Origin of the sequence: Antarcticimicrobium luteum (assembly GCF_004358185.1) — a bacterium.
GTDB lineage: Bacteria > Pseudomonadota > Alphaproteobacteria > Rhodobacterales > Rhodobacteraceae > Antarcticimicrobium > Antarcticimicrobium luteum.
Genome location: NZ_SMUV01000060.1, coordinates 1 through 55533 on the forward strand (window position 1 = coordinate 1; position 55533 = coordinate 55533).

57 protein-coding genes, 1 tRNA gene and 2 pseudogenes (1 of these 60 only partly in view) are annotated in these 55533 nt (G+C 66.6%); 42 read left to right on the forward strand and 18 right to left on the reverse strand.

Features of this window, described 5'->3' with window-relative positions:
- Positions 1-597 precede the first annotated feature (597 nt).
- On the reverse strand, positions 598-1743 hold the full coding sequence (locus E1832_RS07905; protein WP_133359203.1) for a helix-turn-helix transcriptional regulator: 1146 nt from the start codon (positions 1741-1743) through the stop codon (positions 598-600).
- Positions 1744-2045: 302 nt separating this feature from the next.
- Between E1832_RS07905 and E1832_RS07910 the strand changes: the two genes are divergently transcribed.
- The 6 genes and pseudogenes from E1832_RS07910 (at position 2046) to E1832_RS22475 (ending at position 5038) form a co-directional block, all read left to right on the forward strand.
- The gene (locus E1832_RS07910; RefSeq protein WP_133359204.1) at positions 2046-3512 is read left to right on the forward strand and encodes a calcium-binding protein; all 1467 of its coding nucleotides are present in this window, start codon (positions 2046-2048) and stop codon (positions 3510-3512) included.
- Positions 3513-3673: 161 nt separating this feature from the next.
- A pseudogene (locus tag E1832_RS07915) lies at positions 3674-4209 on the forward strand (IS5 family transposase); the annotation flags it as partial.
- Positions 4207-4305: pseudogene (locus tag E1832_RS22705) on the forward strand (IS5/IS1182 family transposase); the annotation flags it as partial. The pseudogenes E1832_RS07915 and E1832_RS22705, both read left to right, overlap by 3 nt.
- Positions 4306-4311: 6 nt before the next feature.
- A complete protein-coding gene (locus tag E1832_RS07920) occupies positions 4312-4653 on the forward strand; it encodes a hypothetical protein (RefSeq protein ID WP_133359205.1) in 342 nt (113 codons plus the stop codon).
- Between the two features lie 108 nt (positions 4654-4761).
- A tRNA-Leu gene (locus E1832_RS07925) sits at positions 4762-4846 on the forward strand.
- A gap of 33 nt (positions 4847-4879) precedes the next feature.
- Complete coding sequence (locus E1832_RS22475) at positions 4880-5038, forward strand: hypothetical protein (RefSeq protein ID WP_165978830.1); 159 nt, start codon at positions 4880-4882, stop codon at positions 5036-5038.
- 20 nt (positions 5039-5058) lie between these two features.
- On the opposite strand, the gene E1832_RS22710 is transcribed toward E1832_RS22475, so the two are convergent.
- The 5 genes from E1832_RS22710 to E1832_RS07950 all read right to left on the reverse strand — a co-directional run bounded on the left by E1832_RS22710 (position 5059) and on the right by E1832_RS07950 (position 8371).
- The gene (locus E1832_RS22710; RefSeq protein WP_206021021.1) at positions 5059-5589 is read right to left on the reverse strand and encodes a hypothetical protein; all 531 of its coding nucleotides are present in this window, start codon (positions 5587-5589) and stop codon (positions 5059-5061) included.
- 21 nt (positions 5590-5610) lie between these two features.
- Positions 5611-6597: an isopenicillin N synthase family dioxygenase gene (locus tag E1832_RS07935; RefSeq protein ID WP_133359207.1), complete on the reverse strand. Its 987-nt coding sequence runs from the start codon at positions 6595-6597 to the stop codon at positions 5611-5613.
- 44 nt (positions 6598-6641) lie between these two features.
- On the reverse strand, positions 6642-7532 hold the full coding sequence (locus tag E1832_RS07940; protein WP_133359208.1) for an ABC transporter permease: 891 nt from the start codon (positions 7530-7532) through the stop codon (positions 6642-6644).
- Entirely contained in the window at positions 7529-7927 is a 399-nt protein-coding gene (locus E1832_RS07945) for an ATP-binding cassette domain-containing protein (RefSeq protein WP_133359209.1), read from the reverse strand. The genes E1832_RS07940 and E1832_RS07945 overlap by 4 nt, the downstream gene beginning before the upstream one ends.
- Positions 7928-8011: 84 nt before the next feature.
- Positions 8012-8371, reverse strand: a complete 360-nt coding sequence (locus tag E1832_RS07950; RefSeq protein WP_133359210.1) for a BMP family ABC transporter substrate-binding protein — start codon at positions 8369-8371, stop codon at positions 8012-8014.
- 161 nt (positions 8372-8532) lie between these two features.
- Between E1832_RS07950 and E1832_RS07955 the strand changes: the two genes are divergently transcribed.
- Positions 8533-10785 carry a molybdopterin-dependent oxidoreductase gene (locus E1832_RS07955; RefSeq protein ID WP_133359211.1) on the forward strand — a complete coding sequence of 751 codons (2253 nt, stop codon included), beginning with the start codon at positions 8533-8535 and terminating at the stop codon, positions 10783-10785.
- Positions 10786-10854: 69 nt separating this feature from the next.
- On the opposite strand, the gene E1832_RS07960 is transcribed toward E1832_RS07955, so the two are convergent.
- A complete protein-coding gene (locus tag E1832_RS07960) occupies positions 10855-14481 on the reverse strand; it encodes a hydantoinase B/oxoprolinase family protein (RefSeq protein WP_245513899.1) in 3627 nt (1208 codons plus the stop codon).
- A 140-nt stretch (positions 14482-14621) separates the two neighbouring features.
- Between E1832_RS07960 and E1832_RS07965 the strand changes: the two genes are divergently transcribed.
- The 5 genes from E1832_RS07965 (at position 14622) to E1832_RS07985 (ending at position 18977) form a co-directional block, all read left to right on the forward strand.
- Positions 14622-15602: a TRAP transporter substrate-binding protein gene (locus E1832_RS07965; RefSeq protein ID WP_245513900.1), complete on the forward strand. Its 981-nt coding sequence runs from the start codon at positions 14622-14624 to the stop codon at positions 15600-15602.
- A gap of 64 nt (positions 15603-15666) precedes the next feature.
- A complete protein-coding gene (locus tag E1832_RS07970) occupies positions 15667-16218 on the forward strand; it encodes a TRAP transporter small permease (protein ID WP_133359212.1) in 552 nt (183 codons plus the stop codon).
- 1 nt (position 16219) lies between these two features.
- Positions 16220-17524, forward strand: coding sequence for a TRAP transporter large permease (locus E1832_RS07975; RefSeq protein ID WP_133359213.1), 1305 nt, complete (start codon positions 16220-16222; stop codon positions 17522-17524).
- Positions 17521-18048: a winged helix DNA-binding protein gene (locus E1832_RS07980; protein ID WP_133359214.1), complete on the forward strand. Its 528-nt coding sequence runs from the start codon at positions 17521-17523 to the stop codon at positions 18046-18048. The genes E1832_RS07975 and E1832_RS07980 overlap by 4 nt, the downstream gene beginning before the upstream one ends.
- Positions 18045-18977: a hypothetical protein gene (locus E1832_RS07985; RefSeq protein ID WP_133359215.1), complete on the forward strand. Its 933-nt coding sequence runs from the start codon at positions 18045-18047 to the stop codon at positions 18975-18977. The genes E1832_RS07980 and E1832_RS07985 overlap by 4 nt, the downstream gene beginning before the upstream one ends.
- Positions 18978-19107: 130 nt before the next feature.
- Here the strand turns inward: E1832_RS07985 and ilvD are convergent, their stop codons facing one another.
- Positions 19108-20967 carry a dihydroxy-acid dehydratase gene (ilvD, locus tag E1832_RS07990; RefSeq protein ID WP_133359216.1) on the reverse strand — a complete coding sequence of 620 codons (1860 nt, stop codon included), beginning with the start codon at positions 20965-20967 and terminating at the stop codon, positions 19108-19110.
- Between the two features lie 101 nt (positions 20968-21068).
- Here ilvD and E1832_RS07995 point away from each other — a divergent pair, with 101 nt between their 5' ends.
- The 3 genes from E1832_RS07995 to tig all read left to right on the forward strand — a co-directional run bounded on the left by E1832_RS07995 (position 21069) and on the right by tig (position 24838).
- Entirely contained in the window at positions 21069-22007 is a 939-nt protein-coding gene (locus E1832_RS07995) for a LysR family transcriptional regulator (RefSeq protein WP_133359217.1), read from the forward strand.
- A 184-nt stretch (positions 22008-22191) separates the two neighbouring features.
- Positions 22192-23301 carry a porin gene (locus tag E1832_RS08000; RefSeq protein ID WP_133359218.1) on the forward strand — a complete coding sequence of 370 codons (1110 nt, stop codon included), beginning with the start codon at positions 22192-22194 and terminating at the stop codon, positions 23299-23301.
- Positions 23302-23503: 202 nt separating this feature from the next.
- Entirely contained in the window at positions 23504-24838 is a 1335-nt protein-coding gene (tig, locus tag E1832_RS08005) for a trigger factor (protein ID WP_133359219.1), read from the forward strand.
- 154 nt (positions 24839-24992) lie between these two features.
- Here tig and E1832_RS08010 read toward each other — a convergent pair whose 3' ends face one another.
- The 7 genes from E1832_RS08010 to rpsF form a co-directional block, all read right to left on the reverse strand.
- Positions 24993-25919 carry an acyl-homoserine-lactone synthase gene (locus E1832_RS08010; RefSeq protein WP_133359220.1) on the reverse strand — a complete coding sequence of 309 codons (927 nt, stop codon included), beginning with the start codon at positions 25917-25919 and terminating at the stop codon, positions 24993-24995.
- A 144-nt stretch (positions 25920-26063) separates the two neighbouring features.
- The gene (locus E1832_RS08015; RefSeq protein ID WP_133359221.1) at positions 26064-26765 is read right to left on the reverse strand and encodes an autoinducer binding domain-containing protein; all 702 of its coding nucleotides are present in this window, start codon (positions 26763-26765) and stop codon (positions 26064-26066) included.
- A gap of 35 nt (positions 26766-26800) precedes the next feature.
- The gene (locus tag E1832_RS08020) at positions 26801-27199 is read right to left on the reverse strand and encodes a helix-turn-helix domain-containing protein (RefSeq protein WP_133359222.1); all 399 of its coding nucleotides are present in this window, start codon (positions 27197-27199) and stop codon (positions 26801-26803) included.
- 193 nt (positions 27200-27392) lie between these two features.
- A complete protein-coding gene (locus tag E1832_RS08025; protein WP_133359223.1) occupies positions 27393-27899 on the reverse strand; it encodes a lytic transglycosylase domain-containing protein in 507 nt (168 codons plus the stop codon).
- 164 nt (positions 27900-28063) lie between these two features.
- Positions 28064-28678, reverse strand: a complete 615-nt coding sequence (gene rplI / locus E1832_RS08030) for a 50S ribosomal protein L9 (protein WP_133359224.1) — start codon at positions 28676-28678, stop codon at positions 28064-28066.
- Between the two features lie 12 nt (positions 28679-28690).
- The gene (gene rpsR, locus E1832_RS08035) at positions 28691-28918 is read right to left on the reverse strand and encodes a 30S ribosomal protein S18 (protein ID WP_008328567.1); all 228 of its coding nucleotides are present in this window, start codon (positions 28916-28918) and stop codon (positions 28691-28693) included.
- A gap of 26 nt (positions 28919-28944) precedes the next feature.
- Positions 28945-29313 (reverse strand): 30S ribosomal protein S6, encoded by a 369-nt coding sequence (rpsF, locus tag E1832_RS08040; protein ID WP_133359225.1) that lies wholly within the window; start codon positions 29311-29313, stop codon positions 28945-28947.
- A gap of 275 nt (positions 29314-29588) precedes the next feature.
- Here rpsF and E1832_RS08045 point away from each other — a divergent pair, with 275 nt between their 5' ends.
- Positions 29589-30098, forward strand: a complete 510-nt coding sequence (locus E1832_RS08045) for a hypothetical protein (protein WP_133359226.1) — start codon at positions 29589-29591, stop codon at positions 30096-30098.
- A 121-nt stretch (positions 30099-30219) separates the two neighbouring features.
- Positions 30220-30795: a YceI family protein gene (locus E1832_RS08050; RefSeq protein ID WP_133359227.1), complete on the forward strand. Its 576-nt coding sequence runs from the start codon at positions 30220-30222 to the stop codon at positions 30793-30795.
- A 109-nt stretch (positions 30796-30904) separates the two neighbouring features.
- On the opposite strand, the gene E1832_RS08055 is transcribed toward E1832_RS08050, so the two are convergent.
- Positions 30905-32140 carry a cytochrome b/b6 domain-containing protein gene (locus E1832_RS08055; RefSeq protein ID WP_133359228.1) on the reverse strand — a complete coding sequence of 412 codons (1236 nt, stop codon included), beginning with the start codon at positions 32138-32140 and terminating at the stop codon, positions 30905-30907.
- 141 nt (positions 32141-32281) lie between these two features.
- Between E1832_RS08055 and fabD the strand changes: the two genes are divergently transcribed.
- The 23 genes from fabD to E1832_RS08170 all read left to right on the forward strand — a co-directional run bounded on the left by fabD (position 32282) and on the right by E1832_RS08170 (position 51986).
- Positions 32282-33223, forward strand: a complete 942-nt coding sequence (gene fabD / locus E1832_RS08060; RefSeq protein ID WP_133359229.1) for an ACP S-malonyltransferase — start codon at positions 32282-32284, stop codon at positions 33221-33223.
- Between the two features lie 72 nt (positions 33224-33295).
- Entirely contained in the window at positions 33296-34033 is a 738-nt protein-coding gene (fabG, locus tag E1832_RS08065) for a 3-oxoacyl-ACP reductase FabG (RefSeq protein WP_133359230.1), read from the forward strand.
- Positions 34034-34246: 213 nt separating this feature from the next.
- Positions 34247-34480: an acyl carrier protein gene (locus E1832_RS08070; protein ID WP_108788894.1), complete on the forward strand. Its 234-nt coding sequence runs from the start codon at positions 34247-34249 to the stop codon at positions 34478-34480.
- 189 nt (positions 34481-34669) lie between these two features.
- Positions 34670-35935 (forward strand): beta-ketoacyl-ACP synthase II, encoded by a 1266-nt coding sequence (fabF, locus tag E1832_RS08075; protein WP_133359231.1) that lies wholly within the window; start codon positions 34670-34672, stop codon positions 35933-35935.
- Positions 35935-37095, forward strand: a complete 1161-nt coding sequence (mltG, locus tag E1832_RS08080; protein ID WP_133359232.1) for an endolytic transglycosylase MltG — start codon at positions 35935-35937, stop codon at positions 37093-37095. Before fabF ends, mltG begins: the two co-directional genes overlap by 1 nt.
- A 217-nt stretch (positions 37096-37312) precedes the next feature.
- On the forward strand, positions 37313-37657 hold the full coding sequence (locus tag E1832_RS08085) for a hypothetical protein (protein WP_133359233.1): 345 nt from the start codon (positions 37313-37315) through the stop codon (positions 37655-37657).
- A complete protein-coding gene (locus E1832_RS08090; protein ID WP_133359234.1) occupies positions 37566-38936 on the forward strand; it encodes a DNA-packaging protein in 1371 nt (456 codons plus the stop codon). Before E1832_RS08085 ends, E1832_RS08090 begins: the two co-directional genes overlap by 92 nt.
- A 418-nt stretch (positions 38937-39354) precedes the next feature.
- Positions 39355-40548, forward strand: a complete 1194-nt coding sequence (locus E1832_RS08095; protein WP_133359235.1) for a phage portal protein — start codon at positions 39355-39357, stop codon at positions 40546-40548.
- Entirely contained in the window at positions 40541-40771 is a 231-nt protein-coding gene (locus E1832_RS08100) for a GTA head formation protein, RCAP_rcc01685 family (RefSeq protein WP_133359236.1), read from the forward strand. Before E1832_RS08095 ends, E1832_RS08100 begins: the two co-directional genes overlap by 8 nt.
- Positions 40772-40821: 50 nt before the next feature.
- Positions 40822-41424, forward strand: a complete 603-nt coding sequence (locus E1832_RS08105; protein WP_133359237.1) for an HK97 family phage prohead protease — start codon at positions 40822-40824, stop codon at positions 41422-41424.
- Entirely contained in the window at positions 41421-42602 is a 1182-nt protein-coding gene (locus tag E1832_RS08110; protein WP_133359238.1) for a phage major capsid protein, read from the forward strand. The genes E1832_RS08105 and E1832_RS08110 overlap by 4 nt, the downstream gene beginning before the upstream one ends.
- A gap of 175 nt (positions 42603-42777) precedes the next feature.
- Positions 42778-43389, forward strand: coding sequence for a head-tail connector protein (locus E1832_RS08115; protein WP_133359239.1), 612 nt, complete (start codon positions 42778-42780; stop codon positions 43387-43389).
- Positions 43386-43724 (forward strand): phage head closure protein, encoded by a 339-nt coding sequence (locus E1832_RS08120; RefSeq protein ID WP_133359240.1) that lies wholly within the window; start codon positions 43386-43388, stop codon positions 43722-43724. Before E1832_RS08115 ends, E1832_RS08120 begins: the two co-directional genes overlap by 4 nt.
- Positions 43721-44134, forward strand: coding sequence for a DUF3168 domain-containing protein (locus tag E1832_RS08125; RefSeq protein ID WP_133359241.1), 414 nt, complete (start codon positions 43721-43723; stop codon positions 44132-44134). The genes E1832_RS08120 and E1832_RS08125 overlap by 4 nt, the downstream gene beginning before the upstream one ends.
- A gap of 24 nt (positions 44135-44158) precedes the next feature.
- On the forward strand, positions 44159-44572 hold the full coding sequence (locus tag E1832_RS08130) for a phage major tail protein, TP901-1 family (protein WP_133359242.1): 414 nt from the start codon (positions 44159-44161) through the stop codon (positions 44570-44572).
- A 3-nt stretch (positions 44573-44575) separates the two neighbouring features.
- Positions 44576-44914, forward strand: coding sequence for a gene transfer agent family protein (locus tag E1832_RS08135; RefSeq protein ID WP_133359243.1), 339 nt, complete (start codon positions 44576-44578; stop codon positions 44912-44914).
- Positions 44911-45117, forward strand: a complete 207-nt coding sequence (locus E1832_RS08140; protein WP_133359244.1) for a rcc01693 family protein — start codon at positions 44911-44913, stop codon at positions 45115-45117. Before E1832_RS08135 ends, E1832_RS08140 begins: the two co-directional genes overlap by 4 nt.
- On the forward strand, positions 45107-45766 hold the full coding sequence (locus E1832_RS08145; protein WP_133359245.1) for a phage tail tape measure protein: 660 nt from the start codon (positions 45107-45109) through the stop codon (positions 45764-45766). The genes E1832_RS08140 and E1832_RS08145 overlap by 11 nt, the downstream gene beginning before the upstream one ends.
- 15 nt (positions 45767-45781) lie before the next feature.
- Positions 45782-46414 (forward strand): DUF2460 domain-containing protein, encoded by a 633-nt coding sequence (locus E1832_RS08150; RefSeq protein ID WP_133359246.1) that lies wholly within the window; start codon positions 45782-45784, stop codon positions 46412-46414.
- Complete coding sequence (locus E1832_RS08155; RefSeq protein ID WP_245513902.1) at positions 46411-47304, forward strand: DUF2163 domain-containing protein; 894 nt, start codon at positions 46411-46413, stop codon at positions 47302-47304. Before E1832_RS08150 ends, E1832_RS08155 begins: the two co-directional genes overlap by 4 nt.
- Positions 47305-47324: 20 nt before the next feature.
- Entirely contained in the window at positions 47325-47759 is a 435-nt protein-coding gene (locus E1832_RS08160; protein WP_245513904.1) for an NlpC/P60 family protein, read from the forward strand.
- Positions 47759-51688 carry a baseplate multidomain protein megatron gene (locus E1832_RS08165; RefSeq protein ID WP_133359248.1) on the forward strand — a complete coding sequence of 1310 codons (3930 nt, stop codon included), beginning with the start codon at positions 47759-47761 and terminating at the stop codon, positions 51686-51688. Before E1832_RS08160 ends, E1832_RS08165 begins: the two co-directional genes overlap by 1 nt.
- A gap of 4 nt (positions 51689-51692) precedes the next feature.
- A complete protein-coding gene (locus E1832_RS08170; protein WP_133359249.1) occupies positions 51693-51986 on the forward strand; it encodes a DUF7742 family protein in 294 nt (97 codons plus the stop codon).
- Here E1832_RS08170 and E1832_RS08175 read toward each other — a convergent pair.
- Positions 51967-52305, reverse strand: a complete 339-nt coding sequence (locus E1832_RS08175; protein ID WP_133359250.1) for a TraR/DksA family transcriptional regulator — start codon at positions 52303-52305, stop codon at positions 51967-51969. The two genes, E1832_RS08170 and E1832_RS08175, sit on opposite strands and share 20 nt — an antisense overlap.
- Before the next feature lie 84 nt (positions 52306-52389).
- Here E1832_RS08175 and cysE point away from each other — a divergent pair, with 84 nt between their 5' ends.
- Positions 52390-53199 carry a serine O-acetyltransferase gene (gene cysE, locus E1832_RS08180; protein ID WP_133359251.1) on the forward strand — a complete coding sequence of 270 codons (810 nt, stop codon included), beginning with the start codon at positions 52390-52392 and terminating at the stop codon, positions 53197-53199.
- A 373-nt stretch (positions 53200-53572) separates the two neighbouring features.
- Positions 53573-54148 carry an anthrone oxygenase family protein gene (locus E1832_RS08185; RefSeq protein ID WP_133359252.1) on the forward strand — a complete coding sequence of 192 codons (576 nt, stop codon included), beginning with the start codon at positions 53573-53575 and terminating at the stop codon, positions 54146-54148.
- Positions 54149-54247: 99 nt separating this feature from the next.
- Here the strand turns inward: E1832_RS08185 and E1832_RS08190 are convergent, their stop codons facing one another.
- On the reverse strand, positions 54248-55533 hold the 3' portion of the coding sequence (locus tag E1832_RS08190; protein ID WP_133359253.1) for a pyruvate dehydrogenase complex dihydrolipoamide acetyltransferase. It continues 22 nt past the right edge of the window; 1286 of the gene's 1308 nt are visible here — the last part of the coding sequence; its start codon lies off the right edge, out of view; it ends in the stop codon at positions 54248-54250.

Sequence of the window (55533 nt, forward strand, 5' to 3'; positions counted from 1 at the left end):
GTCGTGGCGCTCCCGTGACGAACTTGTCCCATAATGCTTCCTTCCATTCCGACGAAAGGATCACACCATCAAACCGTGGGATCAAACACTTAGTGCCAATCGCCCAACTCACGACAAGGCCTTCAAAGCAGTCGATTATTGACAGCAGGTCGAACTTTCCGCCCTAGATCCGGTAATCGGTGATTTCGAACAGCCATGTCTCGTTCGGTGGATACAGCGCGACGCTAATATCAGCTTACGCCGTTTTCAACTCGGTAGACTGCGGGTCCAACGAAGGTCCGGAATCCGCCCATTCGTCACTATCTCTGGGCGTATATGGGGCCGTTTCCTATGCCCCTGTCGTGTTTGGCGCCCGTCTCAGATGATCCGTTCATCAGCCTGCCCGCAGTTCAGACAGACTGAACAGCTCGGCCGGCCGACAGCACATGGCCAGCCATGAGCTACATCACGGTATAGGGCATGATCGCAAAGGTTTTAGATCATTAGCGTGGCTTCAGGCAGGAGTCACACGTTGACGCCGTTTCACAAGCGTCTGGCCTGAGACTTTAGGCCGTCAAGCTGACGATCCGGGCTGCGGAGCCGCCGCTCGCCCTGATCCTAAATCGTGAGGATCCGGGTGTGTTCAACGATCCGGGTCAGATCGAGCTGCTTGTTGACACCCAGCTTTACCATGGCCGACCGCAGTTGGTTGCGCACCGTGTTCACGCTGGTGCGGTTCTCATCTGCGATCGCGCGTACCGATGCGCCCGAGGCGATGTTCAGTGCGATCTTGCATTCTTTCGGCGACAGCCGGTACTGCGCCGACAGTCTTTGCGCGACGACGGCATCGCTGCTCACCAGGGCGAGTGTGATCAGCAGGGCCGACTCGCCTGTGCTTTGCAATAAGCCCAACGGAGAAAAATCCAGTTCGTCGGGCTCGATTGCGCAGATGCGACAATGAAAGCGGGGGATCAAGCCGGAGCCGAGGATTTCGAACGTCTGCGGCGGGAACACGCGGCTTTGGCCGAACGCCGACAACGCCTTCTGGAACGGTCTGCCTGATGAGCCGCAGAACGACAGGCGCCCGTGGAAGTCTTGTCGAACCGTTTCACCGCGTTCCAGCAGGGCCTCGGACGGCCCGTTTGCGAACAGGATCTGGCGGTCGGCGTTGATTGCCAGCACGGCGGTCGGCCGGTCGCCGCCGTTTGCGCCCAGTGCATAGGTTTCGAGCGACTTTCCGGCCAGCAGCCGGTTTACCTCGAGTGCGTTCATCAGATGCGGTGTCAGAATCCGCGCCAGCCGCAGCCAGTTGTCCTCGAGCCGGTCGATGTCACGGCGGCGAAGGTTGCCGCCCAGAACGAACATCCGGGACTGTTCTTGGAACAGCATCGACGCCCCACCGCCCAAAATATCCTCCTGCGGCCTGATCCAGTCGCTGTAGAACTCGGTCCGTTCGAGGTCTTCGCGTGGGCAAAGGTCGATGACATTGTAGACAGAGCCGACCGTTTTCTGGGTGATACCGTCCATCCAGGAGTTCAGAGCGCCATAATGGTCCTCATAGGATTTCAGCCAGTCGGGATCATAGCCGGCACAGGTAATTCCCAGATCAAGGCCGGTGCGGACATCCAGACCGGCAATGTGAACCCGGGCTCCGGTCATATGGTGAAGCAGATCGACAAAGTCCTGCCATCTGCTCCGGTCCAAACCGGCGGCAGATATGATGGCGGTCAGGTGCGCGATGTCTTTGGCGTCAAACCTGGTCATGTGGCCCCTTTGCGCTGATTACGAGCAGCAAAGCGATGCGCGCGAAGCAATCGGCATGTGTGAATGTCGCAACCCTGACGTGATCTGTCAACTTTGGAAGAAAAAGGGCCGGCGGGGCGATTGCGCCGATGCGACCGCATTTTGGGGCGGTTTTGCGGTTTGAATAGTGCAAATGCGTCATGCGGGCGACTGGAGTCGTCGTCTAAGCTGGTCCGGAACGGCTGCTGAGACCCAACGACACTGATTTCCAGTGTCGCGGGCTTTGTTGCAACAAAGCCCCTCAAAAATGCAAAGGACCAGTAATGCCAACGACAGTAATCACTCATTTCCGGAAAATTCCTGACCTGTCTTGGGCAACCTTTGTCGATTTTGGCGGTTGGTCCGCTCTGGATCTATTGGCGGACAGCACATTCACCGCAGTAAGCGCTGACTCGGCCACGATCGGCTGGAATGCTGACGAGGCTTACACAGTTGAACTGACGGGGAGCTTCATCGCCGATGGGGTTGGCGGCGCGTCGGATTATTCCGTGAACCGTGCGACGGTATTTCATGACGGCCTCAAAATTCAGGAATGGAGCAGCCTGGATTGGACAAAAAGCCGAATCGACGACCTCAGGTCAGCGGTTGAGTCCGGGGACTTCAATGCGTTCGACGTATTTCTTGCCGCGACGCAATTCACCCACATTATCAAAATGACCGGGTACGGTCTCGTGATGACCACCTTTGGGGACGATGTCGTGAAGGCTGTCAAAGTCACGCGCGAGGGGGGCCTTGAGCTTTTCACCTACGATGGTGATGATCGTATCGATCTAAGCGCCGCGGGCGTGAACGGTGGGAGTTATATCGGGGCCGGACCTGGTGACGATATCGTAATCGGCGGACCCAGAGTGGATTTTATATCTGGCGAAGATGGCGATGACATTCTGCGGGGCGGCGGAGGAAATGATTCCCTATCAGGTGGAGGCAATTCCTCAAAGGGCCACGATGGAAACGACACACTGTTTGGGCAGGATGGAAATGACCGGCTAGACGGCGGCACAGGCGATGACAGGCTTTTCGGTGGAAAGGGAAATGACCGGATTAACGATGTCTTGGGCGAGAACGTTTTGTCTGGCGGCGCGGGAAACGACCACATGGATGGCATCGGAATATTGTCCGGTGGCGCGGGAAACGACTACATAGAAGGCATCGGGACATTGTCCGGTGGCGCGGGAAACGACAAGTTTTGGGGCGCCGGTGAGATCAACGGTGGTCGCGGAGATGATGTAGTCGTTGGGTTGGGGCGTCTCATGGGTGGCCCTGGGAATGATGTAGTCAGCTTTCACAAGAGATTTAAGATCCCGGACAAGAAAGAGATCGAAAACGTCATCGATGGCGGCGCCGGAAATGACGTTCTGTCCGGATCTAGCTACCGTGGATACACTGCCACACTTCGCGGCGGCAAAGGTGATGATACTTTCGTCGCAGGAAATTTCAACGGTGTCGATACGTTTGATTTCAAATTGAACGGTGATCGGTCGTTCGGGAATGATCGCTTCAAAGGCGCCAATAGTTCGTTTGATTCTTTCGAAGACGTTCTGGTTTTTGACGCCGGCGTTGAAATCGAATTGGATCACCTGCGAAAGAGGGACGCGATTCTGATCACGGCCACCCTGGACGGCCGGGAAATCGGAACGATCACGATGGGTTGGGAAAAAGACAGGCATTTCTATCGGTATGATTTCAAGGAGTGGGTTGAGGGTATAGACGACATTCTGGTGTTCGCCTGACACCCCGAGTGTCAGGTGCGGGTTGAGAGAGCCTATTGCCCCGGCGCAAGCATCATGACTTTGCAAAGCGCACGACCAACGCGTCTTTGATTGCCATGGGCGTTGTTGCACAAATGTCCTGAAGGATTCACTGTGTGAATCCAGTATGATAGCTGGAAGGCATGAGCAGTTGGGCCCCTACGAAGTACAAGACCACGAATTGGTCGAGTTACAACGCCGCGCTGAAGCAACGCGGCTCGTTAGCAATCTGGTTTGATCCCGAGATGACGTGGACGCCCCCGCCGAGCGGGAAGCGCGGTCGGCAGCAGCATTTCAGCGATGCCGCAATCCAGACCTGCCTGACCTTGAAGGTGTTGTTCGGCCTGCCGCTACGGCAGACGACAGGGGTCGTCGAGAGCTTGCTGAAGCTGGTCGGGCTGGACTGGGCGGTGCCGGACTTCAGCACGCTGTGCCGTCGTCAGAAGACGCTGAACGTGAACCTGCCGTACCGTGGTTCCCAGGGGCCGCTGAACCTGCTGATCCCCTCTCGGGACATCACTGCGTGATGCCCTGCCGGGCAGTGGACAGCACCGGTATCAAGGCCGAAGGCGAAGGCGAGTGGAATGCCCGCAAGCATGGCGGCCCAAAACGCCGTATCTGGCGCAAGATCCACCTCGGGATTGACGAGGAAACATTGGAGGTCCGCGCGGTGGAGATCAAGGACTGGCGCCGCGTGGCGACCCGCTACGACAGGTGCCCTAAGGTCTTCCTCTCGGCCGTCGCCCTCGCCGCAACCGTCATCTTCTGGCTCTGAAAATCAATGAGTCTGGAACCTAATAACTTCATCATCGGCGATGAGGATGGTTCCCTCGCCAGGCAACTGGTGGAATCCGCACAGGCTAGTCAAAATTCGGCGGGCCATTCTTCGTTTGCTGTCCAGAACCCCGAAGGCGATGACCGAGAGGAAATCAAACGTATTCTGGAGTACCGGGAAATTGCCACCGATGGTGATAGCTCGACGGCGCTTGGCCTACTTCAAAAGCTCACTGAGGACGTCAGATACAAGTCGGGCTACTTCGGGTTCAGGCTCCATTTCATCCAGAATGCACTTGTCGATGACGTGACTGCTGCAATCTCTGGGCCTGAGTGGATTCTCGAATAGCCGAAAAAGCCAAAAGATATAGGAGTCGCCGGAACCCGGCGGCTTTAATTCAGGCTGTATCGGCAGCCTTGACGCTCACCCCCACCCCATCTACACAGCCACTCCAGTGCGGGCGTGGCGAAATTGGTAGACGCACTTGGTTTAGGTCCAAGCGCCGCAAGGCGTGGGGGTTCAAGTCCCTCCGCCCGCACCAGCGGCCCAGCCGCACAATCCCCTAAGGAACATCATGAAAGACAAACTTATCGCCACCGCTGCGGCGGTCCTGTTCGCATGCCTGATCGTCGGGGTGATCTACCTCGGCGTGTCTGTCGCCAAGCTCCGCTATGACGTCTGTCGCGCTGACGGCTGGAACGTCGCCGTCTGTATCGCAGCCATGGGAAGGTAAGGAGACCCACATGACACACCTCACACGCCTGCCCATGGCCGACGCCTTCGAGTCCCGCAAGGTTGGACGCCGGGTTCCGGCCCATCGCCCCGCTGGCCGTGGCCTCTACGCTTCCACGGAATCCGATAGGGCCTGCCAACTTCGATGAGGTCTATCGGGTGGAGGCGCGCATCGGTGCGCAGATCACACTGACCCCTGACTTGCCCCCGGAGGTTCGGGACAACCTGGTAGCGGAGACCCGAGGGCGCATCCTCCGGCACGTCTACGGTCCCGTCGAGGCCGAGGTCCGCGCTGCCCTCTACTCGCTCTATGACGCTGGCATCCACGGCGGTGACCCTGCGGTGGACCGGCTGGCTGCCCTGCTGGACACCTTCGGGCGGGCCTTCCGGGGCGAGGTGGCGGCATGAAGCACGTCCAATCGCCTCCACGGGTGGAGACAATTCGGTCGCGCACCAACACACCTTGTCCGGCGGCAGCATCCAGTCGCGGTAGAACTCCGACAGTTCGATGAAGTTCTCGGAAAACAGGCTTTCCTGCATCAGAAGGTTCATTTGGTCTTTCCTTGCTCAGGCTTATTTGGCGGCGATGCCGAAGGTCTTTTCGAACTGGGCGCGCAGATGCTCGCCCGTGGTCATCGCCGGGTATTTGGCGTAGCCGTCGTGTTCCAGGATCGTCGGCGCGCATTCCACTTTGTAGAAATACTCCGGATCGCAGAAGGTCGGGCAGGAATAGCGGGTCTTGTTCGTCTGGTTGTTCAGCACCCGGTGGAAGTTGGCCTTGTAGCGGTCGTTGGTGATCACCGGCAGCATTTCACCGAGGTTGATGATATAGGTGCCCGGGATCGGCGGCGCCGAAATCCACTGGCCATCGGCGTTGCGCACCTCAAGCCCGCCGATGTCGTCCTGCAACAGCAGCGTCAGCAACCCCCAGTCGGTATGCGCGCCCGCGCCCAGCTGGTTGGCGGCAGCGTCCTTGGGCATCGGCGGATACTTGAGGATGCGGCAATAGTGCAGCGGTTCCTCCAGCGCCTTGTCGAAGTAATCCTCGGGCAGCTCCAGCGACAGCGCTACCAGCCGCGCCAGATGACGGCCGAGCGCCAGCACCTTTTCGACATAGGCCTCGTACTTCGGGCGGAAGTCGGGAAAACTCTCGGACCATTGGTTCGGTCCGGTGCCGGGCACCTCGAGCTTGGTATAGCGGTGCTCCGGGTCCGCCTCGACCGAGGACATGAAGCCCTCTGTCAGATCAGGCGGGGAGCCTTCGTCCAGCGTCTGCGCCGCCATCGGCTCATAGCCGCGGGTCGAATGCTGATGGACCGAGTCGAGCTTTTTCTTTTCTTCCAGGGGAAGATCAAAGAACACCTGCGCCAGCTTCAGCTGGGCATCCATCACCTCCTGCGGGATGCCGTGGTTCTTGATGTAGAAAAACCCGGTATCGACGCAGGCCTTGTGGATTTCCCAGGCGACCGCTTTGCGTTTTTCCAGATCGTCCGAAAAGCTGTCGGTCAGGTCGATCAGCGGGATTTCCGTCGCGGCGTGCGGAGGGCCGTAGATGATCATTGGCTTTGTCCTTTTCTATGAGGGTTGGAACGAGCGGCGGGGGATCAGCCCCGCTCTTCGCGGATGTGGTGGTGTCCGAGGGCTGCGGGCTGCGACCAGCGGTCATTGCCCCGGGCCGCGGCCCAGACCATGACGGCCAGCGTCGCCAGATAGGGCGTCATTTGCAGGAAGTAGCGGGGCACATCGATGCCGGCGGCCGCGATGCGCGGGGTCAGCGCCTCGATACAGCCGAACAGAACCGCGCCGAACAGGGCGCGCCACGGATGCCATCGGGCGAAGATCACCAGGGCGATGGCGATCCAGCCGCGCCCGCCGATCACGCTGTCGACCCAGATGCGGGACACCGCGACCGTCAGGTAACCGCCCGCCAGCCCGATCAGCGCGGCCCCGATCAGGATCGCGGCAAAGCGGGTGGCGGTCACATCGATCCCCGCCGCGTCGGCGGCGCCCGGATTTTCGCCCACCGCGCGCAGGGTCAGGCCGAACCGGGTCCGGTTCAGGCTCCAGACCGTCAGGGCGCAGAGGGCAGGGGTGGCAAAGACGACGATGTCCTGGCCCAGGAACAGCGGCTCGAGCCCGCTGATTGCCTTGTTGGTCCAGCGCTGGGCCGACGCGATATAGCTGGTCAGCGCCTGGGCGAAGAACACCAGCGCAAGTCCGGAAATCACATGGTTGATCCGGAAACTCGCGACCATGACCGCAAAGACCAGACCCATGCCCATGGCGGCGATCATCGAGCCGCCGAGCGCCACCAGCGGCGCGGCGCCGCTGATCATCAGGCCAACGCCGGCCAGCGCGCCGGCCAGCATGAAGCCTTCGGCGGCCAGATTGAGAACGCCCGCGCGTTCGGTGATGATCAGTCCCAGCGCCGCGATCGCGAAAGGCGCGGCAAAGGCGGGGATGTTGATCACCCAGTTGAGCAGAAAATCACTCATGCCGCGCTCCGCCAGTTCAGGCGATAGGTGAGAAAGAATTCAGAGGCGGCCACGCAGATGATGAAGATGGCCTGGATCATCTGCACCAGGTGCATCAGGGCGCGTCCGTCGTCCTCGCCCAGCACGGCGGTCGGCTCGTCCAGGATGACGATGCGCGCGCCCGCGACCAGAACCTTCAGGATCTCGAGCCGCTGTTGTTCCGACACCCCCAGCGTGCCGACAGGCGCGGCGAGATCCAGGTCGAACCCCATCCGGTCCGCCAGTTCAACCGCCTGCCGCGCGATCCGGGCGAAGGGACCGGGGTTGAAAAGAAGAATGTTCTCAAGAACCGTAAAGGCGGGGACCAGTTTGAAATGCCGGGCACCATGCCGATGCCCCTGGCGGCGGCGTCGCATTCTCTCCGCTGTGGGTCTGACCCGCGCCGGATGCGCGGGCCATGTCCGTGTTTTGGCTGAAATTCGGCTGCATACGGCTGGCGGTTAGGCGTTGACGGGCCAGTTCACCAGACCAAAGGGGTTGGCCGCGACAAAGCCGATCTTGTTCGACTTGGTCAGGCCGCCGGCGACCATGCCGCACAGATACTGGGTCTCGTAGGTGCGGCCATAAACGCTTTTCAGGTTCGCGCCGTTGGTGGCGCCGGCGGGGGTGATGAACACGATGGCGGGATATTGCTCGGCCAGTTCCGTGAAGGTGTCGGAATACCCGAAGGCCGACCCAAGGATAATGTTGGCACCGCGCTCGATAAACAATTCGGCCGCGGGGCGGATGGCGGTTGCGGATTCGGGGTTTTCCGCGGCTTGGGGAATCCGCGTGTCCAGATCGGTTTCAAGCCGTTTCAAGCCGTTTTCGGGATTCGGCGATCGGAGGTTTTCCCGAACCGCTGACGGAAAATCCGGCGCCCCCGCCCGGACGCGCGGCGGCTGTTTATCCGCGGCCTATTTACGGGGCGGCGGGCTTGGGCTTCTATGCGGGGGAACTCAGGCACAGGGCGGGGACGCAGATGACGGCGGAGGCAGGCAGACAGACGAAGGTGACGTCGAGCCATTGGGGAGCATTCGAGGTCGATGTGGAGGGCGACCGGATCGTTGCCACCCGGCCATTTGCGCCGGATCCGCATCCCTCGGCGATCCCGGCCATCCTGCCCGCGGCGGTCCATCATTCCAGCCGTGTCCGGCGCCCGGCCATTCGCCGCGGCTGGCTGGAGCGGCGCGCGCGCGACGGGCGGGGCAGCGACGATTTCGTCGAGCTGCCCTGGGACGAGGCGCTGGACATCGCCGCGCGGGAACTGGACCGGGTGCGCCGGACCCATGGCAACGGGGCGATCTTCGGCGGCTCCTACGGCTGGGGCTCGGCCGGGCGGTTCCATCACGCGCAAAGCCAGGTGCACCGGTTCCTGAACGCCAGCGGTGGGTATGTCGCCTCATTCGGCAGCTATTCGACCGGCTGCGCCCAGGCGATCATGCCGCATGTGTTCGGCGGCGATTTCCTCAAGCTGCTGTATGAGCATCAGGACGGCTGGCCGGTGATCTGCGCCCATACCGAAACGCTGGTCATGTTCGGCGGCGTCAACGCCAAGAACGCCCAGGTCAGCATGGGCGGGGTCAGCGAACATGACACCCTCGATTGGTTCGGGAAATTCGCCGACAAGGGCATGTACCGTGTCAATATCGGCCCGCAGAGGTCGGATGCGCCCGAGGGCTGCGACTGGCTGCCGCTGCGCCCGGCCTCCGATAGCGCGCTGATGCTGGCGCTGGCCCATGTGCTGGAGCACGAGGGGCTGAGCGACCGCGATTTTCTTGCCCGCTGCACCACCGGATTCGACCGGTTCCGCGCCTATCTGATGGGAGAGAGCGACGGTCAGCCGAAATCCCCCGACTGGGCGGCGCCGCTATGCGGTGTCGAGCCCGGGGCGATACGGGCTCTGGCGCGGCGGATGGCCACAACGCGGACCTTCATCACCGTGGCCTGGTCGCTGCAGCGGGGCGAGCATGGCGAACAGCCCTATTGGATGTCGGCGGTGCTGGCCGGGATGCTGGGGCAGATCGGTCTGCCCGGCGGCGGGGTCGGCTACGGATACGGCGCCATCGGTGGGGTGGGCAAATCGCTGAAGGGGTTGCGCGGCGTGACCCTGTCGCAGGGCGAAAACCCGGTAAAGGCGATGATCCCGGTGGCGCGGATTGGCGATATGCTGCGCAATCCCGGCCAGCTTTACGATTTCAACGGGCGGCGCGGGCCCTATCCGGATATCCGCCTGATTTACTGGGCCGGCGGCAACCCGTTCCACCATCATCAGGATCTCAACGCGCTGCATGAGGCCTGGGCAAAGCCCGAGACCATCATCGTCAACGAGCCGTGGTGGACCGCCACCGCCAAGCGCGCCGATATCGTGTTTCCGGCCACCACCCCCTATGAGCGCGAGGACATCGGGCGGACGAACCTGGACGATTACCTGTTTCACATGCCGCAACTGATTCCGCCGGTGGGCGAGGCGCGCGACGATTACGCGATCTTTGCCGGGCTGGCCGAACGGATGGGGCTGGGCGAGGTCTTTACCGGGGGGCGAAGCGCGGCGGAGTGGATCGCGCAGCTTTACCAGGAGTATCGGGAGATGGCCGCCGCCGAGGGTGTCGAGGTGCCCGATCTCGAGGCGCTGAAGGCGTGCAACTGGGTCAGGCTTCCGATCCGGACAGAGGGGCCGAACCAGACGCTGTTTGCCCCGTTCCGCGAAGACCCGGAGGCGCATCCGCTCCAGACCCCTTCGGGCCGGATCGAGATCTTTTCCGAGGTGATCGCCGGGTTCGGCTATGACGATTGCCCCGGCCATCCGGTCTGGCTGCCGCCGCGCGAATGGCTGGGGGCCGCGACCGGGGCGGCGCCGCTGCATCTGGTCTCGCCGCAGCCGGGCGACAAGCTGCACAGCCAGCTTGAAAGCGCGCTGGCCGATGTGCCCGGCGCCCGGCCGGTGATATTGGTGATCCAGTCCGACGATGCCGCGGCGCGGGGGATCGAAACGGGCGATCTGCTGCGCGTATTCAATGCCCGCGGCGCCTGCCGGGCGCGGGCGCGGGTCACCGGCGCGATCCGTCAGGGGGTCGTGGCGCTGCCAACCGGGGCCTGGTTCGGCGATCCGGGCGGCAATCTCGATCCGCATGGCAATCCGAACGTGCTGACGCCGGATGTCGGCACCTCGCGGCTGGGGCAGGGGTGCAGCGCCCATACCGCGCTGGTCGAGGTGGCGCGGCTGGAGGAGTGAGGCCCCCCGGCCAGGGCCTGCCGGCGCACCGAAACCGGCCGCCGGCAGCAGACCTGTCGCCCGGCGGCGTCAGTCCGTGCCGTAGCCGCCCGCCGTCGGCGTGACCACCACCACCGCGTCGCCCCCGGCCAGCCGGTTCTGGTCGGCGGCGCGCAGCACCTCCACGGTGCCATCGGCGCGGTGGATCTCGGTGCGGCCGACGCGGCCGGCGCCGCCGCCGGCGATGCCCTGTGGCGCGCGGCTGCGATGCGACGACAGGATCGCCATTTCCATGTCCTCGAGAAAGCGGATCCGGCGCGTGGTGCCGTCGCCGGCGTCGAAACGCCCGGTGCCGCCCGAGTCCCGGTCGATGCGGAACTCTTCCAGCACCACGGGATAGCGCAGCTCCAGCACCTCGGGGTCGGTCAGCCGCGAATTGGTCATATGCACATGCACTGCGTCGGTGCCGGCAAAGCCGCTGCCGTCGTTGCGCAGGCCCGCCGGGCTGCCCGAGCAGAGCGTCTCGTAATACTGGTGGCGCGCATTGCCGAAGGTCAGGTTGTTCATCGTCCCCTGGCTGTTCGCCATCGCCCCCAGCGCCCCGAACAGCGCGTTGGTGACGTGCTGGCTGGTCTCGACATTGCCGGCGACCACCGCCGCCGGATAGCGCGGCGCCAGAACCGACCCTTCGGGGATCACGATCCTGACCGGACGGAGGCAGCCGGCGTTCATCGGGATCGGCGATTCCACCATCACCCGGAAGACATAGAGCACCGCCGCCCGCGTCACCGGCTCGGGCGCGTTGAAGTTGTTGGCCTGCGCCTCGGAGGTGCCGGTGAAATCAACGGTCGCCTCACCCGCCTCGCGGTCGACGGTGATCTTCACCCGGATCACCTGCCCGGTGTCGGTGGGATAGGTGTATTCGCCGTCCGAGAGCCGGCCGATCACGCGGGCGACCTCGGCCGCGGCGTTGTCCTGCACATGGCCCATGTAGGCCTGTACAACGTCCAGCCCGAATTGCCCGATCATCGCCCGCAACTCGGCCACGCCGCGGGCGTTGGCGGCGACCTGCGCCTTGAGGTCGGCGATATTCTGATCGGGGTTGCGCGCGGGGTAGGCGTGATCGGTCAGCACCGCGCGGATCTCCGCCTCGCGGAAGCGGCCGTTTTCGACGAGTCTGAAGTTGTCGATCAGCACGCCCTCTTCGTCCACCGTGGTGGCCAGCGGAGTCATTGAGCCCGGCGCGACACCGCCGACGTCCGCGTGGTGCCCCCGCGAGGCGACCCAGAAAAGGATGGACTGGCCCGCCGCGTCAAAGACCGGGGTGACCACGGTGATGTCGGGCAGATGGGTGCCGCCGTTGTAGGGCGCGTTCAGCGCATAGACATCGCCCGGGCGCACCTGGCCCCGGTTCAGCCGGATGACGGTTTCGACCGAGCGGTCCATCGAGCCCAGATGCACCGGCATATGCGGCGCATTGGCCACCAGCGCGCCATCGGCGTCGAAGACGGCGCAGGAGAAATCCAGCCGTTCCTTGATGTTCACCGAGCGGGCGGTCTTTTGCAGCGCCACGCCCATCTGCTCGGCGATGTTCATGAACAGGTTGTTGAACACCTCCAGCAGAACCGGGTCGGCCTCGGTCCCGATCGCCTTGTCGCGCGCGGCGGCCTCGACGCGGCTCATCAGGACATGGTCGCGGGCGGTCACCTCGGCGCGCCAGCCGGGTTCCACCACGATGGTCTGGTTGGCCTCGATGATCAGGGCCGGTCCGGTCACGCCCAACCCCGGCGCCAGCGCCTCGCGGTGCACGACCCGGGCCGGCCAGGTCGTGCCGCCCGAAAAGAACGGCACCTCGGCCGCGGCCTCGGCCTCGCCGGCGGCGAGCAGGACGGCGGGTTCGGGGTCGGCGGCCGGCCCGGCGGCCTGGCCCTCGATCTCGGCGGCCTCGATGACCAGCGCGGTCTCGGGCGCGACAAAGCCGAACTCGGCCTCATGCGCGGCCTCGAAAATGGCGCGCGCCGCCTCCGCGTCGCCATCCCAGGCGACCGGCAGGGCGGTGTCGGTTCCGGCATAGCGCAGATGCAGGTGCGGGATCAGGGTGATCTCCTCGTCGGCCACGCCCTGGGCGGTGAGGGCGCCGCGCACCTCGTTGGCCAGCGCCGAGAGCGCTGCGTCGGCGGCGGCGGTTCCGGCCCCGGTCAGCTCGGTCTCCAGTCCGCGCTGACGGACCTCGGTGACGCGGGCCAGACCGATGCCATAGGCCGACAGCAGACCGGAGAGCGGATGCACCAGCACCTTGGTCATTCCCAGCGCATCGGCGACCAGGCAGGCGTGCTGCCCGCCGGCGCCGCCAAAGGCGTTGAGCAGATAGCGGGTCACGTCATAACCGCGCTGCACGCTGATCTTCTTGATGGCGTTGGCCATGTTCTCGACCGCGATGCGCAGAAACCCCTCGGCCACCTCCTCGGGGCGCTTGCCCTCCTGCACGGCGATCCCGGCGAATTTCGCCGCCACCGCGTCGCGGTCGAGCGGCTGGTCCTGGCCGGGGCCGAAGATTGCCGGGAAATAATCCGGGTTGAGCTTGCCCAGCATCACGTTGGCGTCGGTCACCGTCAGCGGCCCGCCGCGGCGATAGCAGGCCGGCCCGGGATCGGCGCCGGCGCTGTCCGGGCCGACGCGGAATCGGCCCGGCTCGGCATGCAGGATCGAGCCGCCGCCGGCGGCCACGGTGTGAACCCGCAGCATCGGCGCGCGCATCCGCACGCCGGCGACCTGAGTCTCGAAGGCGCGTTCGAAACTGCCGTCGAAATGAGCCACATCGGTCGAGGTCCCGCCCATGTCGAAGCCGATCACCCGATCCTCTCCGGCGATCTGGCCGGTGCGGGCCATGCCGACGACCCCCCCGGCCGGCCCGGAGAGGATCGCGTCGCGCCCCTTGAACCGGTCGGCGGCGGTCAGCCCGCCCGAGGACATCATGAATTGCAGCGTCGGCCCCGGCTGGTCCGGCGGTGTGGCGCCGAGCGCGCCGGCGACCCGCTCGACATAGCGCGACAGGATCGGGGTGAGATAGGCGTCGACCACGGTGGTGTCGCCGCGTCCGACCAGTTTGATCAGGGGCGAGACCTCGTGGCTGACCGAAACCTGGTCAAAACCGGCGTCCCGGGCGGCCCGGGCCAGAAGCCTTTCATGTTCGGGCGCGGTCCATCCGTGCATCAGCACGATCGCCACCGCCCCGATGCCGTCGGCGCGGGCCTGATCCAGTACCCGGCGGGCGGCGTCGAGGTCGAGATCCCGCTCGACCGTGCCATCGACGCGGACCCGTTCGTCCACCTCGGCGACACGCTCATAGAGCATTTCGGGCAGGACGATTTCCTTGGCGAAGATGTCGGGGCGGTCCTGGTAGCCGATTCGCAGCGCGTCGCGGAACCCTTTGGTGATCAGCAGCAGGGTCCGGTCGCCCTTGCGCTCCAGCAGCGCATTGGTCGCAACGGTGGTGCCCATGCGGACGGTGCCGACCCGCCCGGGCGGGATGGCGCCCGTCGGCACGTCGAGAAAGCGGCGGATGCCCTCGATCGCGGCGTCGTCGTAGACTCCGGGGTTCTCGGACAGCAGCTTCATCGCCGACAGCGCACCCGAGGGATCGCGCCCGATCACATCGGTAAAGGTGCCGCCCCGGTCGATCCAGAAATCCCAGCGGCCTGCCAACATATCGCTCATCCCCGAGCTCCCTCAGATCAACTTCATCTCCAAAATGTTGACAAATTGTCAGTGTCTGGTCAAGCTATCCCGTAACCGGGCCAAGGGCGGCAGCCCGGGAGTGTCGAGACGCCGCCCGCCAGACCACAGGGAAAACAACGATGACCATCAGTCTTTTCCGCAGCCTGCCGGGCGCGCTTGTCGCCGCGGTCCTCGCGCTGCCCGCCGCCGCCGCCAACTGGGATATGCCGACCCCCTATGGCGACAGCGTGTTTCATACCCAGAACATCCAGCAATTCGCCACCGATGTGGCCAGCGCCACCGGCGGCGCGCTGGAGATCACCGTGCATTCGGCCGGATCGCTCTATGCCCACCCCGAGATCAAGGATTCCGTGCGCCGCGGGCTGGCCCCGATCGGCGAGGTGCTGATGTCGCGGCTGGCCAACGAGGATCCGGTCTTTGCTGTCGATTCGATCCCGTTCCTGGCATCAAGCTATGCGGAGGCCCGGGCGCTGTGGGACGCGTCGCGCCCGCTGGTGGAGCAGAAGCTGGCGGCGCAGGGGCTGACGCTGCTGTTTGCGGTGCCGTGGCCGGGACAGAGCATCTATACCAAGGCGCCGATCGACTCGACCGAGGCGCTGCAGGGGGCGTCGTTCCGCGCCTATAACGCGGCGACCGAGCGGCTGGCGCAGCTGATGGGGGCAGTGCCGACGCAGGTCGAAACCGGCGACATTCCGACCGCCTTTGCCACCGGCCGGGTCGCCGCGATGATCACCTCGCCCTCCACCGGCGTGTCCAGCCAGGCCTGGGATTTCACCTCGGACTACACCGACACGCAAGCCTGGCTGCCCAAGAACATGGTGATCGTGAACACCAAGGCGTTCGAGGCCCTGCCGGAGGATCAGCGCGCCGCGATCCGCGAAGCCGCCTCGGTGGCAGAGACCCGGGGCTGGGAGATGTCGGCCAAGGAGACCGACGCGAAGATGGCGACGCTGAAAGAGAACGGCATGACCGTCGCGGCGCCCTCCGAGACGCTGAAGGCGCAGCTGGCTGGCATCGGCAAGACCATGACCGAAGAATGGCTCGAGAAGGCCGGCGAGGAAGGCCAAAAGGTCATCGGCGATTATCAGTCGAACATGTGATCGCGCGGGCGGGGCCGTCCGGCCCCGCCCCCTTCTTACTTGATATTCATTCCGGAGGGCCGCGATGCGCCGGACGCTCGACCGTCTTTACGAGGCCGCGTTATGGCTGGCCGCCGTCACCTTTGCCCTGATCGCGGTGCTGGTGCTGCTGCAGATCGTCGGGCGGCTGATCGACCGCGCCGCGCGGGCGCTGGCCCTGCCGCCGCTGGGCTGGACGATCCCGTCGCTGGCGGAATTCGGCGCCTTTCTCTTTACCGGGGCTGTGTTCCTCGGCCTGGCCGGCACATTGCAGGCCGGCAGTCATGTGCGGGTGAAGCTGCTGGTTCAGGCGCTGCCGGGCCGGCCGGCGCGCTGGCTGAGCGTCGCGGTCTGCGCGGCGGCGGCGGCGCTGGCCGGTTTCGCCGCCTGGTCGAGCGCGCTTCAGGCGCTGGACAGCCTTGAATTCGGATCGGTCAGCTACGGGACCATTCCGATCCCGCTGGCCATCCCGCAGGGGGTGATGACCGCCGGTCTCGGGCTGTTCTGCCTGGCGTTGACCGACGCCATGGCGACGCTTGCCCGAGGCGGCGAGCCGGCGCATCAGGCCGCCGAAACCCGAACCGAGACCGGAGAGTAACATGGAGATCGCCACACTCGCACCGCTGCTGCTGGTCGTGCTTTTCGGCGCGCTGGCCACCGGTCTCTGGGTCGGCTTCGCGCTGATCGCGGTCGGGCTGGTCGCCATGCTGGCCGCTGCCCCGGCACCGGCGTCGCTGGTGTTCGCCACCAAGGTCTGGGGGGGATTGACGGTCTGGGATCTGACCGCGCTGCCGATGTTCATCTGGATGGGCGAGATTCTGGTACGCTCGCGGCTGTCCTCGGACATGTTCTCGGGGCTGGCGCCGTTTACCGCGCGGCTGCCGGGCCGGCTGCTGCATGTCAACGTGCTGGGCTGTGCGCTGTTCGCGGCGGTCTCGGGCTCGTCGGCGGCGACCACGGCCACCATCGGGCGGATGTCGCTGCCCGAGCTCAGGGCGCGCGGCTATGACGACCGGATGGCGATCGGCACCCTGGCGGGGTCGGGCACCTTCGGCTTTCTGATCCCGCCGTCGATCATCCTGATCGTCTACGGCGCGGCGACCGAGCAGTCGATCGCCCGTCTGTTCCTGGCCGGCGTGCTGCCAGGGCTGATGCTGGCGACGCTGTTTGCCGGCTACATCATGATCTGGGCGACGCTGAACCGGGACAAGATGCCCCCGGCCGAGCCCCCGGTCGGCCGGCGCGAGGCGATCCGGGCGGCGAGCCGCCTGCTGCCGGTGGTGGGGCTGATCATGGCGGTGATCGGGTCGATCTATCTGGGCATCGCCAGCCCGACCGAGGCGGCGGTGATCGGGGTGACCGGCGCGGTGATCCTGGCGGGCGCCACCGGCGCGCTGAGCTGGGGCGGGTTCTTCGAGGCGCTGCGGGCGGCGACGGTGACCACCTGCATGATCGCCTTCATCCTCGCCGGCGCCGCCTTTCTGACCGTGGCGATGGGCTATACCGGCATTCCGCGTGAACTGGCGCGGGCGATCGGCGCGATGGGGCTGTCGCCCTATGCGCTGCTGGCGATGCTGACGGTATTCTTTATCGTCATGGGGATGTTCCTTGACGGCATCTCGATCGTGGTGCTGACCGTCTCGATCATCCTGCCGATGGTGACCGCCGCGGGGATCGACCCGATCTGGTTCGGGGTGTTTCTGGTGCTGGTGGTGGAGATGAGCCAGATCACCCCGCCGGTCGGATTCAACCTTTTTGTCATCCAGACCATCACCGGGCGCGACATCTTTGCGGTGGCGCGCTATGCGGCGCCGTTCTTTGCGCTGCTGGTGCTGGCGGTGGCGCTGTTGTCGCTGTTTCCGGGGATCGCGCTCTGGCTGCCCGGCACGATGTTGTCGCGATGAGCGGGCCGGATCATTCCCGCCGCATCGGCCCGGTCGTCAGCTCGGCGCACCTGGCCGCCTCCGGGCTGCCCGAGCTCTCTGAGGTCGAGTATGCGCTGACCATGGCCAACCATGCGTTCCAGCGCTGGATCACCCGCTGCATGGATGCCTCCGGCGCGCCCGGGATGGCGCCGCTCGAGGTGCTGATCCTGCATCTGGTCAATCACCGCGACCGGTCCAAGACGCTCGCCGATATCCGGCTGGTCCTGCATATCGAGGACGCCCATCTGGTCAGCTACGCGGTGCGCAAGCTGTCCGAACGCGGGCTGGTGCACACCGCGCGCAAGGGCAAGGAGAAGACTGTCGAGATCACCGCCGAGGGGGCCGCGCTCTGCGCCCGCTACGCCGAGGTGCGCGAGGCGCTGCTGGTCGAGCTGGCCCGCGAGACCGGCTTCGCCCCCGACGAGATGTCGCGGCTGGCGGCGCTGCTGCGGACGATCTCGGGCAGTTACGACCATGCCGCCCGGGCGGCGACGACGCTGTGAGCCTGCTGGCGGCGGCGGCGGCGCAGGGGCGCTGGCTGCTCATAGGGGGGCTGGCGCTGGGCATTCTGCTGCCGGGGCTTGCCACCCGGCTGGCCCCGACGATCGTGCCGGTGCTGGCGGTCATGCTTTGTATAGCGGCGCTGCGCGAGGGGCCGCGGGCGGCGCTGCCGCGCCGGACCGAGGCGCCCCGCGTGCTGGCCATCACGCTGATCCTGCAATGCCTGCTGCCGCTGGCGGCGGGCGGTCTGCTGTTCTGGGCCGGGCTACTGTCCGCGCCGCTGGCCACCGGGGTGGTTCTGGCGCTGGCCGCCGCACCCATCACCGGTGCGCCGGGGCTGGCGGTGATGTCGGGCGCGGATGCCGGCGCGGCGCTGCGTCAGCTGACCGTCGGCACCGCGCTGCTGCCGCTGACCGCGGCGCCTGTCTTTGCCCTGCTGCCGGTTTTTCCCGATCCCTGGGCCATCGCCGCCGGGGCGCTGCGGCTGCTGGCGCTGGTGGGGCTGGCGGCGGGCCTCGCCGTGGCGTTGCGGGCCCTGATCCCGGCACTGACGCGCCCGGCGGCGCGCCCGGCCATGGACGGGCTGATGGCGCTGGCCATGGCGCTGGTGGTCATCGGGCTGATGTCGGCGATCGGACCGGCGGCGCGCGAGGCGCCGGGGCGGTTGCTGCTGGTGCTGGCGCTGGCCACTGCGCTGCATCTGGGCCAGACGATGGGGAGCTGGTACGCGGCGCGGCCCGCCATGCCGGGGGCGGAGGCGCGCGCGGTCGCCATCGTCGCGGGCAACCGAAATCTGGCGCTGTTCCTGGCGGCGGTGCCGCCCGAGACCGCCGGCGCGCTCATGGTCTTCGTGGGCTGTTATCAGATCCCGATGTATCTGACGCCGATGGTGCTGCCGCGCTTGACCGGGGCGCCGCGCGCCGGGGGCTGAACAGGGGCCTGAACCGTGCCCTGAACCGGGGGCGGGCGCAGCGATCCCGCGTTTCGAAAAAAAACGCCCGCGCCGGGCGACCGGGCGGGCGCTTTTGTGTCAAGGGGCGGGGCGGCCCGCCCGCGGCGGATCAGCCGCGCTGTTTCGCCGATTGCACCTGGCTCACGTCGCGCACCGCGCCGCGCGCGGCCGAGGTGGTCAGCGCCGCATAGGCCTGCAGCGCGCCCGAGACCTTGCGCTTGCGCTGCTCGTCCGGCTGCCAGCCCTTTTCGTCGCGCGCGGCGCGGCGGTCGGCCAGCACCGCGTCGTCCACGGCCAGGTGGATCTTGCGGTTCGGAATGTCGATCTCGATCAGATCACCCTCTTCCACCAGTCCGATGGCGCCGCCCTCGGCCGCCTCGGGCGAGACATGGCCGATCGACAGCCCCGAGGAGCCGCCGGAGAAGCGCCCGTCTGTCACCAGCGCGCAGTCTTTGCCCAGCCCCTTCGACTTCAGGTAGGAGGTCGGGTAGAGCATTTCCTGCATGCCCGGGCCGCCGCGCGGACCCTCGTAGCGGATCAGCACGATGTCGCCCTTGTGCACCTTGCCGGTCAGGATGGCCGAGACTGCGCTGTCCTGACTTTCAAAGATCCGCGCCGGGCCGGAGAAGGTGAGGATCGACTCGTCGACGCCGGCCGTCTTCACGATGCAGCCATCCTCGGCGAGGTTGCCATAGAGCACCGCCAACCCGCCGTCCTTGGAAAAGGCATGGTCGGCATCGCGGATCACGCCGCCGGCGCGATCGAGGTCCAGCGTGTCATAACGGCGCGACTGCGAAAAGGCGACCTCGGTCCGCACGCCGCCGGGGGCGGCGCGGAAGAAGTCGTGCACGGTTTCCGAATTGGTCCGCGCCACGTCCCAGCGGTCGAGCGCATGGGCGAGGCTCTCGGCATGGACCGAGCCGACCGAGGTGTCCAGCAGCCCGGCGCGATCAAGCTCACCCAGGATCGCCATGATGCCCCCCGCACGGTGGACGTCCTCCATATGCACGTCGTTCTTGGCCGGCGCGACCTTGCACAGGACCGGTACGTGGCGCGACAGCCGGTCGATGCGGGCCATGTCGAAATCGACCTCGCCCTCATGCGCGGCGGCCAGCAGGTGCAGCACGGTATTGGTCGAGCCGCCCATGGCGATGTCCAGCGTCATCGCGTTGTCAAAGGCCGCAACCGTGGCGATGGAGCGCGGCAGAACCGATGCGTCGTCCTGCTCGTAATAGCGCCGCGCCAGGTCGACGATCAGGTGGCCGGCCTCGATGAACAGGCGCTGTCGGTCGCCGTGGGTGGCCAGCGCCGAGCCGTTGCCCGGCAGCGACAGGCCCAGCGCCTCGGTCAGGCAGTTCATCGAGTTGGCGGTGAACATGCCCGAGCACGACCCGCAGGTCGGGCAGGCGGCCTGTTCGATGGCCTCGACCTGTTCGTCGGAATAGCTGTCGTCGGCCGCCGCGACCATCGCGTCGACCAGATCCAGCGCGGTTTCCTTGCCGTCCCAGACCACCTTGCCGGCCTCCATCGGGCCGCCGGAGACAAAGACGCAGGGAATGTTCAGCCGCATCGCGGCCATCAGCATGCCCGGCGTGATCTTGTCGCAGTTCGAGATGCAGACCATGGCGTCGGCGCAATGGGCGTTGACCATGTATTCGACGCTGTCGGCGATGATCTCGCGCGAGGGCAGCGAATAGAGCATGCCGTCATGGCCCATGGCGATGCCGTCATCGACCGCGATGGTGTTGAATTCCTTGGCCACGCCGCCGGCCTTTTCGACCTCGCGCGCGACCATCTGGCCCAGATCCTTCAGGTGCACGTGACCGGGTACGAACTGGGTGAAACTGTTGACGATGGCGATGATCGGCTTGCCGAAATCGCCATCCTTCATGCCTGTGGCGCGCCACAGGCCGCGGGCACCCGCCATGTTGCGGCCGTGGGTACTGGTCCTCGAACGATATCTGGGCATCGAACCCTCCCTGAATGACTGTCCGGCGCAATCTATCCACCTCCCAACGAAGAGTGAAATATATTATTGTGCCTCCATTGGGTCATTGGGAATATGAAAGAATGGATGTTCGTCACCTCAGGCATTTCGTCGCCGTGGCCGAGACGCTACATTTCGGGCGCGCCGCCGTCCGGCTGGGCATGACACAGCCGCCGCTGAGCCAGTCGATCCGCGCGCTGGAGCGCGCGTTGGGGGCGCCGCTGTTCGAACGCACCCGGCGCAGCGTGGCGCTGACGCCCTTCGGCGCGCAGTGGCTGCCGCATGTGCGCGAGGCCCTCGACGGGGTGGCCGCCCTCGGCGACATCGCCGAGCGGATTCGCAAGGGGCACGCCGGGCGGCTTGAGCTGTCCTTTGTCAGCACCGCCGACTACAGCCTTCTGCCGACGCTGGTGCACGGGTTCCGCCAGCTTTATCCCGAGGTCGAGCTGGCCCTGACCGAGGCGACCAGCGATATGCAGATCGCGGCGCTGACCGAAGGCCATGGCCATGTCGGCATCGTCATCCCCGATGCCCGCACGCCGCTGCCGGCGCTCTTCGCCTATCGCAGGCTGGTCTGCGAGCCGCTGATCGCCGCGGTTCCAGAAAGCTGGATTGCCGAGGGGCGCCTGAGAACGATCGACGGCCAGCTGCCGCCCGATGCGGTGATCTCCTCGCCGCTGGTGGTGTTTCCGCGCCAGGCGGCGCCGTCGTTCTATGACCTGGTCACCGGCTATTACGCGGCCTGCGGCGGCACCGCCCATGTGGTGCAGAACGCGATCCAGATGCAGACCATCATCAGCCTGGTCTCGGCGGGGATGGGGATCGCGCTGGTCCCCGCCTCGCTGCGCCATCTGGCGCGCTCGGGGGTGCGTTATCTGGACCTGGCGGGCGCGGCGCCGCAGCTGGAGACCGGGATCATCTGGCGGCGCGAGGACCGGACCCCGACGCTGGCCAATTTCCTGACCATGGTCGAAACCGTGACAGGGCACGCCGCGCCGCCGCCGGAGGGGAACAGCCGCTGAAATCGCCGGGCCTGGCGCGGCCCTTTGCGGCCGGGCGCGCCCGATCATCCGCCGCGGCAGGGTGTCGGTACGTCACGTCAAATCCGCGTGATCCCGGTCTTGTATGGGGCAGGAGAAGGGTTAGGTGCGGCGCTCAGAGAAGAGGGCCTATGCGACATCGTCTTGGAACAGGAGACCACCCTAAATGACCGAAATTCTTCGCGCGACAGCCGCCGCAGCCCTTATGGCCGCCGGTGCGGTCGGCCCGGCACTGGCTGGCCCGACCTATGAGAACGCCTCGGGCGGCAGCTTTACCTTCTATGGTCAGTTCAACCCGTCCTACCTGTCGGTCGACGACGGCGTGAACAGCCACAACGAGATCGTCGACAACGTGAACTCGAACAGCCGTGTGGGTTTTTACCTGCGCCAGCCCGTTGGCGCGTCGAAATTCCAGTTCCGCTTTGAAACCGGCTTTGGTTTCAAATCGTCGAGCGCGGTTGGCCAGACCAGCACGCCCAAGAACGTCAACTGGGACCGCACTGATCTGCGGCATGTGGATTTCAGCCTGTCCGGGGCCTACGGCACGATTTCGGCCGGTCAGGGCAGCATGGCCAGCGACGGGATCGGCACCTCAGATCTGTCTGGCACGACGGTGGTGATGGGCGAGTCGATCGTCTACGCGGGCGGCGGCTATCAGCTGACCACCAGCGCCGGCGCTCTCTCGGGCATCAAGCTCAGTGATGCCTTTGCCAGCTTTGACGGCGGCCGCAAAGGGCGCATCCGATACGACTCGCCGGACTGGAACGGGTTCGTCCTGTCGACCTCCTACGGCACCGAGGTGCTGAAAGCGGGCGTTGACGACGATTACTACGATGTCACGCTGCGCTATGGCAAAGACTTCGGCGATCTGAAACTGGAAAGCGCGCTGGGCGTGGCCTGGACCGACAAGGCGACCGGCACCGACACCCGCGATACCGTCGCCTCGGTCGCGCTGGAACATACCTCCGGCCTGAATGGCGTTCTGTCCTATGGCGCGCGGGACACCTCGGGCGATTACTATTACGCCAAGCTCGGCTACAAGATGAACGTTCTGTCGATCGGCGCGACGGCGGTGTCGGCGGACTACTACAGCGGCGATGACCTGGTCAGCGCCGGCTCGGACTCCGAATCCTGGGGCGTGGGCGTGGTGCAGAAGATCGACGCCTACAACGTCGAGGCCTACGCCAGCTATCGCGACCTGAGCTTCTCGGACACCTCGGGCACCACCTACAACGATGCCAGCGCCGTGTTGTTCGGCGCGCGCTGGAAATTCTGATCCGGCCATTGTCGCTGGCCATTGTCGCCGGCCGGGGGGCCCGTCGCGGATCGCGGCGGGCCCTTTGTTTTGGCCGTTTCGCCGCCGGTTTTGCCGCCCGGGCTCGCAATCGCCCTTGCGCAGCCGGGCGGGGGCAAATAGAAGGCCACAAATTTGCTGCGCGCGCGGCTTTCGTGCGCCTTCGACTCTATGGGGAATACTGATGCAGGTCACCGAAACGCTGAACGAGGGTCTGAAACGCGCCTACAAGCTTATGCTGACGGCGCAGGAGCTGGACGACAAGGTCAACGAGAAACTGGCCGAAGCCCAGCCCGAGATCGAGATGAAGGGCTTTCGCAAGGGCAAGGTGCCGATGGCGCTGCTGAAAAAGCAGTTCGGCCCGCGCCTGATGGGCGAGGCGATGCAGGAAACCATCGACGGCGCCATGAACAAGCATTTCGAGGACAGCGGCGACCGCCCGGCGCTCCAGCCCGAGGTCAAGATGACCAACGAGGACTGGAAAGAGGGCGACGACGTTCATGTCGAGATGGCCTATGAAAAGCTGCCCGAGATCCCCGAGGTCGACCTGGCCTCGATCAGCCTGGAGCGCATGGTCGTCAAGGCCGACGACGCCGCCGTCGACGAGGCGCTGGCCAGCCTGGCCGAGACCGCGCAGGATTTCAAAGACCGCAAGAAGGGCTCCAAGGCCAAAGACGGCGACCAGGTGGTGTTCGACTTCCTCGGCAAGGTCGATGGCGAACCCTTCGAGGGCGGCTCGGCCGAGGACTATCCGCTGGTGCTGGGCTCTGGCCAGTTCATCCCCGGGTTCGAAGAGCAGCTGGCCGGCGTCAAGGCCGGTGAGGAAAAGGACGTCACCGTCACTTTCCCCGAGGAATACCAGGCCGAGCATCTGGCCGGCAAAGAGGCTGTGTTCTCCTGCACCATCAAAGAGGTGAAGGAACCCGTCGCGGCCGAGATCGACGACGAGCTGGCCAAGAAATTCGGCGCCGAGGATCTCGCCGCGCTGAAGGGGCAGATCGGCGAGCGTCTGGAGGCTGAATATGCCGGTGCCGCCCGCGCCGTGCTCAAGCGTGGTCTGCTGGACAAGCTGGACGAGATGGTCAAGTTCGACCTGCCGCCGAGCCTGGTCGAGGCCGAGGCCAAGCAGATCGCGCATCAGCTGTGGCACGAGGAGCACCCGGAGGTGCACGACCACAACCACGACGGAATCGAGCCGACCGAAGAGCACACCAAACTGGCCGAGCGCCGGGTGCGTCTGGGCCTGCTTCTGGCCGAACTGGGCCAGAAGGCCGAAGTGCAGGTCACCGATGCCGAGATGACCCAGGCGATCATGAACCAGGCCCGCCAGTACCCGGGCCAGGAACGCCAGTTCTTTGAATTCGTGCAGCAGAACCAGCAGATGCAACAGCAGCTGCGCGCGCCGATCTTCGAGGACAAGGTCGTCGATTACGTTTGCGAACTGGCTCAGGTCAGCGAGAAAGAGATCTCCAAGGACGAGCTGCAAAAGGCCGTTGAAGAGATGGAAAACGACGACTGATCCGTTTCACCAAGGTGAAATGCAGCGGGCCGCCCAGTGGGCGGCCCGTATTCGTTTCCGGGATGGGCGCGCGGCGCCGCGCCGCAGCCGGCGCAAACGAACGGGCCGCCCCGAATCCCCCGGGACGGCCCATCTTCCCGAGGCCTGGCCAAGCCTAGTTGACGCTGGCCAGGCTCATCTGCCGTGAGTGGCGGGGGGAGGGGTGAAGCACACTGTCGAGTTCGGCCGCCGAGGCCGTGCCGAACCGGTCCGCGAGCATCTCGATCAGGGCCAGGGCGGCGTCGACATCCGCCTGGTCCCGTGCCCCGTGGAGTTGCTCATAACAGTATTGCTGAAGCGTCGCCCTGAGCGCGGCGGGAGCGGCCGCGTCGCTGCCTGCCGCCGCCTGCGGGAACAGGTGGCTGACCCCGGCCGGGGCCTCCTTCTGTTTCCGGTTGCGGTTGAACAGCGCCAGCGCCTCGTCCTCGGACAGGAACACGTCATGGTCGATCCCGGCAAAGGCGCGGATGGCGTCAATACGCGCATCCGAGCAGTCCATAAGCGCCGCCATCGCCGTCACCTTGCCCATCGGCTTGGGGGTGCCGAGATAGTCATAGGGCGCGTTGGCCGAGCGTTTCATCACCCGGTTCATCACCGGATCGATCACCGCCACGGCGTCCAGCACCCCGGCCTCGCGGGCATATTCAAAGGCACCGAGCATCACCTCGGACGTGACATAAGAGATCGAGTTGCGGGTCTTGCCGCCGGCCAGCTTTCTGGTGTCGACGCAAAACCGCGTCGCTTCCCAGATCTGCGAACTGCGCAGCGGCGGTTCCCCATCGAGAAGGGTGTGAAACACGTCGGCCAGCATGTGCGGGCCGGTGGTCTGCAACAGTCGCATGCAGCCGACGACATCGCCGTCCTCGTCCAGACACACCACGTGTGCCGGGTCGAGATCGTCGAAGGCGTCGATCTCCTTGCCGTTGCGGACCGTGACCTCCCAGCCGAGCCGGTCCTGAAAGACCCGAGCGCGGAGCTTGTACATTTCGTCCAGGATCTTTCCGAACCTGTGTCGATTGAGTGCGTCGATTACGATAATCATGGTCATCCCCTACCAGCCGTGATGTTCACATATCGTTATCCACGATAGCGGTAATCGCCATTAGGGGTTTCCCGTAGTCGCGCGACGCGGACGGCCGTAGGAGGAATGGCATTGGTCGGAAGACAGGCGGGTGCCTTCGGCCGATCAGCTGGGATGGATCAGCCCGAGGCCGATGGCGCGGCCGACCGCCTGCGCGGTGGTCAGCGCGCTGAGCTTCTGGCGACCCGATCGCAGGTGCACCTCGACCGTGCGATGCGAGATCGACAGGATATCGCCGATGTCCTGCTGGCTCTTGCCGGCGGCGACCCATTGCAGGATCTGCAATTCGCGTGCGGATAGAGCGGGACGCTGCAGCGCCTTGTGCAACACACCCGAGCGCATCACGTTGTCATGCATGTGGACGGCGGCGAACTGCAGGTCGCCGACGACCTTTTTCTTCAGCAGGTTCCACTCGTGCGCGTCGCAATTCCGGGTGACGCTGAGCAGGCCGCATTCGCCGTAGGGGCCCCGTATCGGCACGGTCAGACCGCAGTTGGTGATGCCGAAGTCGCGCGCGTCGTTGAACACGGATTTGAAATGCGGGTGTTCGGTGAACCGGCCCCAGTCCACCGGCGCGATGCTGCGGGCGGACTGATAGAGGGTCGGGTCGACCCGGTGCATGCCGCGCTTGGCATAGTGCAGTTTCCACCTGTCGGGATAATTGGCGTAACCCTGCACGTCGCCGGTGATCGGATGCGTTGTGGCGTAAGAGGCGTATTCGAATTCGAGCGACTCGCAGAGGGTGTCCAGGAATGACATGAAATTGTCATCCGTATTGGGAACCGTGCTGAGATCGATCAGATTCACCTTCGGGTCTCCTCGGGGCCGGCCGCTGCTCCGCGTCAGGTTGCCATGCGCAGGTCTTGCGGCGGTGCCTCGGCCATGGACCTGACAATAGCCATGACCGCGCTGCGTTGCGAGCGGGGCAGTTGATGAAACAGCTCCATCATCTGGATTGCTTCCTGATCGGACAGGAAATTGAAACGTTCGCCCGGCTTCTCGTTAAGTCCCGCCTGCGCCGTTGCCGAGCGGATGCCTTCGAAGAAATACTCGATATCGACCCCCAGCTTTTCCGCCACTGCCCACAGCCGCGACGCACTGACCCGGTTCGCACCGGTTTCGTATTTCTGAATCTGTTGAAATCTGACGCCAATCGCCTCGCCCAGTTCGGATTGGCTAATTCCCAGAGCGTAACGCCTTGCCCGGATACGACTACCTACCAATACGTCAATTTCGTTCATACATCACCTTCGGTTCCTGATACCATGTCCGGACCGGTGCAAAGCGCACGCGCAGTCCGGGAAACTGACGAGGCGGCACCACTTGAAAAAACTATAGGAAGTTTTGCCGCAAATCCGCCAGTGAGGCAAACGCAATCACCTGAAAGTTGTGTAATTCCCGCTGCCGTCGCACCTTGGCGCGATGGAATCCGGATCAGATCAGCCCGGTCTCTTTCAACAGGCCGCGCCGCTTGGCCTCGTAATAATAGCCACGGGCGTACCAGCCGACCGCCTTGTCGAAACTGCCATCGGACACCAGCCAGGCGCCGCGCAGGTACTTCACGGCGTATTTCAGATTGGTCTCGGCATCCAGCAACCCGTTGGGACGACCGCTGTACCCCATGCCGCGCGCGGTCTTGGGGTGGATCTGCATCAGCCCGTAGTAGGGGCCGTTGCGGGCCGAGGGGCGGTGGGTGCTTTCGCGGATCACCACCCGCTGCACCAGCGCGCGGGGCACGTCGTAATGGTCGGCCCATTTGTTGATCTGGCGGCGCAACTCGGGGGTTTCATTGGGATAGAGCGTCGGCTCGCCGGGCGCGTTCCGGCTGGACCTGTGCACCCGACCGCCGCAGGCGGCGAGCAACAGTGGTGCGGAGAGCAGCAACAGGGCGCGGCGGCGCGACAGGGCGGGCGGCGTCGGTGGGCTCGGGCGTGTGGTCATCGGGCACCTTCAGATTGGACCCGCTCAGTTTAGCCGATCCGAAAGTCGGCAAGAAGCCCGCGGTCCGGAATGGGCGGCGGATTGCCGGGGCGGGAGGGCGCGGCGCCACGAAAAAGGGCCGCGCGAGTATCGCACGGCCCCGATCTGCTTGACCCTTGTGCGGGTCAGGAGGCGCTTTCGTCCTCGTCCGATGCGGCCGGGGCCATATCGTCGTCGTCCGATGCGGCGCCGCCGATGTCGTCGAACAGTTCGGAGATCTCGAAATCGGCCTGTGCCTCTTCCTCGGCCGCCAGTTCCTGGATCGACTTGCCCGACGCCTGAAGCTCGGCCTCTTCGGGCGAGCGGGCGACGTTCAGCGCGATCGTGACCATGACCTCGGGGTGCAGGTGCACCTCGACCTCATGCACGCCCAGCGATTTGATCGGCTGGCGGATGATGATCTGCTTGCGATCGACCGAAAAGCCTTCCTCGGTTGCCACGTCGGCGGCGTCCCGGGTGGTGACCGAGCCGTAGAGGTTGCCGCCGTCGGAGGCCTGGCGAATCACTACGAATTGCTGGCCGCCGAGTTTGTCGGCCAGCGCCTCGGATTCTTTTTTGGTTTCGAGGTTGCGCGCTTCGAACTGGGCTTTCTGCTGTTCGAAAGAGGCGATGTTCTCTTTCGACGCAGTCAGCGCCTTGCCCTGCAGCAGCAGGTAGTTGCGGGCAAAGCCGGGCTTGACGTCGACGACGTCGCCCATCTGGCCCAGCTTGGCCACGCGTTCCAGAAGGATAACTTGCATCTGCTTATCTCCTTACTTCACGGCGTAGGGCAGCAGGGCGAGAAAGCGCGCGCGCTTGATGGCGCGGGCCAGTTCACGCTGCTTTTTCGCCGAGACGGCGGTGATGCGCGAGGGCACGATCTTGCCGCGTTCGCTGATATAGCGCTGCAGCAGCTTGGTGTCCTTGTAGTCGATCTTGGGTGCATTGTCGCCCGAGAAGGGGCAGACCTTGCGGCGGCGGAAAAACGGTTTTGCAGCCATGGTTTAGCGTCCTTTCTTCGGGTTGATCAGCGACGTTCGCGGCGGTCGCCACGGTCGCCGCGCTCACGATCGTCGCGTTTCTGCATCTGGACCGAGGGGCCTTCCTCGTGGCCGTCGACCTTGATGGTCAGGACGCGCATCACGTCGTCGTGCAGACGCATCAGGCGTTCCATTTCCTGCACGGCGTCGGTCGGCGCGTCGGTGCGCAGGAAGGCATAGTGGCCCTTGCGGTTCTTGTTGATCTTGTAGGCCATCGTCTTGACGCCCCAGTACTCGCTATCGACGAGTTTGCCGCCGTTGTCGGCGAGGACGGTGCCGAAATGTTCGACGAGGCTTTCGGCCTGCGCGCTGGAAAGATCCTGGCGCGCGATCATGACATGCTCATAGAGGGGCATGTAGACTCCTGTTTCTGTCAAGGCGCATTTCATAGGTGGGGCCATTTCCCTTCGCGGCCCCGCCACGAGAGACTGCGCGGTTCGGATAAAAAGGTGCGAAAGGATGGCCCCATATACACGTCTGAGCCCTGCGGGCAAGCCCGCATCGGCACAGGCGCGCCGCAAAGGCGGCTGCCCGGCGATTTTCACGCCCCCGCCGCATTGCTGACGCAATTCGGACCCGAAATGGCCCTTGGGGACGATGCGCCAGAAAGACGCTGCTGAATATGGCAAAGATGGATTTCGCTGGGCTCGGGCCGGCAGGGCCGGCGCCCTATATCGGGGACGGAACCCCACTGCTGATCGCGTTCGGGCCACGGTACCCGGTGGTCCTGACGGTTTTCCGCGCGGTGGGCGTGTTCCTGATCCTGACCGCGTCGGCCATGTGGTTCCTGCCCGGAAGCCGGTCGGACGCTGACCTCGTGCTGCTGAAACTCGGCGCCTCGCTGTTCTTTCTGCTCTGCGGGCTGGCGCTGGTGATGATCCATCATTCCGACAATATGCCCGAGGTCTGTTTCGACCCGATCCGGCGGGAACTGCGGGTTCTGGTCAAGGCCGCCGACGGTCTGCCGCATGTCGTGCTGCGCCGGGGCTACGACAGCCTGGGCCGGGTGCGGTTCCACAAAAAACGGGTCGAATTGTACGATTTCGACGGCCGGCTGCTGCTTGGCCTGCGTCTGTCCGATCCGGCCCGGCGCGCGGCGTTACGGTCGCAGCTGCGCCAACTGGTTCCGATTTGCATGTAAATCGGCACCTCTGTTCACCAGGCAACAGCCCCTGTGGGTTTTTACGACCTTGTTTGCACCTGCTGCACAATCAAATTGTGCTGCATCTGCAAACCCGAAAAACCACATGGAGATTAATGGGATGAAGACCGCTCTGTTCGCCGCTGCGATGCTGGCAACCACGGCAACCGCGGCATTTGCTGCGCCGCAAAAATACCTGCTGGACCCGAGCCACAGCCAGATCGTGTTCAGCTATAACCATCTGGGTTATTCCACCGGCTATGGCATGTTCTCGGGCTTTTCCGGTGAAATCATGTTCGACCAGGAAGATCCGGCAAGCTCCAGCGTTGCCGTGTCGATGCCGGTGACCTCGATGCTGACCGGCTGGCAGGCGCGGTTCGAGCATTTCATGTCGCCCGATTTCTTCGGCGCCGACGATAGCGAGATGGTCAGCTTCACCTCCACCGGCATCGAGGTGACAGGCGACCAAACCGCGCTGATCACCGGTGATCTGACCCTGAACGGGGTGACAAAATCGGTGGTCCTGGATGCGGTCCTGAACCAGGTGGCCGATCACCCGATGGAGGGCAAGCCCTGGGCCGGGTTCAGCGCCACCACGCTTCTGAAGCGCACCGATTTTGACCTGGGCATGTTCGCGCCCTATGTCAGCGATGAGGTGTCCGTCCTGCTGTCCATCGAGGCGATGAAGGCCGACTGATACCGGGTGTATCGATAACCAGTTGCCTTTTTAGAGTTGGTAAATGGTTGCCGCCGGACCCAGACGGGCCCGGCGGCTTTTTCTTGTCCGTGGCCATTGTGGCGGGGCGTCAGGTCGACGGGGCGGGGCTGCGCGTGGCGATGAGGGTGACAGACACCGCAACGCCATGGCCGAGGCTGGCCTCCTCCGCCATGCCCTGACCGATGCCGAAGGCCAGCCGGTCGAGGCTGAGCGCGCCCTCCATCTGCGCGGTGTCGCCGTCAATCTCCAGCGCGAAGGGCAAGGCGACCGCCACCTCCACGCCCCGCAGGCTGAGCGGGCCGCGCGCGGCATAACCGGTCTCGGTCCTGACGATCTCGCCCCGGAACACGGCGCGGGGAAACCGCTCGGCGTCGAAGAAATCGGCGCCCATCGCCTGGGAGGTGACCGAGCCGAGGGCGAGCGAGGGGATCGAAATCTGCACCTCGACGCTGCCGGCGGGGCCGGGGGTGTCGCGCGGCTCGAAGGTGATCGCGGCGGTCCAGTCCCCGAAGTGGCCGGAAACCGGTTTGCCCATCTGCTGCACGGTGATCTCCAGCGCGCCATCACGCACCTGCCAATCCGAGGCCAGCCGTTCCAGCGCCGGGCCACGCGGGGCCTGCGCGGCGGGCGAGAGCAGCCCGGCGGCGCCCCCAAGCCCGAGCGCGCCGATCCAGACCAGCGCGGCCAGCACCGGCGGCAGGGCGCTGTGGCGTGCTTTGCCCGGCTGCGGGCCGGCGCCGAATCCCGGCAGCATCCGTTGCAGGGTGAAATCGCGGTCGATCACGAAATGCTTGAGCGCGCCGGCCACATGCGCCAGCAGCGCGGCGACCAGAACCAGCATGGCGATAAAGTGCAGCCCGCCGGAGATTTCGGCCAGCGCCGGGCTTTTCGGGACGAACGGCAGCGACTGGCCGAACGGCCAGAGGATGGGGGCAAACCCGGTGGTGGCGGCATGATGTACCCAGCCCGACAGCGGCACCAGCACCAGCGCGCCATAGAGCAGCCAGTGCGCCAGCTCGGCCGCCGTGGCCTCTGGCCGGTTTTCGGCATTGAGCAGCCCGGGTTTGGCTTGGGTCATCGCCCAGAGGATGCGGGCGAGGGCGACAAAGAACACCGCCACGCCGACGGTCTTGTGCAGCGAGAACAGCAGGCCGGCGCGGGCGACATCGGCATCGGTGGCGCCGCTTGCCGGATCTGTGGCCGCATGGGCAAGTGTGCTGGCGATCCAGCCGAGCGGCAGGGCGGTCAGGATCAGCAGCGCGGTCAGCCAGTGAAATGTTTTGCTGACCGCGCCATAGCTGCGGTCTGTATTCGCAAGGGGCATTGGGGCTCTCCTGAGTGATTTGTCTTCAGGTTATGTTGCGGCGCGGCGGCGGCAACGGGCAGCAGGGCACAGACCCGGCGCGCCATTGCACAGAGCGGCGCGGCGGTCTATTCGGGACGCAAAGGCAAGCAGGAGGACGGCATGAGCCGCGCATTCGTATTCCCCGGACAGGGGGCGCAGACCATCGGCATGGGCCAGGCGCTGGCCGAGGCCTATCCGGCCGCCAGGGCGGTGTTCGACGAGGTCGACGCGGCGCTGGGTGAAAAGCTGAGCGCGCTGATCTGGGAGGGCGATATCGAGACCCTGACCCTGACCCGGAACGCGCAGCCGGCGCTGATGGCGACCTCGCTGGCCGCGATGCGGGCACTGGAGACCGAGGGGGTGGGACTCGATACCGCCGCCTCCTTTGTCGCGGGGCACTCGCTGGGCGAATATTCCGCGCTTTGCGCTGCGGGCGCGATCAGTGTTTCCGATACCGCGCGGCTGCTGCGCACCCGTGGCCAGGCGATGCAATCGGCGGTGCCGGTGGGCGAAGGCGCGATGGCGGCGATCCTCGGCCTCGATCTGGAGGCGGTGCGCGCGGTAGCCTCAGAGGCCGCCCAGGGCGATGTCTGCCAGGCCGCCAATGACAACGATCCGACACAGGTGGTGGTCTCTGGCGCCAGGGCGGCGGTGGAACGCGCCGCCGAGATCGCCAAGGCAAAGGGCGCCAAGCGCGCCATCATGCTGCCGGTGAGCGCGCCGTTCCATTGCGCGCTGATGCAGCCGGCCGCCGATGTCATGGCCGAGGCGCTGGCGGGGGTGGAGATCAAGGCGCCCGCGGTGCCGGTCATCGCCAATGTGCGCGCCGAGGCGGTGAGCGATCCGGACACGATCCGGGCGCTGCTGGTGGAGCAGGTCACCGGCGCGGTGCGCTGGCGCGAGAGCGTGCAGTACATGTCCGCGCAGGGGGTGACCGAGGCCTGGGAGATCGGCGCCGGCAAGGCGTTGTCGGGGATGATCCGCAAGATCGACCGCGAGATCGCCTGCAAGGCGGTGGGTACGCCGGAGGATGTGAAGGCCGTTGTGGAAGCTATGGTGTGAGATCGAAACTCTTTTGAAGAGTTTCGGCAAATGTCCTCGAAAGACATTTGAGTTAACCGAGAGGGACAGAGCATGTTTGATTTGACGGGAAAGACAGCGCTGATCACCGGCGCTTCGGGCGGCATCGGCGGGGCGATCGCCAAGGCGCTGCATGGCGCGGGCGCGACCGTGGGTCTGTCGGGCACCCGGACCGAACCGCTGGAGGCGCTGGCCGCCGAGCTGGGTGAGCGCGCCCATGTGCTGCCGTGCAACCTGAGCGATGCCGAGGCGGTCGCGGAACTGCCGAAACAGGCGGCCGAGGCGATGGGCGGGGTCGATATCCTGGTCAACAACGCCGGGATCACCCGCGATAACCTGTTCATGCGGATGTCGGACGAGGAATGGCAGCAGGTGCTGGACGTCAACCTCACCGCCACCTTCAAGCTGTGCAAAGGCGTGCTGCGCGGCATGATGAAGGCGCGCTGGGGCCGGATCGTCAACATCTCTTCGGTCGTCGGGGCCACCGGCAATCCCGGCCAGGGCAACTATGCCGCCTCGAAGGCCGGTGTGATCGGCATGTCCAAATCGCTGGCCTACGAGGTGGCGAGCCGGGGAATCACCGTCAACGCCGTGGCGCCCGGTTTTATCGCCACCGCGATGACCGACAAGCTCACCGACGAGCAGAAGTCCAAGATCAACGCTCAGATCCCCGCCGGTCGCATGGGCCAGCCGGACGAGATCGCTGCCGCGGTTCTGTATCTTGCCAGTCCCGAGGCCGCTTATGTGACCGGCGCGACCTTGCATGTGAATGGCGGGATGGCCATGCTATAGACGGGCTTTCGACGCGAGTTGAAAGCGTTTGCCATTGCGCCGGACTATGCTATAGGCGGCGCATATTCGAGGGGCAGCGGCCATACACGGCCGGGGCCTGCCTGACCCCGGGCCACCGGGACCGAGCCGCCCGGACCGGGCAAAACCAAGCCACCCCGAGCGGGCAAGGGCATAATCTGGGGCCAGTGGCCTCAAACGGAATGAGGAAGAGACATGAGCGACGTCGCAGATCGCGTGAAAAAGATCGTTGTGGAGCATCTGGGTGTTGAAGAGGACAAGGTGACCGAAAGCGCCTCGTTCATCGACGATCTGGGGGCCGACAGCCTGGACACCGTTGAGCTGGTCATGGCCTTCGAGGAAGAGTTCGGCATCGAGATCCCCGACGACGCCGCCGAGACCATCCAGACCTTTGGCGACGCGGTGAAGTTCATCACCGAAGCTTCCTGATCCGCTGAAGAGTATCAGATACGGATCGTCAGATTTTGAAACGGCGCTGCCCCTAGGGTCGGCGCCGTTTTCCGTTTCCGGGCCCGCTGGCGGGGCGGAAGCCGCCGAACCGATGCCGTTTCGCTTGCCCCCATGGGCTGCGGCGGGGTAAGAGCGGTTCTCGAACGAAGTGAGGCAAGAGGGCTGTTCATGCGCAGAGTCGTTGTAACCGGAATGGGATTGGTGACGCCCTTGGCCTGCGGGGTTGAGGAAACCTGGACGCGGCTTTTGGAGGGGCAGTCCGGCGCCGGTCCGATCACCCGTTTCGACGCGGCGGCGAGTGGCGTCACCACGACCTATGCCTGCGAGGTGCCTCTGGGCGACGGCAGCGACGGCACCTTCAACCCCGACGACTGGCTGGCGCCGAAGGAACGGCGCAAGGTCGACGATTTCATCCTTTTCGGCATCGCCGCCGCCGATATGGCGGTGCGCGATTCCGGCTGGATGCCGGAGGACGAGGAAAGCCGCGAGCGCACCGGCGTGATGATCGGGTCGGGCATCGGCGGGCTGAATTCGATCGCCGATACCGCCGTGCTGATCAAGGAGCGCGGGCCGCGGCGGGTGTCGCCGTTTTTCATCCCCGGTGCGCTGATCAATCTGATCTCGGGCCAGGTCAGCATCCGCTTTGGTTTCAAGGGGCCAAACCACGCGGTGGTGACCGCCTGTTCGACCGGCGCCCATGCCATCGGCGATGCCAGCCGGCTGATCAAGTACGGCGATGCCGATGTGATGGTCGCTGGCGGCGCCGAAGCGGCGATCAGCGAGATCGGCATCGCAGGGTTCAACGCCTGCAAGGCGCTGAGCACGAAATACGGTGACGATCCGCAGGCCGCCAGCCGTCCCTATGACAAGGGCCGCGACGGCTTTGTCATGGGCGAGGGGGCCGGCGTTGTCGTGCTGGAGGAATACGAGCACGCCAAGGCCCGCGGCGCCAAAATCTATGCCGAGGTTCTGGGCTATGGCATGTCGGGCGATGCCTATCACATCACCGCGCCGTCCGAGGATGGCGCCGGGGCCGAACGCTCGATGCGGGCGGCGTTGAAACATGCCGGGATCGAGCCGGGGGACGTGGATTACATCAACGCGCACGGCACCTCCACCATGGCCGACACCATCGAACTGGGCGCTGTGGAGCGGCTGCTGGGCAACGCGGCGGCGCGGGTGACGATGTCGTCCACCAAGTCGATGACCGGGCACCTGCTGGGCGCGGCGGGCGCGATCGAGGCGATCTTTTCGATCCTGGCGATCCGCGACCAGGTGGCGCCGCCGACCATCAACCTGGACGATCCGGCAATCGATTCGCCGGTCGACCTTGCGCCCAACCAGAAGCGTGAGCGCGAGATCAACGTGGCGTTGTCGAACAGCTTTGGGTTCGGCGGCACCAATGCGAGCGTCGTGTTCGGAAAGCTTCGGTAATGTGGCGTAGCCTTGCCTCTAACATGCTGACAATCCTTGCGATTGTCCTGTTTCTTGTGGCCGGCGTGATCCTCTGGGGGCAGCGGCAATACACCACCGAGGGGCCGCTGGCCGAGGCGATCTGCCTGCGGGTCGAGAGCGGCTCGAACATGACCCGGGTCAGCCGCGATCTGGAAAGCCAGGGTGCGATCGGCAGCGGCACGATCTTTCGGATCGGTGCGCGCTACAGTGAAAAGACCGGACAATTGAAGGCGGGCAGCTTTCTGCTGCGCGAACATGCCACGATGGAGGAGATCGTCGATCAGATCACCCGCGGCGGAGCCAGCACCTGCGGCACCGAGATCGTCTATCGGATCGGCGTGACCCGGACCCAGGTGGAGGTGCGGGAGCTGGATCCGGCGACGCGCGCCTTTGTCGAGCGGGCCGATTTCGATCTGAAATCCGGGGAGTTTCCGGAGGCTTTTGTACAGACCCGCGCCAAGGCGGACACAAGGTTCCGCATCGCGGTGGCCGAGGGCGTGACAAGCTGGCAGGTGGTCGATGCGCTGAACGCCATCGAGGTGCTGAGCGGCGAGGCCGGTCCGCGGCCGCCCGAGGGCATGCTGGCGCCGCACAGCTATGAGGTGACGCGCGGCATGGAGCGCGGCGCGCTGCTGGCCGAGATGCGGGCGTTGCAGGAAGAGCGCATCGCCGAGACCTGGGCGAAGCGGCGCGAGGGGCTGCCCTTTGGCACGCCGGAGGAGATGCTGATCCTGGCCTCGATCATCGAGAAGGAGACCGGGGTGCCGGAAGAGCGCGGGCAGGTGGCCAGCGTGTTCATCAACCGGCTGGAGCGCGGCATGCGGCTTCAGACCGACCCGACGGTGATCTATGGTCTGACCAAGGGCGAGGGCGTGCTGGGCCGCGGGCTGCGGCAGAGCGAGTTGCGCAAGGTCACCCCCTGGAACACCTATGTGATCGACGCGCTGCCGCCGACGCCGATTGCCAATCCGGGGCTTGCAAGCCTGGAGGCGGCAGTTGACCCGGAGGCGACGGATTACGTGTTCTTCGTCGCCGACGGCAGCGGCGGACATGCCTTTGCCGCAACGCTGGAAGAGCATAACCGCAACGTCGTCAAGTGGCGCCGGATCGAGGCGGACCGGCAGAACAGCGGCGACTGACCTGCCGGTTCCGGACCGGGCGACAATCAGGAATTTGTTAAGAGGACCGCACGCTTAGCCTGCGGTTCTCTGTGCATGCGGCTTGACAGAGCGCACGGTTTCCTGTATAAGTTGTGTCACGCTAGAAGAACTGAATGAACGGCCGCGGGGCATCCCGTCGGCCGTTTTTTCGTTCTCTTGTGCGGGGGTCACGCACGCATGAGGTCAAAGAGCACAGATGATTTTGATTGCCCCGGAGGAGCGGATTTCGGATGCCGCCGCACTGCTTGGTTCGTTGAAGCGGTCGGTGCAGGAGCTGAGGCAGATCGCCGAGGCCCTGAAACGGGAGATCGAGGCCGGGGGGGACGCCAATGTGGCGGCGCGCAGCAGGGATCTTGAACGCGCGGGACAGGTGATCCGGTCCTGCCAGAAAGTGGAGGAATGTTTTGTCCAAGAGCAACATCGCAAAGCGGGAATTGCGCAAGGGGGATATGCCCTCGATCTTGAGGCTGCCCGGGCTGAGGTCGGGTGCCGCCTGGCTCGCCTCCGGGCCTGCTGCCGTGAGGGAGAGCTTCCTCGATGAGATCGGGGAGGGGGGGCTTTGCGCCCTCCCGTTCCTGTTCGAGTTCTGGGCGCTGCCGCACCAGTTGCCGCCCGAGGGGGACTGGCGCGCCTGGGCGATCCTGGGCGGGCGCGGCGCGGGCAAGACGCGGGCCGGCGCCGAATGGGTGCGGGCGCAGGTCGAGGGGGCGCGGCCGATGGACCGGGGGCGGTGCCGGCGGGTGGCGCTGCTGGGCGAGACCTATGACCAGGTGCGCGACGTGATGATCCGGGGCGACAGCGGCATCCTTGCCTGCTCGCCGCCCGACCGGCGGCCGGTGTGGAGGGCAAGCGAGCGGCGGCTGGTCTGGCCCAACGGCGCCGAGGCGCAGGCGTTCTCGGCGCAGGATCCCGACGGGTTGCGCGGGCCGCAGTTCGATGCGGCCTGGGCCGATGAGCTGGCCAAATGGCCGAAGGCGCAGGACAGCTGGGACATGTTGCAGTTCGCGCTGCGGCTGGGGGATCTTCCGCAGGTCTGCGTGACCACCACGCCGCGCAACCAGGGGGTGCTCAAGGCGCTGCTGGGGGCGCCGTCGACGGTGGTGACGCAGGCGCCGACCGAGGCGAACCGGGCCAATCTGGCGGCGTCGTTCCTGGAGGAGGTGCGGGCGCGCTATGCGGGAACGCGGCTGGGTCGGCAGGAGCTGGACGGGGTGTTGATGGCCGACGCGGAGGGAGCGCTGTGGACCGGGGAGATGCTGGAGGCGGCCCGGGCCGGGACCGCGCCGGCGCTGGATCGCGTGGTCGTGGCGCTGGACCCGGCGGTGACCTCGGGGGCGGATGCGGATGCCTGTGGAATCGTGGTGGCAGGGGCGCAGTTGCAGGGGCCGCCGCAGGACTGGCGGGTCTGGGTGCTGGCCGACCGGACGGTGCAGGGGGTGGGACCGGCGGGTTGGGCGCGCGCGGCGATCGCGGCGATGGAGGAGTTCGACGCCGAGCGGCTGGTGGCCGAGGTGAACCAGGGCGGTCAGCTGGTCGAGGAGGTGCTGCGCCAGGTCGATCCGCTGGTGCCGGTGCGGGCGGTGCGGGCGACGCGGGGCAAGACCGCGCGGGCCGAGCCGGTGGCGGCCCTGTACGAGCAGGGGCGGGTGCGGCATTTGCCGGGGCTGGCGGCGCTGGAGGATCAGATGGCGCTGATGACGGCGCGGGGGTTCGAGGGGGCCGGCTCGCCCGACCGGGTCGATGCGTTGGTCTGGGCGCTGCATGAGCTGGTCATCGCGCCGGCGGCGCAGTGGCGGCGGCCGCGGCTGCGGGTGTTGTGAGGGAGGGAAGCTCGCGCTGCGCCCACGCCCCCCCTTGTCATCCCCGATTTCGCGGGGATGACAAGGGGGGCGTTCCTCCCCATCGCGGTTTGCCCCGCAGAGCGAGCCGCGCGGGCGTCGGACCGTGGGGCGGCGCAGCAACCACTGATCGGCGCGCTTTACCCCTGCCAAAACCACACGAGATCCGATCGGCGTGCCTCCGTTGACCAAGCGCCGGTCTGCGGGGACGGCCCGGCGCTTGCGCGACGGCCTGCGGCCTTGAGACCGCGCAGGGGGGAATTGGCTCGAAAAGGGGGCGAGAGGGCTGTTGCGCAGACTCCGTACGCCGCGTTTCCGGCTTCTTCTCAAACCGCTGTCATAACCGCCTCGACCAAGCCGCCGGAGCCGTCCGGCATGGCGGAGAGAGGAGCATCGCACCATGGCATTCGATTTCCTGCGGCGCGGCAAAGAGCAGGCGGCGCCCGAGCGCAAGGCCAGCGCCACCGGGCCGGTGGTGGCCTGGCACAGCGCCGGCCGCGTCGCCTGGAGCCCGCGCGACAGCGGCTCGCTGACCCGCACGGGTTTCATGGGCAACCCTGTGGGCTATCGCGCGGTCAAGATGATTGCCGAGGCCGCCGCGGCGCTGCCGCTGGTGCTGCAGGACCGGGACCGGCGGTTCGATGTTCATCCGCTGCTGGCGCTGATCCAGCGGCCGAATCCGGCGCAGGGGCGGGCGGAACTGCTGGAGGCGCTTTTCGCCCAGCTTCTGCTGTCGGGGAACGCCTATGTGGAGGCGGTGCCGTCGGCGCCCGATGCGGCGGAGGCGCTGCCGCAGGAGCTGCATGTGCTGCGCTCGGACCGAATGCGGGTGGTGCCGGGGGCGGACGGCTGGCCGATGGCCTATGAATACGCGGTGGGCGCGCGCAAGCACCGGTTCGATGCGGCCGGGCCGGTGTCGCCCATCTGTCACATCCGCAACCACCATCCGCAGGACGACCATTATGGTTTCGCCCCGATGCAGGCGGCGGCGACGGCGGTGGATGTGCACAACAGCGCCTCGCGCTGGTCGAAATCGCTTCTGGACAATGCCGCCCGGCCCTCGGGCGCGCTGGTCTGGCGCGGCGACGGGCAGGGAGGGATGGGCGAGGATCAGTTCCGGCGGCTGTCCGAGGAGATCGAGGAGAATTACCGCGGCGCCCGCAATGCCGGGCGGCCGATGGTGCTGGAGGGCGGTCTGGACTGGAAACCGATGGGGTTCTCGCCCAGCGACATGGAGTTCCAGAAAACCAAGGAGGCCGCCGCGCGCGAGATCGCGCTGGCCTTTGGCGTGCCGCCGATGCTGCTGGGGATTCCGGGGGACGCCACCTATGCCAATTACCAGGAGGCGAACCGGGCGTTCTACCGGCTGACGGTGCTGCCGCTGGCGGCCCGCGTGGTGGCGCGGCTGTCGGACTGGCTGGCGGGATATTCCGGCGCGGCGGTGGAGCTGAAGCCGGACCTGGATCAGATCCCGGCGCTGGCGGCCGAGCGCGAGGCGCAGTGGAGCCGGGTGGCGCGGGCCGGCTTTCTGAGCGCGGCGGAAAAGCGGGCGCTGCTGGGGCTGCCGCCGCGGGAGGCGGGGGCGGATGATTGACCGGGGACCGGGAGAGGCGCCGTTCGATTGTGTTCCGGGGCTGAGGCTGGCGGCGCACGAGCGGGTAAGCGCGATCCATCACGACAACATCTGCCGCCGGCTGGAGCGGCTGGACCAGGCGATGGAACGGCTGGAGCGGCGGCTGTGGCTGACGGTCTACGGGGTGGTGGCGATGATCCTGGCGCAGGCGCTGCAATCGGTGCTGGCGGCGGCGGGCGGCTGAGCCGGGCGGCCGAGGAGGACACGGGCGCGGGGCAATCAGAGGAGAGCAAGATGGAGCAGGGCAGGAGCCTTGAGACCGGGCTGGAGACCAAGTTCGCGCGCTTCGGCGACGGGCTGCAGGTCAGCGACGAGGCGGAGATCGCGGGCTATGCCAGCCTGTTCGACCGCCCCGATCAGAGCGGCGATGTGGTTGCCAGGGGGGCCTATTCCGCCGCGCTCAGGGCGATGGCGGCGCAGGGCCGGACGGTCAAACTGCTGTGGCAGCACGATCCGGCGCAGCCGATCGGCGTCTGGGAGGAGCTGCGCGAGGATGAGCGCGGCCTCTGGGTCAAGGGGCGGCTGTTGCAGGGCACCCAGCGCGGGCGCGAGGCCGCCGCGCTGGTGGCCGCCGGCGCGCTGGACGGGTTGTCGATCGGCTATCGCACCAGGCGGGCAGAGCGGCGCGCCGAGGGCGGGCGGCTGTTGACCGAGCTGGAGCTCTGGGAGGTGTCGCTGGTCACCTTTCCGATGCTGAGCGGCGCGCGGGTGGCGGCCAAGGGCGCCGGGGCCGACAGCACCCTGCGGGAATTGGCGGCGGTCCTGCGGGACGCGCGGCATGAGCTGGCGCAGCGCGAGCGCGCCAAAATCAAACCGGAGAACAGGACAAGCAGATGAGCGAAACGACGCCACCGGCGCAGGCCGGGACCGAGGCGCCCCTGATGCGCGAGGTAAAGCATGAGATGGCAGGCTTTCTTCGCGAAGTCAGTGGGTTTCGAGATGAAATTCAAGCGAAACTTCAACAAACGGAAGAGCGAATGACCATGCTGGATCGGAAATCTCACGCGGCGGCGCGCCCGCCGCTGGCGGCAGCGGCCGAACCTGCGGCCCCCCATCGCAAGGCGTTCAACGCCTATCTGCGCTGTGGCGACGACGACGCGCTGCGCGTGCTGGAGCTGGAGGGCAAGGCGATGTCCACCGCCGTCAACAGCGACGGCGGCTATCTGGTCGATCCGCAGACGGCGGAGGCGGTGCAGTCGGTGCTGCAGGCGACCGCCTCGATCCGCGCCGTGGCCGCGGTGGTGCATGTGGAGGCGACCTCTTACGACGTGCTGGTCGATCACACCGAGCTGGGCGCCGGCTGGGCGACCGAGACCGGGTCGGTGACCGAGACCGCCACACCGCAGATCGACCGCATCACCATCCCGCTGCATGAGCTGAGCGCGCTGCCGAAGGCGAGCCAGCGGCTGCTGGATGACAGCGCCTTTGACATCGAAGGCTGGCTGGCTGGCCGCATCGCCGAGAAATTCGCGCGGGCCGAGGCCGACGCCTTTATCAACGGCGACGGGATCGACAAGCCGACCGGGTTCATGACCCATACCAAACTCGACAACGACGCCTGGTCCTGGGGCAATCTGGGCTATGTGGCCACCGGCGCCGCCGGCAGCCTGCCCGACGCCGATCCGATCGTCGATCTGGTCTATGCGCTGGGGGCGCAGTACCGCGCGAACGCCAGCTTTGTGATGAATTCCAAGACCGCGGGCATCCTGCGCAAGATGAAGGATGCCGATGGCCGTTTCCTGTGGTCGGACGGATTGGCGGCGGGGGAACCGGCGCGGCTGATGGGCTATCCGGTGCTGGTGGCCGAGGACATGCCGGATGTGGCCAGCGATGCCTTTGCGGTGGCCTTCGGCGATTTCCGCGCCGGCTACACGGTGGCCGAACGCCCGGATCTGCGGGTGCTGCGCGACCCGTTCAGCGCCAAGCCGCATGTGCTGTTCTACGCCACCAAGCGCGTCGGCGGCGACGTGAGCGATTTCGCCGCGATCAAGCTGCTGAAATTCGGCATCGCGTAACGCGGGGCCGGATCGCGGGGCCGGATTGCCGGCGCCGTGGCGGGCGCGTGCCGGGATAACCCCTCGTGTTGTCTAGCTGCTCCCCTCCGTCCGAGCGACACGGGGGCACGGTGCGCGTCCGCGCAGGGGGCCGCAGCAGGTCCGGAAACATGGCCTGGAACATCGGAGAGAGCGAATGATGTTGAGCGAAGAGACCGCGATTGCGGAGGCCGCACTGCCGGTGGTGCAGTTTCGATCGCATCTGCGGCTGGGCAGCGGGTTCGGAGAGGACGGGTTGCAGGACGATCTGTTGAAGGGATTTCTGCGTGCGGCCATCGCGGCGATTGAGGCGCGCACCGGCAAGGTGCTGATTTCGCGGGACTTCAGCTGGATCGTTTATGACTGGACGGAGTCCGGCGGCGCACGGCTGCCGGTGGCGCCGGTTTCCGCGGTGACCGCGTTCGTGCTGGTGGATCGGGATGCGGTGGAGGTGGCGGTGGCCGCCGACCGCTATTGGCTGGAGCAGGACGCGCAGCGCCCGGTGCTGCGGCCCGCGGGCACGGTGTTGCCGATGATTCCGGCGGGCGGGCATGCACGCATCGCGCTCACCGCCGGGATGGCGGCGGACTGGGGCGGCCTGCCCGCGGATCTGGGCCAGGCGGTGCTGCTCTTGGCGGCGCATTATTACGAATACCGGGACGAGACCGCGCTGGGGCCCGGCTGCATGCCGTTTGGCGTCAGCAGCCTGATCGACCGCTATCGCACGCTGCGGCTGAGCACGCGACCGGGCTCGGGGACCGTGCGATGAGCGTGCCGGTCTTGAGCCGGCGGCTGGTGCTGGAGGCGCCGGTGCGGGTGCCCGACGGCGCCGGCGGCACCATCGAGAGCTGGACCAGCCTGGGCGCTCTCTGGGCCGATGTGCGGCCGCGCAGCGGACGGGAGCGGGCCGAGGCCGGCGCGTCGGTGTCGGCCATGGGGTATCGCATCGTGGTGCGCGGCGCGCCGGCCGGATCGGTGCAGCGGCCCAGGCCGGAGCAGCGGTTTCGGGATGGCGCGCGGCTCTACCTGATCCGCGCGGTGGCCGAATATGATCCGGCAGGGCGGTTTCTGAGCTGTCTCGCCAACGAGGAGGTGGCGGCATGAGCTATGCGATGTCCGGTCCCTTGCAGGCGGCGGTCTATCAGCTGCTGGCGGCGGATCCGGCGCTGACGGCGGTGGTGGGCGGCGCGATTTACGACGGGCTTCCGGCGGGGCCGCTGCCCGAGACCTATGTGAACCTCGGCCCCGAGGTGGTGCGCGACCGGTCCGACCGGGAGGGGGCCGGGGCGCTGCACCGGTTGACCATCTCGGTGATCAGCGAGGCGCCGGGTTTTGCCGCGGCCAAGGCGGCGGCGGCGGCGATCGGCGACGTGCTGGTGGATGCGACGCCGGCGCTGAGCCGGGGCCGCGTTGTGGGGATCTGGTTCGAGCGCGCCCGGGCGCGGCGGACCGGCAGCGCCGGACAGATCCGGCGCATCGATCTGAATTTCCGCGCCCGCGTCGAAGACGTGTAGGCGGGCCATAGCAGGAGACGGCAAATGGGTGCCCAGAACGGCAAGGATCTGTTGATCAAGGTGGACATGACCGGTGACGGGCTGTTCGAGACCATCGCGGGGCTGCGCGCGACGCGGGTCAGTTTCAACGCCGAGAGCGTGGATGTGACCAGCCTGGAGAGCCAGGGCGGCTGGCGCGAGCTGTTGTCCGGGGCGGGGGTGAAATCGGCCGCCATTTCGGGGGCGGGCGTGTTCAAGGACGCCGGCACGGACGAGCGCGCGCGGCAGTTGTTCTTTGACGGCGAGGTGCCGGATTTTCAGGTGATCATCCCCGATTTCGGCATCGTCGAGGGGCCGTTTCAGGTGACCGCGCTGGAATATGCCGGCAGTCATGACGGCGAGGCCACCTATGAGATGTCGATGGAGAGCGCCGGCGTGCTGGTGTTCACGGCGGTCTGAGCCATGGCGAACCCCTGGGCGGGCGAGGTGGCGCTGGTGATCGGCGGCGAGCGGCGGCTGCTGAAGCTGACGCTGGGCGCGCTGGCGGAGCTGGAGGAGCGCCTGGGCGAAGACACGTTGGTGGCGCTGGTCGAGCGGTTCGAGGGCGGGCGGTTTTCCAGCCGCGATCTGCTGGCGCTGATCGGCGCCGGGCTGCGCGGCGGCGGCGCCGATCTGGGGCCGGAGGATCTGCTGCGGGCCGAGATCGAGGGCGGGCCGCTGGCGGCGGCGCGGGCGGCGGCGGAGCTGTTGGCGCGCGCCTTCACCGTGCCGGGGCCGGGGCCGGACTTGGGCGGCGGATGAGCGGGATCGACTGGCCGGTACTGATGCGGGCCGGGATCCAGGGGCTGCGGCTGCGCCCCGCGGAGTTCTGGCATCTGACGCCGGCCGAGCTGGCGCTGATGCTGGGACAGGGTCAGGGCCGGGCGCCGATGACGCGGGCGGGGCTGGAGGCGCTGTTGGCGCAATGGCCGGACGCGGAGAAGGGAGACGAGGATGGTGGATAGCACGGGCGCGGAGGATCTGGGCGCGGCGGTCGACGGGTTGGAGGCGGGCTTTGGCGCCGCCGCCGACATGGCGGCAACATTCGAGAGCGAGCTGATGCGGATGCGCAGCGCGCTGGCGGCGACCGGACGGGATGTGGCGGTGCTGGAGCGCGGGTTTTCGCGCGGGCTGCGGCGGGCCTTCGACGGCGTGGTGTTCGACGGCAGGAGCCTGTCGGAGGCGCTGGACGGTTTGGCGCGCAGCATGGTGCAGACCACCTATTCCGCCGCGGTTCGTCCGGTGACCGATCATTTCGGCGAGCTGCTGGGCAGCGGCGTGCGCAGTCTTGTCGAGGGGTTGTTGCCCTTCGCGGCGGGGGCGGGGTTCGCGCAGGGGCGGGTGATGCCCTTTGCCAGCGGTGGCGTGGTGCGGAACGCCACGCTGTTCCCGATGCGCGGCGGCGCCGGGCTGATGGGCGAGGCGGGGCCGGAGGCGATCCTGCCGCTGGCGCGGGGCGCGGACGGGCGGCTGGGGGTGCGCGCCGGCGGTGGGCGCAGCGTGAATGTGGTGATGAATGTGACCACGCCGGATGTGGCCGGGTTCCAGCGCAGCCGCGGCCAGGTCGTGGCACAGATGCGGCGGGCTCTGGCGCAGGGCACGCGCAACCTCTGACGCGGGGAGAGGACGATGAATTTTCACGAGGTGCGGTTTCCCGCCTCACTGAGCTTTGGCTCGGTGGGCGGGCCGGAGCGGCGGACCGATATCGTCACGCTGGCCAACGGGTTCGAGGAGCGCAACACGCCCTGGGCGCATGCGCGGCGGCGTTACGATGCGGGGTTGGGGATGCGCTCGCTCGATGATGTCGAGGTGCTGATCGCGTTTTTCGAGGCGCGGCAGGGGCAGATGTACGGGTTCCGCTGGAAGGACTGGTCCGATTACAAATCCGGTCGCGCCCGCGCCGATCTGCGGTTCGACGATCAGGTGATCGCGCGGGGCGACGGGGCGACGCGGGTGTTTCAGCTGATGAAAACCTATCGCTCGGGCGATCACAGCTATGCGCGGCCGATCACCAAGCCGGTGGCGGGTACGGTGCGGGTGGGGCTGGAGCAGGACGAGATGCAGGAGACGGTGGATTACACCGTGGACACCGCGACCGGACTGATCAGCTTTGCCCATCCGCCGGGGGAGGATCTGGCGGTGACCGCGGGGTACGAGTTCGACGTGCCGGTGCGGTTCGACACCGACCGCATCCAGACCAGCGTGGCCAGTTTCCAGGCCGGCGATGTGCCGACCGTGCCGGTGGTGGAGGTGCGGGTATGACCACGGATGCGATGAGCGACGCCTTTCGCGCCCATGTGGCGAGTGGGGTGACGACGCTGTGTCGTTGCTGGGCGCTGACCCGCTCTGACGGGATGCAATACGGGTTCACCGATCACGACCGGACGCTGAACTTCGACGGTCTCAGCTTCAGGGCCGAGACCGGGCTGTCGGCGCAGGCGCTGCAACAGGCGACGGGGCTGGCGGTGGACAATACCGAGGCGATCGGCGCGCTGAGCGATGCGGGGCTCAGAGAAGACGAGATCGAGGCCGGGCGGTTCGACGGCGCCGAGTTGCGCGCCTGGCTGGTGAACTGGGCCGATGTTTCGGTGCGCTGGTTGCAGTTTCGCGGCACGCTGGGCGAGATCCGGCGCGGCGGCGGGGCGTTTCGCGCCGATCTGCGCGGGCTGACCCAGGCGCTGAACCGGCCCTTGGGGCGGATCTATCAGAAGGCCTGCACGGCGGTATTGGGCGATGGCGGCTGCCGGTTCGATCTGGCGGCACCCGGTTACGCCGAGGAGCGGGCCGCGGCGGCGGTGGAGGACGCGCGCGTGTTTCGCTGGGACGATTTGGCGGGGTTCGAGCCGGGCTGGTTCGCGCGCGGCCGGCTGGAGGTGCTGAGCGGCGCGGCGGCCGGGCTCTGGGGGCTGATCAAGGCTGATGAGACCGAGGCGGCGGCGCGGCGGATCGAGTTGTGGGAGCCGCTGCGCGCCGGCGTGGCCTCCGGCGATCTGCTGCGGCTTGAGGCGGGCTGCGACAAGCGGATGGAAACCTGCCGGCTGAAGTTCAACAACCTGCTGAACTTTCGGGGCTTTCCCGACATTCCGGGCGAGGATTGGGTGGTGGCGGTGCCGAAATCGACCAAACCCAACACCGGGGGCAGCCTGCGGTGAGGGGGGCCCGGAGGGATGTTGTGGCGTCCGCGCGCGGCTGGATCGGCACCCCCTATCGCCATCAGGCGGCGACCAGGGGCGCCGGCGCCGATTGCCTCGGGCTGGTGCGCGGGGTCTGGCGCGAGCTGTGCGGGGCGGAGCCGGTCACGGTGCCGGCCTATACCATGGACTGGTCCGAGCCGCAGGGGGAGGAGCGGCTCTGGGCGGCGGCCCGCTGTCATCTGATCGAGGTCTGCGGCCCGCCGGTTGCGGGGGACGTGCTGCTGTTCCGGATGCGCGCGGGCGCGGTGGCCAAGCATCTGGGCATTCTGGCCGAGGCAGGGTCTGCGGCCAGTTTCGTGCACGCCTATGCCGGGCGCGGCGTGGTGGAAAGCCCGCTGAGCGCGCCCTGGGCGCGGCGGGTGGTTGCGCGGTTTGCATTTCCGAAGGGTGACAGGGTCAGGGAGGGGCGCTGATGGCGACGATACTTTTGTCCGCGGCGGGGGCGGCGATCGGCGGCTCGGTCGGCGGTACGCTGGCGGGGCTGTCCTCGGTCGCGATCGGCCGCGCGGTGGGGGCAACCCTGGGCCGGATGATCGACGAGCGGCTTCTGGGGCTGGGCGCCGCTCCGGTGGAGACGGGAAAGGTGGACCGGTTCCGCCTGATGCAGGCGGGCGAGGGCGAGCCGATCCCGCAGGTCTATGGCCGGATGCGGCTGGGCGGTCAGGTGATCTGGGCGTCGGATTTTCAGGAGAGCGCGACGACAAGGGGCGGCAAAGGCGGCGCGCCCTCGGCCAAGGTCACGGAATACAGCTATTCGGTGTCGCTGGCGGTGGCGCTTTGCGAGGGGGAGGTTCTCAGTGTCGGTCGGGTCTGGGCCGATGGCGAGGAGGTGGCGCGGTCTGATCTGAACATGCGGGTCTATCCGGGCAGCGCCGATCAGCTGCCCGATCCGTTGATCGAGGCGATCGAGGGCGCGGGCATGGTGCCGGCCTATCGCGGCACCGCCTATGTGGTGATGGAGGATGTCGACCTGGCGCCCTACGGCAACCGGGTGCCGCAACTGTCCTTTGAGGTGCTGCGGGCGGATCAGCCGGGGACCGGCCACTATGACCATGACCCGGCGCAGCTGGTGCGGGGCGTGGCGCTGATCCCCGGAACGGGGGAATATGCGCTGGCGACCACGCCGGTCCATTACAGCAACGGGCCGGGCAGCCGCTGGGCGGCGAACCAGGTCACGCCCTCGGGGCTGGCGGATTTCCCGCGCGCCTTCGAACAGCTCACCGAGGAGTTGCCGGGGTGCGATGCGGTTTCGCTGGTGGTGTCCTGGTTCGGCGGCGATCTGCGCTGCGGCCATTGCCGGATCGAGCCCAAGGTCGAGCACAAGGAGGCCGAGGGCGAGAACATGGTCTGGCAGGTCGCCGGGGTGACGCGGGCGGCGGCCGGGCAGATCGCGCAGGTGGAGGGGCGGCCGGTCTATGGCGGCACCCCGGCGGATGCGGCGGTGGTCGAGGCGATTCGGCACATGCGCGACGCCGGGCGGCGGGTGATGTTCTATCCCTTTGTCCTGATGGACCAGATGACGGGCAACGGTCTGCCAGACCCCTGGACCGGGGCGGCGGATCAGCCGCATCTGCCCTGGCGCGGGCGGATCACCCTGTCCGTGGCACCGGGGCAGGCCGTCAGCCCGGATGGCACCGCGGCGGCTGACGCGGAGGTTTCGGCCTTCATGGGGACTGCCACGGCGGCGGATTTTACCGTCGGCGACGGAGTGGTGACCTACAGCGGACCGGAGGAATGGGGGCTGCGGCGGTTCATCCTGCATTACGCGGCGCTTTGCGCGGCGGCCGGGGGCGTGGCGGCCTTTTGCATCGGGTCGGAGCTGCGCGGACTGACCCAGATCCGGGGCGCGACCGGCTTTCCGGTGGTCGCGGCGCTGCGTGATCTGGCGGGCGAGGTGCGCGCGCTGCTGGGGCCGGAGGTCGAGCTGGGCTATGCCGCCGACTGGTCGGAATATTTCGGCTATCAGCCCGAGGACGGCAGCGGCGACCGCTATTTCCACCTGGACCCGCTCTGGGCCGATCCGCAGATCGATTTCATCGGCATCGACAACTACATGCCGCTGTCCGACTGGCGCCAGGGAGAGGATCATCTGGATGCGCAAGCCGGCTGGGAGAGCATTTATGACCCGGCCTATCTCGACGCCAATGTGGAGGGCGGCGAAGGCTACGACTGGTATTACCATTCCGATGAGGCCCGGGCGGCGCAGATCCGCACGCCGATCACCGATGGCGCGCATGCGGAGCCTTGGGTCTGGCGCTTCAAGGATCTGCGCGGCTGGTGGGAGAACGATCATCACGAGCGGATCGGCGGCGTACGGCAGGCCATGGCCACCGCCTGGGAGCCGCAGATGAAACCGATCTGGTTCACCGAGCTGGGGTGCGCCGCGATCGACAAGGGCACCAACCAGCCGAACAAGTTCCTCGATCCGAAATCCTCGGAATCCAGGCTGCCGAGATATTCCACCGGGCGGCGCGACGATCTGATCCAGCTTTGCTATCTGCGGGCGCAACTGGGGCATTGGGCGGAGGCGGCGAACAATCCGGTCTCGGAGGTCTATGGCGCGCCGATGCTGGATCTGGCGAACGCCTATGTCTGGGCCTGGGACGCGCGGCCGTTCCCGGCCTTTCCCAACCGCGCCGACCTGTGGAGCGATGGCGACAATTACATGCGTGGGCACTGGCTGAACGGGCGCATGGGCGCGCGCAGGCTTGCCTCGGTGATCGAGGAGCTGTGCGCCCGCGCCGGGCTGAGCGCGATCGACACCGCGCGGGTGCATGACATCGTGCGCGGCTATCGCGTCGACCGGATCGACGACGTGCGCGCCGCGCTGCAACCGCTGATGCTGTGCTATGGCCTGGATGCGGTTGAGCGCGACGGGCTGCTGCGGTTCCTGCCACGTGACGGGCGCGCAGGGGAGAGCGTGGACGGCGACCGCCTGGCCGAAAGCGGAGAGGTCGACGGGCTGGTCGAACTCGCCCGCGTGCCCGAGGCGGAACTGGCCGGGCGGGTGCAGGTCCGGTTCGTCGAATGGGGGGGCGATCACGATGTGACCGCCGAACAGGCGGTGCTGGCCGATGACGCCACCCACGCGGTGGCGGTGACCGACCTGCCGCTGGCCCTGACCCGGAGCGAGGGGCGCGCGGTGGCCGAACGCTGGCTGACCGAGGCGCGGGTGGCCCGCGACAGCGCGCGCTTTGCGCTGCCGCCGTCGCGCATGGCGCTGGGCGCGGGCGATGTGGTCCGGCTGCCGGGCGAGGGGGCGGCGGGCGGCGCGCTCTACCGGATCGACCGGGTCGAGCAGACCGAGGCGCAGCTGATCGAGGCGGTGCGGATCGAGCCGGCGGTCTATACGCCCTCGGAGCCGGTGGGCGGGCCGCCCTCGGCGCGGGCCTTTGCCGCACCGGTGCCGGTGCTGCCGCTGTTTATGGATCTGCCGCTGATCTCTGGCGACGAGGTGCCCCATGCGCCGCATCTGGCGGTGACGGCCACCCCATGGCCGGGAACGGTGGCGGTCTATGCCTCGGCGCTGGACGAGAATTACGAGTTGGACGAGATCATCGCCGCCCGGTCCGTGATCGGGGTGACCGAAACGCCGATGGCCGCGGCGCGGCCCGGATTCTGGGACGAGGGGGCGCCGTTGCAGGTACGGTTGCTGAACGGCGCGCTGGAGAGCCGCGATGCGCTGGCGGTACTGAACGGGGCCAATCTGGCCGCGATCGGCGACGGCAGCAGCGGCAACTGGGAGCTTATACAGTTCCGCGGAGCCGAACTGGTGGATGCCGATACCTATCTGCTGACCGGCCGGTTGCGCGGGCAGGCGGGCAGCGACGGGGTGATGCCCGACATATGGCCGCCCGGCTCCTGGCTGGTGCTGCTGGACAGGCGGCCGGTGCAGACCGGGCTGACCCCGGCGCAGCGGCGGGTAGCGCGGCACTACCGGATCGGTCCGGGGCGGCGGGGCTATGATGACCCGTCCTATCAGCATCTGGTCGAGGCCTTCGACGGCAACGGGCTGCGCCCCTACGCGCCCTGTCATCTGGAGGTGACCCGGGACGAGACCGGCGCCTATACGGCCGGCTGGATCCGGCGCACACGGGAGGTTGGCGGCAGCGACTGGGCGCTGGACGAGGTGCCGCTGGCAGAGGAGCGCGAGGCCTATCTGCTGCGGGTGATGCAGGGGGCGGTGCTGTTGCGCGAAGAGACCGTGAGCACACCGGCCTGGGCCTATGGTGCGGCGGCGCAGGCGGCGGACGGGTTGTCCCCGCCGGCGGTCCTGGAGGTGGCGCAGATCTCGGCCCGCTACGGGCCGGGGCCGTTTGCCCGGGTCGCGCTGCCGGAATAATCCGATGCGGCCCGTCCTGCACGGGGACGTCTGCTGTGCCGCGCGGGCGCTGTTGGCGGCGGCGCCGGAGGATCGCGGCGCGCTTTGCCGGCAGATCCTGAACCAGGCGTGGGCCGCCGACCGCTATCGGCGGCGCCATGGAAGATTGCATCCGCGCTGGGGCAACGGATCGCTGATGGCGGCGGCGCGCAAACACCCGATGGCGGACGAGCCGGGGTTCGACGATCCCGGCTATCGCCATTGCTTCGTCATGGTGCTGCGGGCGCTGGGCGCGCGGCTTAGCCCGAGGCGCAGCTGACGCAGCGGGTGACGGCGGGGTTCAGCTCCAGCCGCCTGACGGCGATCTCTTCGCCGCAATCCTCACAATACCCGAACTCGCCCGCGTCGATCCGCGCCAGCGCGGCGCGCAAACCCCTGGCCGCGCCATCGCGGCGGACCTGCTGCGCCCTGGCCATGGCCTGGTTCTGCAACGCGTCCATGCGGCTGAGCCGGCCCACCGATTGCTGGTCCAGTTCAACCACCGCCTGGGCATCGCGGCCGAGGCGGTTTTCCTGTTCGATCTGCTCCAGCCGGGCTCGGATCAGCGCGGCAAGACGGGCGGTGTCGGTCTCATTCATATCTCGTATAGGTGTCATCACGGGTTTGCGTTTGGCGTTTCTTCGCCTAGATGGCATTCTAGGGGCAGGAAAGGACATATTGCCATGCTTGAACCGCGCAAGAAAATCTCTCCGGTCGACCCGGTCTGGGACCGCATCCGGTCCGAGGCGCAGGACATCGTTCAGAACGCGCCGCTGATGGGGGGGCTGGTCCATGCCTGCATCCTGCACCACGCGACGCTGAACAAGGCGCTGTCGTATCGGGTGGCGGCGAAACTGAGCTCCAACGAGATGTCGATGGTGGTGCTGCGCGAGATCGTCGATCAGGCCTATGCGGAGACGCCGGAGCTGATCGATGCGGCCCGCGCCGACCTGATGGCGGTCTACGAGCGCGATCCGGCCTGCCACCGGCTGGTGCAGCCGGTGCTGTACTTCAAGGGCTATCAGGCGATGCAGGCCTATCGCATCGCCCATTGGCTGTGGAAAAAGGGCCAGCACGATCTGGCCTATTTCTTTCAGATGCGGGTGTCTGAGATCTTCAGCGTCGATATCCATCCGGCGGCGCGGATCGGCAAGGGGATCATGATCGACCATGCCCATTCCATCGTCATCGGCGAGACGGCGGTGGTGGGGGACAATGTCTCGATGCTGCATTCGGTGACGCTGGGCGGCACCGGCAAGGAGGAGGAGGACCGCCATCCGAAGATCGAGGATGGTGTGCTGATCGGCGCCGGCGCCAAGGTGCTGGGCAATATCCGGGTCGGCCATTGCAGCCGCATTGCCGCCGGGTCGGTGGTGCTGCAGGATGTGCCGCCCTGCAAGACAGTGGCCGGGGTGCCGGCCAAGATCGTCGGCGAGGCCGGGTGTGACCAGCCGTCGGTGAAGATGGATCAGATCGTCGGCGTCCGATCATAACTCTGTTCGGCTCGTGAATGAAAAACGCCGCCCCTGGGGCGGCGTTTTGCGTTTGAGGGGGTGGGCGCGCTGTCTGCCCCCTCTTGGCCTGCGGGTCAATTCTCCGGGCACCGCCGGTTCGGCGCCGAAGTCGCTCCATTCGAGCGGTTCTCGGGCGCGCCCTGCCGCCCCGAAGGGCCTCCGGCCGGAAGTCGGCAGAGCAAAGCCAAGGCGCACCTGCTTCTGCTGGTCCGGAACCGGCCGGGAGAGCGGTCTTGACAAGGTGTAAAGTCAGGCGCTAAGAGGGGCCGAGACTTGACATGGTGTAAAGTCACGGGCCCGCCCGGTGCAGAGATCCGGCGTCGGCCTCTCACTGCCGGAACTGGCCGCTCTGATGCGCCACCTGACGGCAACAATCTGTGCCGGCCATGTTGCCGGCAATTCGAAACGAATACCGGAAAGGAAAATGAACGTGTTTGTTGAGTGGGCTATCTGGGGCATTGTTGCCCTCTCGTTGGCGATCGGTCTTGTCTCGGGGGTTTTTCTGGCGTTTTCCGATTTCGTCATGCCGTCGCTTTTGGCGTCAAAACCGGCGGCGGGCAGTGAGGCCATGCAGGTCATCAACCGCAAGGTCTACGCCTCGATCTTCATCGTGCTTCTGGTCGGGATGATCCCGGTCACGGTGGCTGTGGGCGGACTGGCCTATCTTTTTCTTCCGGGTCCGGCCGCGACCTGGCTGATGGCGGGGGGAGCGTTGTATTTCGTCGGTGTCTTCCTGGCCTCGATGTTCGGAAACATTCCGATGAACCGCCGGCTTGAGGCGATGCCGCAGGGCGGAAGCGACGCGCAGGCCTATTGGCCGTCCTATGTCAGGGGGTGGCAGATCTGGAACCACCTGCGCACGATCTCTTCCTTTGCCACGATGGGGTGTTATGTGATCGCCGCGGTCCTTCTGGCGCAGGGGCTTTGACGGTCGCCCGCGCGGCGCCCCGGTCGTCCTAGGTCACGAAAAAGGCGCCCGTTTGCGAAACGGGCGCCTTTGTCTGCATGGTATGTCCGTCCGGGCCGGTCAGGCCAGCATCACCATCGGATTCTCGATATTCTCGACAATGGCCTTGAGCAGTTCGGCCCCCAGCGCGCCGTCGATGACCCGGTGATCGACGCTGAGCGTCACGCTCATCACCGTCGCCACGGCCAGTTCGCCATCCTTGCCCACCACGGGTTTCTTCACGCCGGCACCGACCGCGAGGATCGCACCATGCGGCGGGTTGATCACCGCGTCGAAATTGTCGATCCCGAACATCCCGAGGTTGGAAATGGCAAAGCTGCCGCCCTGGTACTCATGCGGCGCCAGCTTGCGGTCGCGGGCGCGCGCGGCGAGATCCTTCATCTCGGCGGACAGCGCCGAGAGCGATTTCATCTCGGCATCCTTCAGCACCGGGGTAAAGAGCCCGCCGTCGATGGCGACGGCAACCGCCACGTCCGAGGGTTTCAGCTTGAGGATCCGGTCGCCGGCCCAGACCGCATTGGCGTCGGGCACAGATTGCAGCGCCAGCGCGCAGGCCTTGATGATGAAGTCGTTGACGCTGAGCTTGACGCCGCGCCCTTCCAGCTGGCGGTTCAGATCGGCGCGGAATTTCATCAGCGCGTCGAGCTTGATGTCCCGGCGCAGATAGAAATGCGGGATCGACTGTTTCGCCTCGGTCAGCCGGCCGGCGATGGTCTTGCGCATCCCGTCGAGCTTGACCTCTTCGAAGTCGCGGCCCTCGTACATGCGGGCAACGGCATCGGCCGAGGGGCCGGTGGCAAGTGCTGGGGCTGCGGCGGGTTGCGGCGCGGCAGCGGCGGCGGGGGCTGCTGCTGCGGCGGGTTTCGGCGCGGCGGTCGCGCCCTCCACATCCGCCTTGACGATGCGGCCATGCGGGCCGGTGCCGGCGATCTGGGTCAGATCCAGCCCCTTGTCGGCGGCGATCCGGCGCGCCAGCGGCGAAGCAAAGACGCGCTCGCCTGCCTTCACCGGCGCGGCCGGCGCCGGGGCGGCGGCAGGTGCGGCTGCCGCTTCGGACTCCGCCTGTGCCTCCGGCGCGGCGGCGGCTGCCGGGGCAGGGGCCGCGCCGATGTCATCGGCGCTCTCGCCCTCGGCCAGCAGCACGGCGATGGGGGCGTTGACCTTGACCCCCTCGGTGCCTTCGGCGACCAGGATCTTGCCGATCACGCCTTCGTCGACGGCCTCGAACTCCATCGTGGCCTTGTCGGTCTCGATCTCGGCCAGCAGGTCGCCGGAGGTGACGGTATCGCCCTCTTTCACCAGCCATTTGGCCAGCGTGCCTTCCTCCATGGTCGGCGACAGGGCGG

Excerpts from the sequence above, each read along its gene's own strand:
- E1832_RS07905 (WP_133359203.1), bottom strand. The coding sequence starts at position 1,743 with ATGACCAGGTTTGACGCCAAAGACATCGCGCACCTGACCGCCATCATA.
- E1832_RS07910 (WP_133359204.1), top strand. The coding sequence starts at position 2,046 with ATGCCAACGACAGTAATCACTCATTTCCGGAAAATTCCTGACCTGTCT.
- E1832_RS07920 (WP_133359205.1), top strand. The coding sequence starts at position 4,312 with ATGAGTCTGGAACCTAATAACTTCATCATCGGCGATGAGGATGGTTCC.
- E1832_RS22475 (WP_165978830.1), top strand. The coding sequence starts at position 4,880 with ATGAAAGACAAACTTATCGCCACCGCTGCGGCGGTCCTGTTCGCATGC.
- E1832_RS22710 (WP_206021021.1), bottom strand. The coding sequence starts at position 5,589 with ATGAACCTTCTGATGCAGGAAAGCCTGTTTTCCGAGAACTTCATCGAA.
- E1832_RS07935 (WP_133359207.1), bottom strand. The coding sequence starts at position 6,597 with ATGATCATCTACGGCCCTCCGCACGCCGCGACGGAAATCCCGCTGATC.
- E1832_RS07940 (WP_133359208.1), bottom strand. The coding sequence starts at position 7,532 with ATGAGTGATTTTCTGCTCAACTGGGTGATCAACATCCCCGCCTTTGCC.
- E1832_RS07945 (WP_133359209.1), bottom strand. The coding sequence starts at position 7,927 with ATGCGACGCCGCCGCCAGGGGCATCGGCATGGTGCCCGGCATTTCAAA.
- E1832_RS07955 (WP_133359211.1), top strand. The coding sequence starts at position 8,533 with ATGACGGCGGAGGCAGGCAGACAGACGAAGGTGACGTCGAGCCATTGG.
- E1832_RS07960 (WP_245513899.1), bottom strand. The coding sequence starts at position 14,481 with ATGAGCGATATGTTGGCAGGCCGCTGGGATTTCTGGATCGACCGGGGC.
- E1832_RS07965 (WP_245513900.1), top strand. The coding sequence starts at position 14,622 with ATGACCATCAGTCTTTTCCGCAGCCTGCCGGGCGCGCTTGTCGCCGCG.
- E1832_RS07970 (WP_133359212.1), top strand. The coding sequence starts at position 15,667 with ATGCGCCGGACGCTCGACCGTCTTTACGAGGCCGCGTTATGGCTGGCC.
- E1832_RS07975 (WP_133359213.1), top strand. The coding sequence starts at position 16,220 with ATGGAGATCGCCACACTCGCACCGCTGCTGCTGGTCGTGCTTTTCGGC.
- E1832_RS07980 (WP_133359214.1), top strand. The coding sequence starts at position 17,521 with ATGAGCGGGCCGGATCATTCCCGCCGCATCGGCCCGGTCGTCAGCTCG.
- ilvD (WP_133359216.1), bottom strand. The coding sequence starts at position 20,967 with ATGCCCAGATATCGTTCGAGGACCAGTACCCACGGCCGCAACATGGCG.
- E1832_RS07995 (WP_133359217.1), top strand. The coding sequence starts at position 21,069 with ATGGATGTTCGTCACCTCAGGCATTTCGTCGCCGTGGCCGAGACGCTA.
- E1832_RS08000 (WP_133359218.1), top strand. The coding sequence starts at position 22,192 with ATGACCGAAATTCTTCGCGCGACAGCCGCCGCAGCCCTTATGGCCGCC.
- tig (WP_133359219.1), top strand. The coding sequence starts at position 23,504 with ATGCAGGTCACCGAAACGCTGAACGAGGGTCTGAAACGCGCCTACAAG.
- E1832_RS08010 (WP_133359220.1), bottom strand. The coding sequence starts at position 25,919 with ATGATTATCGTAATCGACGCACTCAATCGACACAGGTTCGGAAAGATC.
- E1832_RS08020 (WP_133359222.1), bottom strand. The coding sequence starts at position 27,199 with ATGAACGAAATTGACGTATTGGTAGGTAGTCGTATCCGGGCAAGGCGT.
- E1832_RS08025 (WP_133359223.1), bottom strand. The coding sequence starts at position 27,899 with ATGACCACACGCCCGAGCCCACCGACGCCGCCCGCCCTGTCGCGCCGC.
- rplI (WP_133359224.1), bottom strand. The coding sequence starts at position 28,678 with ATGCAAGTTATCCTTCTGGAACGCGTGGCCAAGCTGGGCCAGATGGGC.
- rpsR (WP_008328567.1), bottom strand. The coding sequence starts at position 28,918 with ATGGCTGCAAAACCGTTTTTCCGCCGCCGCAAGGTCTGCCCCTTCTCG.
- rpsF (WP_133359225.1), bottom strand. The coding sequence starts at position 29,313 with ATGCCCCTCTATGAGCATGTCATGATCGCGCGCCAGGATCTTTCCAGC.
- E1832_RS08045 (WP_133359226.1), top strand. The coding sequence starts at position 29,589 with ATGGATTTCGCTGGGCTCGGGCCGGCAGGGCCGGCGCCCTATATCGGG.
- E1832_RS08050 (WP_133359227.1), top strand. The coding sequence starts at position 30,220 with ATGAAGACCGCTCTGTTCGCCGCTGCGATGCTGGCAACCACGGCAACC.
- E1832_RS08055 (WP_133359228.1), bottom strand. The coding sequence starts at position 32,140 with ATGCCCCTTGCGAATACAGACCGCAGCTATGGCGCGGTCAGCAAAACA.
- fabD (WP_133359229.1), top strand. The coding sequence starts at position 32,282 with ATGAGCCGCGCATTCGTATTCCCCGGACAGGGGGCGCAGACCATCGGC.
- fabG (WP_133359230.1), top strand. The coding sequence starts at position 33,296 with ATGTTTGATTTGACGGGAAAGACAGCGCTGATCACCGGCGCTTCGGGC.
- E1832_RS08070 (WP_108788894.1), top strand. The coding sequence starts at position 34,247 with ATGAGCGACGTCGCAGATCGCGTGAAAAAGATCGTTGTGGAGCATCTG.
- fabF (WP_133359231.1), top strand. The coding sequence starts at position 34,670 with ATGCGCAGAGTCGTTGTAACCGGAATGGGATTGGTGACGCCCTTGGCC.
- mltG (WP_133359232.1), top strand. The coding sequence starts at position 35,935 with ATGTGGCGTAGCCTTGCCTCTAACATGCTGACAATCCTTGCGATTGTC.
- E1832_RS08085 (WP_133359233.1), top strand. The coding sequence starts at position 37,313 with ATGATTTTGATTGCCCCGGAGGAGCGGATTTCGGATGCCGCCGCACTG.
- E1832_RS08090 (WP_133359234.1), top strand. The coding sequence starts at position 37,566 with ATGCCCTCGATCTTGAGGCTGCCCGGGCTGAGGTCGGGTGCCGCCTGG.
- E1832_RS08095 (WP_133359235.1), top strand. The coding sequence starts at position 39,355 with ATGGCATTCGATTTCCTGCGGCGCGGCAAAGAGCAGGCGGCGCCCGAG.
- E1832_RS08100 (WP_133359236.1), top strand. The coding sequence starts at position 40,541 with ATGATTGACCGGGGACCGGGAGAGGCGCCGTTCGATTGTGTTCCGGGG.
- E1832_RS08105 (WP_133359237.1), top strand. The coding sequence starts at position 40,822 with ATGGAGCAGGGCAGGAGCCTTGAGACCGGGCTGGAGACCAAGTTCGCG.
- E1832_RS08110 (WP_133359238.1), top strand. The coding sequence starts at position 41,421 with ATGAGCGAAACGACGCCACCGGCGCAGGCCGGGACCGAGGCGCCCCTG.
- E1832_RS08115 (WP_133359239.1), top strand. The coding sequence starts at position 42,778 with ATGATGTTGAGCGAAGAGACCGCGATTGCGGAGGCCGCACTGCCGGTG.
- E1832_RS08120 (WP_133359240.1), top strand. The coding sequence starts at position 43,386 with ATGAGCGTGCCGGTCTTGAGCCGGCGGCTGGTGCTGGAGGCGCCGGTG.
- E1832_RS08125 (WP_133359241.1), top strand. The coding sequence starts at position 43,721 with ATGAGCTATGCGATGTCCGGTCCCTTGCAGGCGGCGGTCTATCAGCTG.
- E1832_RS08130 (WP_133359242.1), top strand. The coding sequence starts at position 44,159 with ATGGGTGCCCAGAACGGCAAGGATCTGTTGATCAAGGTGGACATGACC.
- E1832_RS08135 (WP_133359243.1), top strand. The coding sequence starts at position 44,576 with ATGGCGAACCCCTGGGCGGGCGAGGTGGCGCTGGTGATCGGCGGCGAG.
- E1832_RS08140 (WP_133359244.1), top strand. The coding sequence starts at position 44,911 with ATGAGCGGGATCGACTGGCCGGTACTGATGCGGGCCGGGATCCAGGGG.
- E1832_RS08145 (WP_133359245.1), top strand. The coding sequence starts at position 45,107 with ATGGTGGATAGCACGGGCGCGGAGGATCTGGGCGCGGCGGTCGACGGG.
- E1832_RS08150 (WP_133359246.1), top strand. The coding sequence starts at position 45,782 with ATGAATTTTCACGAGGTGCGGTTTCCCGCCTCACTGAGCTTTGGCTCG.
- E1832_RS08155 (WP_245513902.1), top strand. The coding sequence starts at position 46,411 with ATGACCACGGATGCGATGAGCGACGCCTTTCGCGCCCATGTGGCGAGT.
- E1832_RS08165 (WP_133359248.1), top strand. The coding sequence starts at position 47,759 with ATGGCGACGATACTTTTGTCCGCGGCGGGGGCGGCGATCGGCGGCTCG.
- E1832_RS08170 (WP_133359249.1), top strand. The coding sequence starts at position 51,693 with ATGCGGCCCGTCCTGCACGGGGACGTCTGCTGTGCCGCGCGGGCGCTG.
- E1832_RS08175 (WP_133359250.1), bottom strand. The coding sequence starts at position 52,305 with ATGAATGAGACCGACACCGCCCGTCTTGCCGCGCTGATCCGAGCCCGG.
- cysE (WP_133359251.1), top strand. The coding sequence starts at position 52,390 with ATGCTTGAACCGCGCAAGAAAATCTCTCCGGTCGACCCGGTCTGGGAC.
- E1832_RS08185 (WP_133359252.1), top strand. The coding sequence starts at position 53,573 with ATGCGCCACCTGACGGCAACAATCTGTGCCGGCCATGTTGCCGGCAAT.